Here is a 56,425-nt window from a genome sequence, read left to right as displayed (position 1 = left end):
TCGGGTATGGCGGCGGGGACGGCGGGTGCGGTGCTGGTCATGTCTCTTCCTGCGCGGGGCGGTCGGCAGTGGATGTGTCAGGGGGTGGTGGCTGCTGGCGGCGTCCACTGCTGGTCGTGCCAGGCCGGGTCGACGTGTGTGTGGGTGAGGTGGTTGGTGTAGTTGGACAGGGTCTTCATGCCGACGCCCAGGACGACGTCAAGGATCTGGCGGTGGGTGTGTCCGGCGGCGAGGAAATCGGCGACGTCCTGCTCGTCGGCCCAGCCGCGCTTGTCGACGATGGCCTGGGTGAGGCGGCGCACGGCGTCCAGTGACGGATCCTGCAACGTGGTCGCCTTGCGCAGGGCGTTGACGTCGTCGGTGGTGAGACCGGCGCGCAGGGCGAGGGTGGAGTGCGCGGCAACGCAGTGCGGGCAGGCGTTGGCGACGCTCGCGGTGAGCAGGACGACCTGCTGCGCGGGCTTGGGCAGAGAGGAGGCGGCGAACTGCTGGGCCAGGGCGGTGTAGCCGGCCAGGAGCTGCGGGGACTCGGCCATGACGGCGTTGAGGGTGGTGAGGAAACCCATGCGTTCGCGGGCCGCAGCGAGGTGCGGCAGGGCCTCGGCGGGTGCGGTGGCCTCGTCATGGAGGGGAAAACCGGTCACGGAATGGGAGGCCTTTCGTGCAGAGGCGTACGGGGCGCTCACCGGGCCCTCGTGCGGGCCCGGTGAGCGGATGGAGGAGGGCTGTCAGTCGGCGTCGAGGGCCTGGGCGAGATCGGCGAGCAGGTCGTCGGCGTCTTCGAGGCCGACGGACAGACGGATCATGCTGTCGGCGATGCCCCGGCGGGCGCGCTCGGCCGCATCGAGGCCGTGGTGGGTGGTGGTGATGGGCTGGGTGACCAGGGACTCGACGCCGCCCAGGCTGGGCGCGATGGCGAACAGCCGCAGCCGGTCCACCACCGCGGCCGTCTGGCCGGCGTTCGCGTCCAGGACGGCGCTGAGCATGCCGCCCCCGCCGCGCATCTGCGCGTCCACGATGCGCTTCTGCTCGCCGGTGGCCAGCCCCGGGTAGTGCACACGGGCGACGCGCGGGTGCGTCTGCAGGAACGCGGCGACCGCCTGCGCGGTGGTGTTCTGGGCGCGGACCCGGACGGGCAGGGAGCGAACGGAGCGGGCGAGGAGGAACGCGGTCTCGGGGGCGATGACCTGGCCGAGGTTCTTGCGCCACCCCGCCACCGGGGCGAGGTGTTCGGCAGGGCCGGTCAGGACGCCGGCGGTCAGGTCGGAGTGCCCGCCGAGGTACTTGGTCGCCGAGTGCACGACCAGGTCCGCGCCATGGGCGAGCGGGTTCTGGTTGACGGGGGTGGCGAAGGTGTTGTCCACCACCGTCAGCGCGCCGACCGTGCGGGCCTGGGCGGAGAGGGCGGCGATGTCGAAGACGGTCAGGGTGGGGTTGGCCGGGGTCTCGAAGAACACGATCCGCGTCCGGCCGGTCAGCACCTCCGGCAGCCGCTCGACTTCGTCGGCGCGCAGGAACGTCGTGGTGATGCCGATCTGGGGCAGATTGTCGCCGAGGAGTTCGAACGTGCCGCCGTAGACCTCGCCGATGCACACGATGTGGTCGCCGGTGCGGCAGTGGGCGAGGAAGGTGGCGGCTTCGGCGGCCATGCCGGAGGAGAACGCCAGGGCCTGCTCGCCGCCTTCGAGGTCGGCGAGCTTTTCCTCGGTGGAGCGGATGGTGGGGTTGAGGCCGTAGCGGGTGTAGAGGTTCCCGCTCTTGCGGCCTTCGACGACGTCGAGAAGGTCGGCGGTGGTGTCGAACGCGAAGGTGGAGTGGTTGTAGAGCGGGGTATGGACGGCCCCCTCGGCGTCACGGCGCTCGCCGGCGTGGACACTGCGGGTGGACAGTCCGTGCGCGCTGGTCTCGGTCATGCCTCTCCTGCTGCTCGTCGGTTCCTCTTGGCTCGGGCCGGTGGGCCCGGTCACTGCGCGCCAGCCGCCCGGATGAGGGTTGCTGCCGCCGTCTCGATCTGCTCGGCCGTGGTCCAGCGGCCCAGGGACAGCCGCAGCGCGCCGAGCGCGCGGTCCGGCTGCATGCCCATGGCGGTGAGCACCGGGGAGGGGGTGTGGGTGCCGCTGTGGCAGGCTGATCCGGTCGACGCCGCGATCTCACCGACGGCGGCGAGGACCTCGTGGCCGAGAGCGCCGTCGACGCTGACGTTCAGGGTGTTCGGCAGCCGATGCTTGTCCGGCCCGTTGAGGTGCACGCGGCCGGGCAGACCGATCGCCAGCCGCTGATGGAGATCGTCGCGCAGAGCCGCGACGCGGGCTGGAGCGCCGGAGGCAAGCTCCTCGGCCGCGAGCCGCGCGGCGGTGCCAAGCGCGACGGCCAGGGCGACGTTCTCCGTGCCCGCGCGCAGGCCCCGTTCCTGCCCGCCGCCATAGACGACCGGCTCCAGGCTCACACCGTCGCGTACGTACAGGGCGGCGGCGCCCTTGGGCGCGTACATCTTGTGCCCCACGATCGTCAGCAGGTCCACGCCCAGGTCGCCGACATTGAGGGGGATCTTGCCCACGGCCTGGGCGGCGTCGCAGTGGAACAGCGCACCACGCTCACGGGCGAGCGCGGCGAGTTCCGTGATCGGCTGGAGGGCGCCAGTCTCGTTGTTCGCCGCCATCACCGACACCAGCACCGTGTCCTCGGTGAATGCGTCGGCCAGGGCGTCCGGCTCGACGAGCCCGTCGCGGTCGACCGGCAGCACGGTCACCCGCGCGCCGTGCAGCCGCTCAAGGGCCCGGCACGTCTGAAGGACGGCCGGATGCTCGGTGGCCTGGGTGATCACATGCGGGTGCGGGCGGCCAGAGGCCAGGACCGCACCGCGCACCGCGAGCAGGTCGGCTTCGGAGCCGGAGCCGGTGAACACGATCTCGCCGGGCCCGGCGCCGATCAGAGAGGCGACCTGGGCACGGGCCTCGGCAAGCGCCCGGCGCGGCTCCTGGGAGAAGGGGTGGTTGCTGGAGGGGTTGCCGAAGAAGTCGGTCAGGTGCGGCCACATCGCCTCTGCGACGCGCGGGTCGACCGGGGTGGTGGCGTTGTAGTCCAGGTAGACCGGCCCGCCGGCCAGTCCCGGGTGCGGCGGGAGGTCGCCGCCCGGGCGGGTCACGTCAGGTCCGCGGCGTCGACGGGCATCTGGGACAGGCGCCACTCCAGCATGCCGTCGTTGAGGCGGATCGCGCGCCGGCCGCGGTCGGTCAGGAGCCGTACGGCGTCGTAGGCCAGGACGCAGTACTCGCCGCGGCAGTAGACGACGATCTCCAGGTCCTCGGGCAGCTCGTTGATCCGGTCGGCCAGCTCGTCGACTGGGATGGAGAGGGCTCCGGGGATGTGCCCGGCCTGGTACTCCTCCACCGGCCGGACATCCAGGACGACAATGTCCCCGGCCGCGATCCGGGTCCGCAGTTCCTCGCGGCTGAGTTCGGCGGCGGTGTCCTCGCCGAGGTAGGCGTCGCGGGCGGCGGGCACGGCGGCCTGGTGGGTCTCGGCTACCTTGCGCAGCAGCGCGAACAGCTGGGCGACGTCGTCACCGGCGAGGCGGTAGTGGATGCGCACGCCTTCGCGGCGAGTGGCGACGAAACCGGCCTGCTTCAGGGTCTGCAGATGCGCCGAGGCGGTGGTCAGGTTCAGTCCGGCCGCCTTCGCGAGCGCGTCGACGGTGCGCTCGCCCTGGGCCAGCAGATCCAGCAGCTCCAGACGCTTTCCGCTGGCCAGCGCCTTGCCGCTGACCGCGAACGCGTCGTACAACCGCGCCTTCGTCCCGCTCTTCGTGTTCTCCGACATAGCATCCTCCATAAATCCATGGATTATTGTAGTTGAGTCTGGTGGGTGTGACCACACGCCCCCGTTCCCGAGATCTTGGAGGACGCCGTGGGCTTCGCGGACGATCACCTCATACCGCTGGTCGACGAAGGACTGGGCAACAGCGCCTACCTGCTCGACCTCGGCGACGGACGCGCCCTGGCCATGGATGCCAGCCGCGACCTGCGCTCTTTGCGCGTGGCAGCCGAGCGGCGCGGGCTGCGCATCGCATTCGCCGCGGACACGCATCTGCACGCCGACTTCCTCTCCGGCGCCGTCCAGCTCGGCCACGACACCGGCGCCACGATTCTGGCCTCCGCCGCCGGCCGCCGCGCCTTCGCGCACCGGGCGCTGGCCGACGGCGACGAGGTCGACCTCGGCGGGCTGACCCTGCGGGCCCTTGCCACCCCCGGGCACACCGACGAGCACCTGTCCTTCCTGCTGCTCGACGGCGCCCGGGAGCTCGGGGTGTTCACCGGCGGGTCGCTGATCGTGAACTCCGCCGCCCGCACCGACCTTCTGGGTGCCGACCGCACCGAGGAACTGGCCCGCGCCCAGTACCGGTCGCTGAAGCGGCTGACCGCGCTGCCGGACGAGACCGCGGTGTGGCCCACCCACGGCGCCGGGTCCTTCTGCTCCGCGCCGCCCGGCGCCGAGCGCACCACCACCATCGGCGCCCAGAAGCAGGCCAACCCGCTGCTCGCCGCACCGGACGAGGACACCTTCGTGGCCGAGCTGATCGCGAGCCTGGGCACCTACCCGGCGTACTTCGACCGCCTCGGCGAGATCAACCGGCGCGGCCCGACGGTACTGACCGGACGGCCAGCGGTGCCCGAGCTGTCCGCTCGGCAGGTCCGTGCCCTGCTGGCGGACGGCGGGTACGTCCTGGATGTCCGCCCGGCGGCCGACTACGCGACCGGTCACATCCCCGGCTCGCTGTCGATCCCGCTGCGCGAGCAGTTCGCCACCTGGCTCGGCTGGCTCTTGCCCGACACCGCGCCCCTCGCGTTCGTCGTCAACGACGACCAGGACCTGGGCGAGATCGTCTGGCAGTCCTACAAGATCGGCTACGAGCGCCTTGCCGGGCGCCTCGCCGGCGGCATCAACGCCTGGCTCGCCGACGGCAACGCGCAGGCCACCACCGCGTTCCTCACCGCCGACCACGCCACCGGCCGCCCCTACGTCGATGTCCGGCAGGAAGCCGAGTTCGCGGCTGGACACGTCCCCGGCGCCGTGCATATCGAGCTCGGCGCCCTCGTCGAGACCGCTGCCGACGCACCGACCGGCCCGGTCGTGGCCTGCGGGCACGGTGAGCGCGCCATGACCGCCGCCAGTCTCCTGGAGCGCGCCGGCCACACCGACATCGCCGTCCTGGACGGCGGACCGGCCGACTACACCGCCGCCCACGGCCAGCAACTCGCCCAGGGCGCGGAGGACACCCGCTCGTGAATGCCACACCCACCACCACCGCGACCGATGCCGCCGGGCGGCCCGTACGGCTCGGGCTACGGGAGAACTGGCTTCAGTTCACCCTGCTGGTCATCGTCAACATCTGCGTCGGCGGCCTGGTCGGCCTGGAGCGCACCACCGTCCCGCTCATCGGTTCCGAGACCTTCGGCCTGACCAGCGACCTGGCCGTCTTCTCCTTCATCATCGCCTTCGGCCTCACCAAGGCCCTGACCAACCTGGCCGCCGGGGCCCTGACCGCCCGCTTCCGCCGCAAGCAGCTGCTGGTGGCCGGCTGGCTGCTCGGTATCCCCGTCCCCTTCGCCCTCGCCTGGGCGCCGTCGTGGGGCTGGATCGTCGCCGCCAACGTGCTGCTCGGCCTGAACCAGGGCCTGACCTGGTCGATGACCGTCAACATGAAGATCGACCTCGTCGGTCCCTCCCGCCGAGGGCTGGCCACCGGCCTGAACGAAGCCGCCGGATACACCGCGGTCGGCGTCACCGCCCTGCTCACCGGCTACCTCGCCACCAGCTACGGCCTGCGCCCCGTCCCCGAACTCATCGGCGTCGTCTTCGTCGTCGCGGGCCTCGCCCTGGCCCTCGTCGTCCGCGACACCGCCGCCCACGTCGCCCTCGAACTGGCCAACCACACCAAGCCGCTGCCGACGGATGAGGACACCGGTCTGAAGGCCACCTTCACCCGGACGTCCTGGCGCAACCGCTCCCTGCGCGGCGCCAGCCAGGCCGGGCTGATCAACAACCTCAACGACGGCCTCACCTGGGGCGTCTTCCCCCTCCTCTTTACCGACCACGGCCTCGGACTCGCCGCCGTCGGCCTGATCAAGGGTCTCTACCCGATTCTGTGGGGGCTCGGACAGATTCCCACCGGCCACCTCGCCGACCGCATCGGCCGCAAGCCCTTGATCGTCTACGGCATGCTCGTCCAGGCCGTCGGCTTCGTCCTCGCCCTCGCTCTGCTGGACCGGCCGCTGCTCGCGGGCATCCTGTCCGCGGTCTTCCTGGGCCTGGGTACCGCCATGGTCTACCCGGCCCTCATCGCCTCCATCTCCGACCACGCCCACCCCGCCTGGCGGGCCAACGCCCTGGGCACCTACCGGTTCTGGCGCGACATCGGCTACGCCGCCGGAGCTCTCGTCGCCGGCATCCTCGCCGACGCCCTCGGCCTCAACGCCACCGTCATCGCCGCCGCCGTCCTCACCGCCGCCTCGGGACTCCTGGCAGCCCGCTGGATCACCGAGCACCGGCCCGACGCCCGCTGAACGAGCAGCCTGTCCTGGCCACCTACCGGGGCAGGCTCTGGGTGACCCGCCACAACCGCCGCGGCAACTCCCCCTCCTCGAAGGCGTGAATCTCCCGCAGGTCCCAGCCGTCGGCGAGCGCGTCGACCAGGTCGCGGTCGAAGAAGTGCACGGCGAAGCCTCCGTGCTCGAAGATGCCGTCCCCATGAGCGACACCGGTGCCGTAATGAGCGTCGCCGGTGTGCCGGACGGTGTAGACGAGGGTGCCGCCGGGCCGCAGCACGCGACCGACCTCATCCACTGCCGCGTGGATCTCTTTCGTGGACAGCGCCATGCACAGCAGCATGTGCGCGAACACCGCATCGGCCGACGCGTCCGCCAGCGGCAGCGGCGCACGGACATCATGTACGGCCGTGGTGACCTGACCCTCAAGGTCCCGGGCGAGCGAGGCCCGGCGCAGCTGCTCCAGGCCGGTCGCGGAGAAGTCGGCAGCCTGCACAGTGAAGCCCTTGGCCGCGAAGAACAGCGTGTCCCGGCCATGGCCAGCGCCCAACTCCAGCACATCCCGCGCCCCGGCAGCACGGAAGACCTCGGCGGCGCGGACCGCGGGCGCGGACGGCTCCTCGCCGTACATCCCCGGGTGGACGGTGTAGGTGTCCTGCCAGTGCTGCCGCTGGATCTCTGCCAGCTCCTGCTCATCCATCACGGCCTGTGTTCCCTCCAGGTTGCGCCGACGCGCAGCATAGACAGCCGTGCTTCCAGCGCTGCTCAGGACACGGACAACGCCATCCGCTCTCACAAACGATCCTTTGCGCGAGCAAGATCAATCGCGGGCCGCCGGAGCCCCATCGGACCCGGATTCATTCGCAGAACCCGTTCTCACTCAAAAGCGGGACGGACCCCCTTTTGAGACTTGCATTGTGCGAAAATCCGGCCCCATGACGCACCCTCAGCAGCCCTCTCCGACCGACCGGTCGGACGCCGACGACGTCGAACAGCACGCCTGTCCGAAGTGCGACGCACAGCCCGGCTCACCGTGCCGCTCGCGCGGCGGCGCGGTCGCCTCCGCGTACCACACCCGCCGCTTCACCCTGGTGCCCCGGCTGAAGAAGGCGCTGCGAGTACCCACCCCGGCCGACCGGGGCCCGGGCCGGCCATGGCGGCCCGGCACCCCGCCGCCAGCACCGATCGACCCGGACCTGCCGAGCGCGGACATCCGCATCGGCTACGCCCGCTGCTCGACCCTCGGGCAGGAACTCGACTCCCAGCTCGACGCACTCAGCAAGCACGGCATCCCCCGCGACAAGATCTTCAGCGAGAAGATCAGCACCCGAGTCCGGGTCCGCCCCCGGTTCGAGGAGGCCCTCCGTACGGCGCGGGAAGTCAAGGCCCACGCCCCGCACTGCCGGGTCATCTTCACCGTGTACGAGATGAAGCGCCTCGGCCGCGACGCCGCCGAACTCACCGCGCTCGCCGACCACCTCACCGCCCACGGCCTGATCCTGGAGATGCTTGCCGGGCCCTTGCCCGGCATCTACGACCCCAGCGGCCCCGGCAAGCTGCTGTTCGCGTTCTTCGCAGCGATGGCGGAGACCGAGCGGGAGAACATCCGCGAGTCCACGCTGGAGGGGCTCGACACCGCGGCCCGCAAGGGCAAGCACGGCGGCCGGCCGCCGGTCATCACCGACGACATGCTCCACACCGTGCTCCGCCGCCGCGCGGGTGGCGAGTCTGTCGAGCAGATCCAGCCCGACCTGATCATCCCCACCGGCAAGCGCAAAGGGCAGAACCCCTCCGTCGCCAGCATCTACCGGGCCCTGGCCGAGCACGCCAAGCGCGAGGCGTACCCCGAAGCTGTCGAACAGGCCCACGCCGACTTCGCCGCCCTGCTCGGGGAGGTTCCCGAGCCCCGGGCCGAGTCACAGCCCGTACGGTGACTCGCCTTCGGTGGCCCGGGAGCGCTTAGCGCTAACGGCTGTTCCGTTGTTCCCCGAGGCCGGGAGTGTGCTCTCCTCCACGCCTGACGTGCGGTGCGGGATCAGCATCACGCCCGGGCGTCGGCGTGGCCGAGGCCCGTTCGTCGGCAAGCTGTCCACTCACCCGTCCAAGGACGCGTCCCGCTCGGCCCGTACCTCCTCCTGCTGCTCGGCCAGCTGTTCTTCGAGTTCGTCCAGCTCAGGATCCATGCCTCGGATCGTGGGAGGGCGCCCAGCCACAGCGAGCCGCGGTTCCCCACTCCCACATGCTGCGCACTACTGGTTCCAGCGCCCGGCCCTGGCTGGTCAGGACGTAACGGACGCGGGGAGGCCAGCCCGGAGTGCGGTGACGCTCGATGACGCCCGCACCGGTCAACTGGGCCAGCCGGTCCGAGAGGACCTTGTCCGAGAGAGCGGGCAGGGCGGCGGACAGTTCGGAGTACGTGGCCTGACCACGGCGCAGGAACTCGCGAACAACCAGCGGCGTCCACCGACCACCCATCGCGGCGAGGGTGATGTCGACAGGACATCGCGGTTCGTGGCCCGGCGGAACGAGGGCGCTGTCAGGACAGTCCGCCAGCGGGCCGGCCTGGTCACCCGCCGGTGCGTGTCCAACTGTTTGGTGAGTCACGAGAGCCCCTCCTAATGTCCGGCAAGAACAGCCCGCCAGCTCGCCTCCAGGGGGCCTTGTGCGTATCCACCACCTCAACTGCGGTTCTCTCCGGAAGATTCCACCACTCGGCGAAGAACCTCCGGCCGGCGCCGTGGACCGCGAACGGGCCGTTGCCTGCCATTGCCTGCTCATCGAGACGGACTCGGACGGGCTGGTCCTGGTCGACACCGGCCTCGGCAGCGCAGACCTACAGCACCCCGACCGGTCGCTGGGTGCGGACTGGGTCGCCTACGCCCAGCCCGCGCTGAACCCCGAGGAGAGCGCGCTGAGCCAGGTCGTCCGCCTCGGGTACGCGGCCCAGGACGTGCGGCACATCGTGCTCACCCACCTGCATCGCGACCACACGGGAGGACTGCCGGACTTCCCCCACGCACAGGTGCATGTCCACCCCGACGAGTACCGGGCCGTCACCGACCCCACGGCAGCGCACCACCGGCACAGCCTCGACCGCTTCATGCCGGCACACCGGGCGCACAACCCGCTGCTCACACCCGCACCCGTGGCGGATCGCACAGAGTGGTTCGGCTTCCCCGGTGCGACGCGGCCGCAGGGGCTGGCGTGCGACCTGCTGCTGGTTCCGCTGCCCGGCCACTCGGCGGGACACTCGGGTGTCGCCGTGCGCGACGGCCACGGACGGTGGCTGCTGCATGCGGGTGACGCGTACATGTATCACGGCGAGCTCGAGCACACGCCGCCTCTCTCGCATCCTGCCCTTGAGCCGGTCCAGCAGGGAGCACAGACCGACGTCGCGGCTCGCGAAGCGACCCGCGACCGACTGCGCTCCCTCCGACGCGACCACGCGGACGAGATCACCGTCTTCAGCGCACACGACCCATGGGAGCTGTCCCGCTTCACCGCTTCCGAAGGCTAGGAACATCGGGTCGGGCCTGCTTCGACTGAGTTGCTTGAGAGCGTCGTCGCAGGCCCTCCGGGTGTTCTCGATCGGCATCCAGGAGAAGAGCGCTCGCACATCCGCTGCCGTCGCGTTGTCCGGTCTGTCTCGAGCCGAACCTACTGACGGAAGATCTTCCCCACAGGCAGCCGCTCGCGACCAGCGTGAGCATCCCCGACGACTGTCACACCAGCCCTTTGGCCTGGGTCTTCAGGTTGACGGAGGCTCAACGAGGGACACGTCCTGCACCACGTCCCGAGGTCGGCTTCAAGGACGACGGCTCAGTCCTGCGGACGCCGCCACGGTGGTGGCGTCGTCAGGGGCGGGGGAGTAGTGCGTACGGGCGCAGGGGGACGCCGACGACCTGGAGGACGAGGTTGCGGTGTGCGGCGTGCAGGGTACGTACGGCGGCCCGGGTCAGGCCGGGCTTCGGTGGTTGCACGCCGGCGCGTTCGCGACCGGGCTTCGTCGGGATCCACAGGTAGCCGGGGTCGCTGCCTTCCAGGGCTGCGGTGATGCCGGCGCGGACGTCGAGCCAGCGGCGCAGGATCTCCACGGTGTGTTTGTCGAGGGGGTGGTCGGAGTCGGCGACGGCCACGACGGGGACGGGGCGGCGCTCCAGGTCGATGTCGGTGACGTCGAGTTTGTGGAGCTGGGGCACGGTGCGGCCGGTGGCGGCGACGAGGGCGGCGACGGCGGCGGTGCGGACGGCGGTGGCGGCGTTGGCGCCGGTGGGGCGCCGTACGGCGAGGGTGCGCAGCAGTTGGTAGGCCTGCTCGGGCTCGAGGCGGTCGCCGTGCCCGGAGGCCGGGTAGGGCCGGTGCAGGCCGGGGAGGGCGAGGTGGTCGACGAAGGCGTTGTACGTCTGGATGCGGGCGCGCTGGGAGTCGGACGCGGCGGCGGTGTGCGGACCGGTGAGGGTGTTGCGGCGGCGGGTCTCCCCGGCGTCGGCCGCGTCGAGCCATGAGTCGGCGTGCTCGGGCCGTACCAGCTCTTCGGCGGTGAGACGCGTGGCCTTCTCCTTGTCGAGGACGTGCTCCAGGTACTCGGTGAGGAGCGTGCCGCGCAGGCGGACGGTCTCGTGGGCGTAGCCGGCGTCCTGCTGGGCCCTCGTGAAGGTGCCGATCGCGGCGAGGGCGTCGGCGGTGCGCGGGTTGGGCATGCCCACAGAGTACGGAACCCAGGTCCGACCAAGCGGGATAACAGCAAGAAGCAAGGAACCGCTCCTTCCCGGCCGGCTAGCTGCAGGTGTCGTTTCGGTCCGTGTCGGACCAAGACGGTCCGAGCAGGCCCGGTACGGTCCTTGTGCGACCCCGAGCAGCCCGGAGGCGGGGCCCTCGGCCCCGATGGGGGTACTCCTCGCTTCTTGCTGTTATCTATCCGGATGGGGGTGCCGGTAAGAACGCTGCAGGTGAGTCCGGGGTCGTACCGGTCGGGCCGGGATCCGTCCGGACGGCCACGCCCGCGAAGTGATCTGACTCACATGCTGTCACAGGGATCGATGAGGCGGTGTCTTGTTCTCGTCACCGCGGTCAGCACCCACGGGCACACGCGTCCGGCCGCGGAACACGGCGGGACGGCAGCTCTGCAGACTCAGTGGTTCAGGGGGCTGACGGCGTGACCGAAAGCCCCCACCCTGGATGCTTCGGGGCTCGACATGCTCGCCAAGCTACCTGACCGGGGCCCGACGACGCACACCGGTTTGTGCCCGTCGGCACTGACGCCGACGTCATGACCACGGTCGGCCGACGAGCTCTCCCGGCTTCGACCGGGCCGCTCGGACCGCTCGTCACCGAGGCGTGCGCCGGCGAAGAAGAGGACGAACGAGGGCCCTGACATCCGAGCCGGATCTCCCGCCCTCATGACCCGCGGCTGCCGTCGGAAGGACACCGGCACTTCCGAGACGTATGCGTCAGCCGCTCCAGTGCTCGGCAGCCGACCGGGCGCTGAGGGTGTACGGGTGGTCGGCGCCGAGCACCCGCACGTAGTCGGCGACGAGGCCGGCCAGCAGCATTGGTCGTACTGATGGTCAGGGCTGTGGACTATGTTGTGGGGATGACTACCGGGACGGCATCGCGCCACACACGGATTGGTGACCCGGTGCTCTTCTGAGCGCCGTACGGGCCAGTGCGGGCCCGCTGCTCGATCGAGGGTCCCGCGCTGCCGCGCGGGCCCCGCCTCCGTCGTGTTGATCACAGGTTCGACACATCAACCACGACAGGAGAGTTCATGCGCACCAAGACATTGCGGATTCCCACCGCGGACGGGCAAGCCGATGCGTTCGCCGTCTTCCCTCACAGCGGCGAGCGGCACCCGGGGGTGCTGATGTACGCGGACGGCTTCGGCATCCGGCCTGTGCTGCGGGAGATGGCCCGCGATCTGGCCGGGCACGGGTACTACGTACTCGTCCCCAACTTCTTCTACCGGCACGGCCCGGCACCGGTGGTCGAGCTTCCCGAGCACATCGGAGAAGAGGTCCGGCCCGCGGTCTTCGCCCAGCTGATGCCCTTGATCGAGGCGCACACCGCCGACCGTGTTCTGAGTGACGCCGAAGCCTTCCTCAGGTTCCTCACCAGCCAATCCGAGGTCAGCGCCGGTCCGGTCGCGGTGACCGGCTACTGCATCGGCGGCCTTCTGGCGATGCGCACCGCCGCGGCCCACCCCGGCCAGGTCGCGGCTGTCGCCGCGTTCCACGGCCCCGTGGGGGCAGACGGGCCCGAGCTCTTCTCCAAGCTCACCGCCCAGGTCCACCTCGGTCACGCCGAAGGCGACATGACACCCGAGGCCCTCGGCGAGCTCAACCAGGCCCTGGACGCCGCAGGTGTCAGCTACACCTCCGAGATCTACCCCGGCACCGTCCACGGCTTCACCATGTCCGACACCGACACATTCAGCGCCTCCGGGCTGAAGCACCACTGGGACCAACTGCTCCCCCTCCTGGCCCGCACCCTGGGCAACGGCTGACGCTCCAGGCTCGGAACCAGATCCGGAGTACACGGCTCTGCGCCTGCCGGCTTGGGTCGCATGGGGCCCTGGCCGGCATCGAGAACGACCGGTGACCCACCGTGGTCGCAGGGCGCCCCCGCCAGCGCGGAGGCGGCCCGCCCGTTCCAGGCGGCAGTGCCGAACCCAGACAGGGGAGGTTGGCGTGTGCACCCGGCAAACCTGTCTCCACGAAGGTACCGCGGGCACGGCTGCGATGACCTTTGCCGGGTCCGCGGGTCTACCCTTCCGGCAGCGATGATCAGAGATCACCGGACGGGAGCAGGTAGCACCATGACGCAGTTGCTGCGGGTCCAGAATTTCACCGTCTCGGGCGACGGATTCGGCGCGGGCGAGGGGCAGAGCCTGGAGCGGCCCTTCGGCCACGCCGATCCGATGAGCTTGATGAGCTGGGCCGGCGCCACGGCCAGCTGGAAGATGCGAACGGAGCCGGGCGGCAGCCGCGGACTGGACGACTACTTCATCCGCGACTACGACCACAACATCGGCGCCGAGACCATGGGCCGCAACAAGTTCGGCCCGCAGCGCGGCCCCTGGGAGAACGAGGAGTGGCAGGGCTGGTGGGGCGACGAGCCTCCCTTCCACACTCCGGTCTTCGTCATGACCCACCACACCCGCCCGTCCTTCACCTTGTCGGACACCACCTTCCATTTCGTCGACGGCGACCGCGCCAAGATCCTGGAAAGGGCGAAGGAAGCGGCCCAGGGCAAGGACGTCCGCGTCGGTGGCGGCGCCACGACCATCCGCGCCTTCCTGGAGGCGGACCTGGTGGACACGTTGCACGTGGTGGTGAACCCATCGATCACGCTTGGCTCCGGTGCCCGCCTGTGGGAGTCCCCGGACGAGCTGACCGACCGCTTCCACCTCGACGTGGTCCCCAGCCCGAGCGGGGTGGTACACCACCTGTTCTGGCGGAAGTGACGCGCTGAGCCCGACGCGGACTCCCTGCACCACTCGTTCGCGGTGGCGGTCCCGGCGTATGGCTGCGTACGTTCGAACCCATGACGCGCACGCTGAGTTCCCGGCTGGTGGTCCAGTGAGCGGCTGGTGGGCCCACCTGGGCGAACGGACCCGCCGTGAGGTCGATGCCGAAGTGCTGCGCGACCGCCGGCTGTCGGCCGTCAGGTCCGTCTGGGAGGCGCTGCGCCCCCTCGGGGCCGGCCTGCACGAAGCAGAGCGGGTGGTCCACGCGCGATACGAGGCTCTGGGAGACCGCGTACAGCGCACGCCACCCGATCCGCTGGACCTGTCCTCGCTCACAGCCCGGGCCGCCGCTCTTCCCGGCCGTGTGGCAGCGGTGGAGGCGCTCTGGGACGGCGATACAGTCCACGATTGGTTCGTGCTCCTGGTCGGGGTCCTGGACGCCCCTGAAGGGGAAGGCCACCTCCAAGTACCCTTCCCGCTTCGCGTCTCCGCACGTCCCGGCTGGCGACGCCCCGCGCTGGAGGACGATCCAACGGTCGGCGACAAAGCCAGGCATGTGACGGTGCAACGCCCCGCGCCACTTGCTTCAGCGACGTCGTTGCCTGAGGCGGCGGCAGCCGGGGAGGAAACTCTTCGTCACCGGCGGAGACCACGCCGGAGGTTGCTCACTCGCCCCGCAGTTCGGCGCGTGCCCGCTGCAGTTGCTCGACGGAGACGGCCCCGGAGTCCGGCAGGCCCGCCTGCGACCATGCGGCCTGTGCCCGGGGGACGGCGCCGCCGGCGTCGTCGAGGAGGATCTTCTTCGCCAGGTTCACGGCGATGGCGCCGTCGCCCAGGTCCATGAGGTGGGCGAGCATGCGTACGCTCTTGGTCGCGGAGGCTTTCTCGTTGTACCGGAAGACCAGCACCCACCGGCCCCGCAGGCCGCGGGCCCGCTCGATGAGGTCGCGGCCGCGGTCGGTCTCCTGCTGCTCGGTACGGATGTGCTCCGTGTCCCCGGCCGGAGAGCGCAGGGTGAGCAGTCCCCGGCGGCTGGACTCCTCGATCTCCACCTCCTCCAGGAACGCCACGAACCGCGAGGCACTCTCCAGGCGGTCGATGTCCTGCGCCGCCTGCTGGGCGATCAGGTGCAGGTCGACGGTCAGGGCATGCACGCGGCGGCCCCACGCCGGTTCTTCACCGACCGGGCAGGGGCCGGCGGCCTGGGCGGCCGCGATGACAAGGCTGTAGTCCACGTCCCCATCATGACGGCCCTGTTCATGCACCGGACGACCAGACGACGTAGCGGCTGACGCGTGCTCGCGGGCCGGCGCGGCATGCGAGCGGCCCGCCGGGTACGCGGTGCGCAACCGCGTCGGTCTTCTGGGCGGCCATGGCGGGGCGTGGGCCGCCCTGCTGCTTCGGCCTGAGCCTCCCGCGTCCCGCGCCAACCCCCAGGGAGCCGCCTTGAGGGGCATCGTCCCCGTGTATCAGCGTCCTCTTGCCCGCGATTCGGTCCTGGCCCGTTCGAGTTCTCGGGTGACGGCCTGTTCGTCCTGGCCGTGTACCGCCTTCTCGAGGCTGTGATCGTCCTTGCGGGAGAAGCGTTCGCCGCGGGCGACATCCTCCTTGCTCAAGGTGCGTCCGCACCATTCTCCTTGTCCGACGGTCTGGTCGTCGAAGGGGACGGCGGCGCCTTCTCCGAGCACTACCCACTGCCCGGAGGCCCATCGCAGGGCGAGGAGGTAGGTGTGGCCGGGTTCGAGGCGGGGAGCCGCAGCGGTCGTTCGCTTGGTGCGCTTGCCGCTGTCGCGGTAGACGTTCCAGCCGGCGCTCACCATGTCGAAGTCCTGCCCGATCTGCTGCCGGGGGCTTGGGGACGACCAGAGGACCTTGTCCGCGCGGAAGGTCACCGCTCGGTCGGTCCGGTACTGGATGGGGCCCTTGGCGAAGTTGCGCCGGTTGGTGTCCTGTTCGGCTGTCGGTGTGGCCACGACGACGTGATCGGCGTTGGCGACCCAGTCCTCCGCTGTCCGGGAGGGGTGGCTGTCGCTGGGGATTCCGCAGCCGACCACCGTATCGAGGCCGCCGTGGCCGACCAGGACGCCGGCGGCGACTCCGGCCAGGGCCAGAAGTGCGGCGACGGGGCTGCTCGTCAGGCGGTCGATGACTGTCGTTCGCACGTCTACCAGCACTCCTGAGCGGGGACGAGTGCGGAGACCGCGGTGCAGGCGGCTTCGGCGCGGCGTGCTGCGGGTATGTCTTGGGCAGCGTGGGCGAGGAGGCTGGTACGCAGCCGGGCTCGAAGGTTCAACTGAGGACACCGTTCTCACAACAGGGATGGGCCGGGAATCACCGCGCGGTGACTCCCGGCCTCAACGACGTGACGCTGATGTAGACGCTCAGTCGGCCTTGGTGGTGTCCAAGTAGATCAACTTCACACTGACCAGTGCACCCACCCGCCCCCCGAGGAGACCCTTCAGTAGCCAGGCAGGCATCGACGCGTTCCCAGGCGCGTACGAGGTCAGTCATCGACGCAGACTGCCACACGTCCAGAACTCCCTCAGTACTCACAGGGTCCCGGCCGTTGTTGCCTCAGTGGGTGAGTACCCAGTGCTGTCGTCGAAGTCCCGCCCCGAACCACATGAACACCCCAGCCACGAACCAGCCCGCCACGACGGCGAGGGCGCCGACCGTCCAGGCGCGCGTGTGCCACCTCAGCCACAGACCTGACCAGCCACGCCTTCCTGCTGCTATGCCAGCTGAGCCCCGATCGACCCGCGCGTCAATGACGGCCCGTGTGCGACACGCGCGAGGACCGGAGGTCCCGACGGGCATGAGGGGCCCCGACGGATGCGAGACCTTGGGCACTTTCATGCATGAAGAGAGCGTAGCCCCGAAGACGCCTCTGACCTGCGGAATCGCGTTTGGCGATCCGACTCCAGGATCGGGTATGCCGATCCTGGAGTCGGGTTACCCGATTCCAGAGTCGGGTCAACCCGACTCCAGGATCGGATTGACCCGACTCTGGAGTCGGATCACTTAGCTATGTGCACACACTCGCCCTCTGTGCACATCGCACACCGATCCGACTGAGCAGCGGGATCGCTTAGCAATGTGGTAATGCTCTTCCCGGTAAGTGATCCGTTCCCCAAAGGCTGATCGCCTACCGCCCCCATACCGACGTGCAGGGACGGCCCCCACATGGCAGAGCAGGCGCGAAAGATCCTCGCCCTGGTCGATCAGGACACGGGAGAGTTCGAGGAGGTACACCGCGCCAACTACGCGTTCGACGGGGCTCACATCAACGTGGGCATCCGCAAGGGCCGGGAACTCGCCTCGGCGGCCTCGGGTCTGACCGACCGGGAGTTTCGCGTCCTCGTCTGGTACTGGTTCGCCACGGAGACGAGCGAGGAAGCCGTCATGCGTACGGGCTCCGCCATCGCTGAGGAATTGGGCATGAGCCCTGATGCTCTGTCGAGAGCGGTGAAAGTGCTCAAGCGGGCTCGGCTGCTTGTCGAGGCGGGCGGGCTCGGGCGGACCACCTTCTACAGGTGCACGCCCTACCTTGCATTCATCGGTACCGGCTTCGCCCACCGCGAGGCCGTGAAGGACTGGAACCCTCCGGAGACCAAGGTGCGCGAGCCCCGTGTCCGTCGGCGTGGGAAGAAGGGCGAGGCCTGATGAGGATTCACGACGCGGCAGACGTGCAGTACCTGCTGAAGAAGACCGGGCGGGTCCTCAGCCCGAACCAGCGCATCGTCGTCATGCTCTACGCGTCCTCGGAGCAGCGTCCCGACGGAACGGTGATGATCAAGGCCAGCACGCTGGCCGCCACGGCGGGCATGACGCCACCGGTGCTCTCCCGGACCCGCAAGGAACTGCTCGAGGCGGGCTGGCTGGAGGTGACCGGCAGTGTGGGAAGCGCCAAGCACTACCGGCTCAACCCGGCACTGTTCGAGGACCGAGGTCAGGCCGGACGTCACCTGCGAGCCGTCGGCAGCTGAAGGGGCGATGCCGTGAGGCGATCCGACTCTGGAGTCGGATCGTTTCTCCATGAGTGAAGCAGCGGGGACTTCACGTATCTACCGCGGCAGGCAAGTATCACGGCGTGATAATCCGGTGCCGGGAGCAGCTTGGATCGGCTGTCCAGCAGGTCACAGGTGCCCAGGTCCGGTGCCCGTGGGTCAGCCGCCGTAGAGGCCCCACTCGTCGAGGCCGCTGTAGACGTGCGCTTCGAGGCATTGCGGAGCGTCAAGGCCCTCGGCCTCACCCCGGTACACGGCGATGAGGGAGTCCTTGCCCCGCCACCAGGTGTCGGTCACTCCTTGTACTTCGGGGACCGGCTCGAATCCGCCGAGATCCAGTGAGTCGACGGCCTCGCGCTTGACCCTCGTGACGGTCGTGGCCCACCGGCGGGCATGGGCGGCGAGGGCCAGGGCTTCCACCCATCCGTCTGTGCTGGCATGCAGGGGTGTCCAGCGGTCGGCGTCGATGCCGAACGCACCGTCGGGGCCGATCATGAATCCGTAAGCCATGGACACCCGGCAGTCCCCTGCCCGGAACGACCAGCCTTGCGTAGGCGTCCCCGAGGGACAGCCGGCGGCCAAGACGCGCGGACCGCCCTCGTAGAACGGAGCCGGTGGCAGGGCGAGGCCGCCCCAGCGGTCCTGGAAGGCAGCGGCTCGGTCGATCTCCGCGACAGGAATCCCGTGCCCCAGCCATACGTCGCGGTGTCGTGCGACGTCCCGCCGGCAGACGCGGACGCCTTCCGTCTCGATGAACCACTGGGCTCTGCGGCTCAGGCCGGCGGGCGCGACCGGGACGGACGATACGGGCCGGTCAGCCATTACTGCTGCTCGCCGTTGCGGGCGTGGAGTACGGCCGACGCGAGCCGAAGTACGGCTCCTCGGACTCACGGCCGGGCCTGTCCCACAGATCCCAGGCCCGGGAGAAGCTCTCTCGGCTGAGCGAGACCCAGACCCCCCAGGAGAACACCTCGTCACTGCCGCTGACGGGTATCTCGATCAGACCTTTGACGAAGTAGTGCTGACCGAGGACCACACACTGATCCGCGGTCAGCAGGCAGTCGTCGGCATCGGCGAAAGCCGGATCCCACACAGCGGGAGCAACGGCCGTGTAGTTCATCGGCAGCTCCGGATGACGGGCCCCGCAGCACCCGCAGGTGAACCCCGTATGACTGATCATGGACCCGGAGCCTAGCGACGGACTCCAGAAGTACGCCGGGCGGGCTTCCCGGCTTTCCCGACCACTGCCTTGCGTTGCCAACCATCGCGCTCAGACACCCTCAGCCAGCGAAAGCCAGCCAGGGCGATACCTGCAGACTCCCGAGCCGGCGCGCGTATGCCTGAGAACCCACCCCGAACCTCAGCCACGCTGTGTAACCGCCGAGCTCGGAAAGTGGCACCGAGCTGAGGAGAACCTACGGGCAGAGGGGCACCCCGAGGAACGGAGCGCTTGCGCGAGTACCGCAGGGCATCCCGTACGGAGGGTTCCTTTGCAGGGTTCCTTCCCCTGTATGGAGAGTGCGTAGCCTCCGCGACGCTTTGACCTGCGGAAACACCTGGTGGATCGGTACCGAGGGATGCCGATATCGGCATCCTGGGATGCTCATATCGGCACTCTGAGATGCCGATATGAGCACTCTAGGATGCCGATACATGTCGTCAGTGGTCATGTCGTCAGTGGTCATCGAGGGAACTGGGCGGTTCCCTCGACGACCTATGGCGACATGACGCAGTAGGTCGTCGAAGGAACCTCAGGATTCCTTCGACGACCCTCAGCGACATGTCGGTACGGGTATGTGAAGGAAACGCCGGGTTCCTTCGGTTACCCCACACGACATGTCGCCAGTGGTAATGTCGCCGGTGTCAGAGACAAAGCCCAGGTCAGGGGTCGCAAGTGCCAAATCAGGGGCGCAGTGGACGCAGCCGTGCGCTGGTCAACACCGCGACTGGTGAGGTCCACGAGCTGCTGGAACCAGAGGACGAGGGCGCCCCACGCCGGTCCTACGCCTTCGGCGGACGGCACGGGCAGTTCAGCTTCGAACGAGTCCTCGCCATGCTCGCGGCGGATTCAGGAATCACCGGTAACGAGTTTCGGCTGTTCTTCTACTGCGGGATCATGACGTACAACGGGAAGGGTGGTGCCACAGCAGTGGAGGCCGCCGACTTCCTCGGACTGACCCCGCAGGCGACGAGGAGGATGGCCAAGAAGCTCGCCGAGCACAAGATGCTCCTGGTGGCCGATGTGATCGGCCGGACCATCAAGTACCGGGTGACTCCGCACATCGTCTCCAGTCTCTCCGGACGGGAACAATCTGAAGAGGCAGCCGCCTACCACCTGCCGACCCTGCCGGGCCGTCCGGCGCAGCGACGAAGGGCCTGACCATGGCACGCAACAGTCCATACCCAGAGCTCGAAGCCCTGCAGGCGCGCATAAGCGATCTCTCGCACCTGAAGCAGAACGTGCTGATGACCTACGCGATCCTGGGCGGCCTGGACAACAGCGTCGAGCGCACCGCGGCCGAGCTGGCCGAGCTGATCGGCGTACCCGCACCGCACTTCTCCCGGGCACGGCGCGAGCTCGAGGCGGCCGGCTACCTGGAGTGCACCCACACCATGGGGCAGGTGAAGTTCTTCCGTCTGGGCGAGGCGGCAACTGCGCGTCAGGTCGTGGTTCCCCTGCTGAACCGACCGACCGGCTGAGCAAGCGCACCAGTCGAGAGAGGCGCGAGAGACTCAACGGTCTCTCGCGCCTCTCTCGTCATTCGTACTGTGCGGGGTCTGCCACGTCTGCCACGTCTGCCTCGGCATCGCGCCAGGTCGAGACCGGAAACGATCCGACTCCAGAGTCGGATCGTTTCTCCGCGTGAGAACCGGCAGGAGCATCACGGATCGGCTGCGGCAGGCGATTATCACGGCGTGATAATCCCGGCCGGACGCTGCTGAAGCAGGAACCTTGCCAGCGATCTCCTTGACCTCAAGCATGGTTGAAGTTCTAGCGTCTTCTCCGGCTGATCACCTGACGGCCGATCACCTGACGACTGGAGCAGACGCGTGATTCTCGTAACGGGCGCCACCGGGAACGTAGGAAGTGCTCTGCTCGATGAGCTGCACGCGTGCGGTACCGGGCCGCTGCGGGGGCTCACCCGTGACGCCGCGCGGGCCTCGTTCCCCGAAGGGGTGGAGGTGAGTGAGGGCGACTTCGCCGACATGGCTTCCCCGAAGGCCGCGCTGGACGGAGTGCGCTCGCTGTTTCTGCTGTCGGGGATGGGCCCTGATGCCGACATCCTCGACGCCGCCCGGCAGGCGGCTGTCGAGCATGTGGTGCTCGTGTCCTCCATCACCGTCCAGACGCATCCGGACCTGGGTCCCGCCCGCGAGAACCTGGCTGTCGAGCGGCTGCTCAAGGACAGCGGCATGGCCTGGACGGTTCTGCGGCCGACGCAGTTCGCCTCGAATGCCCTGTGGTGGGCGGAGTCGATCCGTGCGCACCAAGCGGTCCGCGTGCCGTACGCGGACACCGGGCTGCCCACGATTCACCCTGCGGACATCGCGGCGGTGGCGCGAGTGGTGTTGACCGAGCCCGGTCACCAGGGGCGGACGTATGCGCTGACCGGCCCGGAGCGTGTGACGGCCCGGCAGCAGGTGGAGGCCATCGCGGCGGCCTTGGGGCGGGAGGTGCCGTTCGCGGAGATCGGCCGGGCGGAGGCCCACCGGCACATGTCCACGTTCTCGGGAGCCGAGGCCGCGGACGCGGTGCTGGATCTGACGGGCGGGGACGTCAACGACGAACTGCTGACGGTGCGCGACACGGTCTCGAGGGTCACCGGAACCGCCGCCAGGCCGTTCCGCCAGTGGGTTCTGGAGAATGTCGCCGCCTTCCGCTGAGCAGCCCCTTCCCGGCCGGCCGTCGAGGCGGAGGACAGTACGGGTCAGCAGTCGACGCCCTTGACCACTCGGGCGGGCACGCCCGCGACCAGGGTGCGGGCCGGCACGTCGCCGGTGACGACCGCACCGGCGGCCACGACCGCTCCGGCGCCGATGGTCACACCCTGCGTGACCACAGCGGCCGCGCCGATCCAGACGTCGTCCTCGATCACGATCGGGGCGCTGGTGACGTACTCACGCCGCTCTGCCAGGGGCAGCGGGTGGCCGCCGGTGATGAGGCTGACCTTCGGGGCGATCATGACGTTGTCGCCGATGCTGATGCCACCGTGGTCCATGAAGGTGCAGCCTTGGTTGACGAAGACGTTCGTCCCGAACTTCGTGCCCAGGCCGTACTCGGTGAAGAAGGGCGGGTAGATCGTCACCGACTCCGGCAGCGGGCCGCCGAACACAACCGCCAGTAGTTCGTCACGGCCCTCGGTGTCGCTGAACGGGAGCACGTTCAGCCGCGAGGTCGCGTCGGTGACCTGCGCGATCCGCTCGGCATAGCGCGCGAACTCGGGAGTGCGGACGTACATGACCTGTTCCGTGCGTGTGGACATGCGTTGATCCCAGCACTCGGGCGAAGACCCCATCAAACAACCTCCGCCCCGACCAGCCACAACCGTCAGTTGTGTTCGTAGGGTGGGCGGTGTGGACATCGAAGCGCTGCGCACCCTCGTGGCCGTCGCTGGGGCCGGGCAGTTCCAGGCCGCGGCCGACGAGCTCGGGATCAGTCAGCAGGCGGTCTCCAAGCGGATCATGGGTCTGGAGAAGAGCCTCGGTGTCGCACTGCTGGTGCGCACTTCTCACGGCTCCCGGCTGAGCGTGGACGGACAGGTCTTCCTGCCCCACGCCAAGAAGGTCCTGGCCGCGCTCGAACAGGCGGAACAGGCCGTACGCCCAGGGAGCCGCCCCCTACGCGTGGACGTCCTCAACCGGCGAATCGCACCGGCCCAGGCCGTCTACCGCTTCTACCGCTCCCGCCCCGGGACCGGCCTGGACACGGTCACTCTCGGCGAGGAGAACGCCGCGGGGGCCGCCCGGGCCGTGCTCGAAGGAACCGTCGACGTCTCCTTCCGTGCCCTGCCCGCAGAGCAGGTCCCGGCCGGGATCAGCGCCGAACGCCTCCTGGACGAGCCGCTGGAGCTCCTGGTCGGGCCCGGTCATCCGTCGGCGGGCAAGGAGTGGGTCCGGCCCGCGGACCTCGCCGGGCACCGCGTCTGGATCCCCGGCATCAGGGCCGGCACGGAGTGGGAGCGGTTCTACCGGTCGCTGTCGGAGGCATTCGGTCTGAGCGTCGACGCACTCGGCCCCAACTTCGGCGACGAGGTCCTCATGGACGCTCTGGCCGACTCGGGTTCGCTGGCGACCCTGGTGGGCAGCGGGGACCGGTACCTGTGGCCGGAGAGCTATGGCCTGCGGCGTGTCCCGCTGCGCGAGCCGACGCCGGTCTACCCGCACGCGCTGCTCACGCGCACCGACCACCGGCATCCCGTGCTGACCGAACTGCGCGAGCACTTGCGAGCCTCGGCACCCCGCACCACCGGCGATGTGTGGGCCCCGGACTGGGCGGTCTGCTGACCGGCCTCCGGTACGACTACGACTCCGCATGTCGGGTGTCGCGTCGGCTCCTTGGCCCAGGGCGCGTATCAGCAGGGACCGCTGGGGGTGGGAGGCGGCTTCCTCCGGGCTGGGGCGCCCTTCGTCGCCCATCGACTGCACCAGGGTGTGGTCGTGGGTGATCTGGAACAGCTCTCCGTCCCGCAGGAGGTGGACGCGGGAGTCACCGATGTGGACGAGGACCAGCTGCGATCCGGTCCAGAGCATCGCGGTGAGCGTGGTCCCGGCGCCTTCGGAGGAGGGGTCGGCACCCGCGACGGCGAGCAGACGGTTCCCCGCGTAGGCGGTGTCCTGGGTCGTCGAGCACACGATGTCGTGGTCGTCGGGATGCCGACGCCTGCACCGACGCTACGAACGCCAGCCCGAGCACTTCCTCGCCTTCGCCGGCATTGCTGCCGCTCTCATCTGCTACCGCCGCCTGGTCGACCGATGCAGGTGATCACAGGTCGGACTGTCGGCAGTGCCCAGGGCTCGAGAACACCGCTCACCAGATCAGCGAGGAACTGCACCGCCCCACCGGTGTAGTGCCACCACGCACCATTGCGCGAGGCGACAGTGACCGTCCATTCCTGCGGCCCGGCGGGGCTGGTGGTCCACAAGAAGAAGTCCCCCTGGTTGGAGGAGGACCAGGGAAGCAGGCCGCCCGGTGCGGGGTACGGATGCATCGGGACGGCCAAGTCGGCGTCCTCGCACCACTCGGCCAGGACTTCCAGGTCCTCGGTATCTTCGGCCCAGGCCACTTCGGCACCCGGCGCCGGGCCTCCAACACGCACGAAGTCACTCAGCTCGAACGTTGGGTAGAGCTCACAGAGGAGCTTGTAGTCAGCAGGCAGAGCCGTACCCAACACGCTCTCCAGCCGTGGCCAGTCGACACCAGCTGGGGTCGGCAGACGGTGGGCCACGAGGTCAGGCAGCACCCGTTCGAGTTCCGCGACTGACGCAGCGGGGTCGGTCAAACGGCTGCCTGGGGCCTGCGTACCAGCGAGATCGTCCACGCGAGCAGACTGTCACAGCAGCACCCCACCCTCACGCTCGCCCCTGGACAGCCGCCAAGAGAGGCGGCGTTCCGCGACGCCTTCGCGAACGCCCCGATGGCCGGCAACTCCATGCCTGTCCCCTCCTCGTGCCGGGGGCGTCGCCCGGCCCTCCTGATGCTGCGGGCTCCCCCAAGGTGAAGGGCAATCAGGGGCTATGGTCGGGCCCTGTCCGACGGGCTGGCGGGAGGTCGCGTCTCCGCAGTCTCGAGGGAGCCGACAATTATCACGGCGTGATAATCCGGGGCCGGACGCTGTGCGATGTCGCGGAAGGTGGGGCAGCGTGAGGAACGCCATGACCGACTACCTGGCCGCCGCCATGGCGATGCTCGGCCCGGCCCAGAACCGTTACGCGAACCCCTCCGCCTGGGACCGGCTCCACGCAGAACTCGGCATCAGGCTGCCAACCGACTATCAGACCCTCGTGGACGCATACGCTCCCATCCAGCTCAACGGCCACCTGTACCTGCACCACCCCGCGACCGAACGCTGGAATCTGGGCCAGGAGATAAGGGACACGATCCGCGCTTGGTCCGAGGTTTCCTGGCACGACCTCGACCCGGACGAGGACCCTCGCCTGCTGTTCGGTCTCACGGAGTTGAGCTTCGGCACCCGCAACGGGCTGTGGCCGATCGCGGGCACCGACCGAGGCGAGACGCTGTTCCTCGTGGCTGTGGACGATACGGCCCCCCGGCTCCTGGTTGAAGACGGCGAAGGCGGCTGGGCCCAGTTCGAAATGAGCTTCGCGGAATGGCTCTACCGATACCTCATCGGCGAAGACATGGCGGGCCCCAATACCTCCGTCTTCTACCCCGGCCCGGTACAGCTGCGCCGACTTCCGATGACCGCTGACGAACGGCCGGAGCCGTGGAGCGGGCCGGACCGCGGTATGTGACCCTGCATGTCGGCGTACGGCGCTGACTCCCCCGCTGCGTACGGATGAACGTCGTCAGCACTCTGCCCTTCCGGGTCTCTCTGGTGCCGCGTAATCCATGCGACTTGGAGCGTCGGCTCTGGAACTCTGCGGTTCGGGCCTGCGGGACAGGGCGTTCAATCGGCGCAGAGACTGGAGTGGTGATCGATGGACTTCGTGCTAGAGGGACCGGTTCTGGAGGGCAGTGTCGTACGCCTGGAGCCGCTCAGTCACCGACATGCGGAGGACTTGGCCGCGGCGGCGGAGGAGAACCGCAGCTCGTATGGGTTCACCTGGGTGCCGAAGGCCACCGAGGTCGAGGGATACATCGACGCCCAGCTCGCCCGCGCCACTGACGGGAAGCTTGCTCCGTACGCGCAGGTGGATCGGATATCAGGGCGGGCGGTCGGGGCCACGGCCTACTGGGATCCGCGGCTGTGGCCGACGGGAGAAGGTCTGTGCGCGATCGAGGTCGGTTTCACCTGGCTTGCGGCGACGGCTCAGGGCACCGGGACGAACACCGAGGCCAAGTACTTGCTGTTCAGGCACGCGTTCGAGGGCTGGGGGGTAGCACGTGTCGATTTGAAGACGGACGCACGGAATACCCGTTGCCGGGCTGCGATCGAAGGAGTAGGCGCCCGTTTCGAAGGTGTTCTACGGAACTGGTCCCGGTCGTGGGCCCCTGGCGAGGATGGTCTCCTCCGTGATTCCGCGATCTTTTCGATCACCGCAGCGGAGTGGCCGGACTGCCGCACCAGGCTTGAGCAGCGAATCGCTCGGGTCCTCGAACGCAGGTGACAGGGTGCGGATCTGCCGGCTCCGAAGAAGCCCGAGCCGTCCCCGCCAGGCATCTGAGGGCCGATGCGCAGAGCATCTGAAACTGCTCAATCTGTCTGCGCAGAGGCGGCAGCGATCAGCAGTGCGGTGAACGCGACGGGGGCGGCTGTCTGGTAGACCACCCAGACTTCACCACCGGCGCCGCTGCCCTGCCACGCCATCAGGAGGCCGGCCAGGGCCGCCAGCACCCAGCCGCTGTCGTAGGTGATCATGAGCCGCATGTAAGTGCGCATCGACCGGCGGCGTGTGTATCCGATCTCGACCCCGCCGCCGATCAGCAGGGCCACGCCCGAGACGACCATCAGCCAGGCAGGCGTGCCGAGTAGCCGGCCGAGCGGGGCAGCGCCGGCGACGTAGACAGCGGCCAGCAACACCTTGAAGGCGCCATCGGCGATGGCCCCCACCGTCTGGCGGTTCATCCACGGTGCCACGACCTGGGTCATGAATCCCCCCAGAAGCTCGTTCCGGTTGGTCCGGGCCAAGCTCGACGAGATCGCCCAACGCGCCGATCTGACCACCGGCGCCGTCTACTCACTGTTCGGGAGCAAGAACGGCTTGGTGGTGGCCCTGGTCGCCGACTACCTGCGGCCGTACTACGACGAGATCGAGCAGGCGGTTCCCGCCGGACTCGACCTGCTGGAAGCGGTCGACGCCTTTGCCCGGTACTACCGGCGCAGTTGTGACGCTCCGGATGCGTGGTCTCGCCTGTCGCTTCAGATCACCTTGCTTGACATGGCCGTCCAAGACTCGGAGTTGGGATCCCAGCTCGCCACATCCATCCGGTCGCAGGAGGAGCATCTGATTGCGCTGTTCACCGGAAGGACACATGGCGGGAGCGTCGTGACGTCGCAGCAGGCGCAACGCCTGACCACGGCACTCAGGGCACTGTTCGTCGGCCTCAGCCAGGGCGTCACCCTTGGTCTTGCTCCTGGTGCCGACGAGCAGTACTTCGCCGCTGCCGCACGCTCCTTGGCATCCGGCATGTCCCTCATCGATCACGATGAGGGCGGTTTGTGAGGGCCACTGCGGGAAGAGCCGTGCCGTCTCACCATGGGCGAGACGAGGCGCGATTGCTCCTTCAGCGCACGATGCGTGCAGGCCACCAGCCCTCCCCGCTCGGCGCTGACCATGTCAGGTCGGGCGCCCATTGGGTGAAACCACGTCAGAACATGCAAAGCGGTTGTCATCGCGCCAACAGAAGTCAGTATGCTGACGTCATGGCTTCCCCCTACCCCGACGGAGACCGGGAAAAGGTAGCGTCCAAGCTGCCCTCGGCGCTCCAGCAAGCGCTCAAGGTCCGCGCCGCCGAACTCAGCCTGGACATCCAGGACGCCGTCGAGGCGGCCATCAACGACTGGCGCGACAGCACGAGCGGCGGCGCCGAGGTCGACACCGCCGGTGCGCGGTCGTTCTCCACGTGGCTTCCGCCAGGGCTGTACGAGCAGTTCAAGGAGACGTGCGCCGATCGCGGCGTCTCCTACACGCAGGGTCTCGCCCAGTCGGTCCGCGGCTGGCTCGATGCCAACCCCTCCCCCCAGCACGGCGCCCGCGGCACCGAACCCGAGCGGAAGATCGTCGGCAACCAGAAGGGCGGGGTCGGCAAGACCGCCATCTCCGCCGGTATCGGCGAGGCCTACGCCGAGGCGGGCAAGCGCGTCCTCATCGTCGACTTCGACCCGCAGGGCCACCTGAGCGAACAGCTCGGAGTCCCCCAGATCGAGCCCGACCACGACAGCCTGGTCTCGCACATGTGCGGCGACGGCAGCGGAGACCTGCGCGACCTCGTCGTGGAGATAAAGGATCCGCGGTTCCAGAAGCGCCTGCACGTACTGCCCGCCTGCTTCGACGGGTTCCTCCTCGACGCCAAGATCGCCGTCGTGGCCACGCAGAAGCGCGGCTTCCAGAAGGAGGCCGCGCTGGAGCTGGCCCTGCGTCCGCTGGAGGCCGACTACGACGTGATCATCGTCGACTGCCCGCCCAGCCTCGGCATCGCCATGGACGCCGCCCTCTACTACGGGCGCCGGCGCCGCGGCGAGGCCGCCGGTGGCTCCGGCGTCGTCATCCCCGTACTCGCCGAGGACTCCTCCGCCACCGCCTACGGCATGCTCGCCCAGCAGATCGAGGACCTCTGCGAAGACCTCTCCCTCGAGATCGACTACCTCGGCCTGGTCGTCAACCTCTACGACTCGCGCCGCGGTTACGTCGCCACCTCCTCCCTGGACAACTGGAAGTCGCTCGGCGACCCGAAGGTCCTCGCCGTCATCGGCGACCTGAAGGAGCAGCGGGAAGCGGTCCGCAAGCGGATGCCGCTGCTGAGTTACGCGCCGCAGAGCGACCAGGCGGAAGCCATGCGGCAGGTAGCGAGGGGAGCCACCCGGTGAGCAAGGCGGACACCCTGGGGTCGGCACCCGCGTTCGGCGCGGCCCGCGGCGCCCGGTCCTCCCGGCGCAACCTCATCGACAAGACCATCGCCGGTGAGGAGTCGACCACGGCGGCCATCACGGAGCTGCCGGTCACCCTCATCAGCGACAACCCCGACAACCCGCGCAACCACCTGCGCAACCTCGACGAGACGGTGCAGAGCGTCCGCGAGGTCGGCATCATCATCCCCATCGCCGTCGCCACGGTCGACGCCTACCTGCGCAGCCGGCCGGACCGCGCCGGCGACCTCGACGACGGAGCGAAGTACATCGTCGTCGACGGCCACCGGCGCCTGGAGGCCGCCCGCCGCGTCGGCCTGGCCACCATCCCCGTCCGCGTCGACAACGGCCGGGTCGCCACCGACGAGGCGCTCCTGGAGGCCGCGTTCGTCGCGAACTACCACCGCGACGACATGACGGACCTGGAGGAGGCCCACGCCCTCAAGACCCTGGTCGACTACTACGGTTCCCAGACCAGGGCGGCCAAGCGGCTGGGCGTTCCGCAGAACACGATCTCCAGCAAGCTCTCCCTTCTGAAGCTCACTCCCGAGCTCCAGAAGGACCTGGTGACCGGGGCGCGGAAGGTGGAACACGTCCGCAACCTCGGCAAGTTGTCCGCCGACGAGCAGAAGGCCAAGGCGGACGAACGGGCGGAGGCGGCCCGCGCCAAGGCGGAGGCCCAGGCGGCGCGCGAGGTCGTCGAGCGCCAGGCGGGCCCCGCCGATTATCACGGCGTGATAATCCCGGAGACGCCCGCCGAGCAGGTCACCCCCTCTCCTTCCGCACCGGCTACTGCGTCGGCCGCGTCACAGGCACCAGCGCCTGGGCCCAGCGCACCGACACCGCCCGCCGAGCGTGAGCAGGCGGCTTCCGAGTCCATCCCGGTACCGCGTGCCGGCGCGGCGGAGCCCGGCCAGGCGAACGCGGAAGAGGCGCAGCCGAAGCAGCCGAAGCGGCTCCCCTACGACGACGCCTTCTACTGCGTGCACCATCTCCACCAGAAGATGACGGCCGAGACGTTCGCCCAAGGGTCCCGGGTGTGGATGGACATCCTGCGGGAGCAGCATCCGGACGAGTACAAGGCCCTGCTGGCCGAGCTGGGAGCCCGGTAGCGGACCGGCAGTCGCCCCACGGCCCCGTTCGCCGTCCTCCGTGACGGCGGGCGGGGCCGTGTCTGTTCGTCCGCCGGCGTAGTCGGTCGTGCTTCCGCACCGAAGTCCGGAGCCGTCGTCGGAGGCCGCAGTACCATGTCGGGCCGGGAAGAAACGCACAACTCACCTGGCACGTAAGTGTTCTGACGGCTCAGCAGGAAGGTTGCCGGCGTGTACCTGAGTGTCCCTTTCGAGGACGGCGAGGTCTTCGTCGTCGAGCTGTCCGACGAGCAGGGTTCCGGGGTGATCCGGGCCAGTCGCGGCGACGAGCTCTTCGAGACGTCCGCCGACACGTTCGAGTCGGGCATGGCACGGGTGCAGCGGGTGGCCGCGACCATGCTGGAGCGGCTGGCTGATCTGCCACGCAGCCCCGACCACGTCCGTGCGGAGTTCGGACTCCGGGTGACGGCTGAGGCGGGTCTCGTCGTGGCGAAGGGCTCCGGGGAGGCACACATCAAGCTCGAACTGGAGTGGGGCCGGACCGAGGGCGGTACGTGACACCGGCGGCCGAGCCGGGCATCGCGTGGGAGCGCGGGACGGCCCGTGTGCTGCACGAGGGCCGTCCGGTCGGGGTGGCGTTCCTGATCCCCGGCCAGCTGCTGCTCACGTGCGCCCACGTCGTCGCCTCCACCGCCGGCCTGCCGGAGAGCGAACCGCTGCCGGAACTCCTCCCGGTCACCGTCGACTTCCCCCTGCTGCCCGGGTGCCCCGAGGCCGCCGCCACCGTGCACTTCAGCGTGCCGGTGGCCGGTGACAGCAGCGGTGACGTCGCCGTCCTGCAGCTGACCGGCGAGCCCCCGCCGGGTGCCGTACCGCTGCGGATCGTGGAGGCGGACGACCTGGCGGGGCACCGCTGGCGGGCCTTCGGGTTCCCGAGGTACCCGGGACGCGGCGGCAGCAAGGACGCCGGGATCTGGACCCGCGGCACCGTCGAGGGCCGCGAGGGTACGGGCTGGTGGCAGCTGACCTGCGACGAGGGAACACCGTTCCCGCTGGCCGGCGGCTTCAGCGGAGCGCCGGTGTGGGACGAGGAGTACGGCGGCGTCATCGGCGTCGTCGTCGCCGTCGAGGGGGACCAGCGGCGCCGGACCGGCTACGCGCTCACCGTGGAGTCCCTCACCCGGGAATGGCCCCAGCTGCGCAGAAGACTGCTGGCGGACAGCCCGTACCGGGAACTGCTGCCGTTCACCGAGCACGACCGTGCCGTCTTCCACGGCCGCAGGAACGAAACGCAGCGACTGCTCGAACTCCTGGAGCAGCAGCAAGTACCCCTCCTGCCTGTGCTCGGGCCCTCCGGCGTCGGCAAGTCCTCGCTGGTCGGTGCCGGCCTGCTCGGCAGTCTCGACCACGACCGCTACGTGATCGCCCGCCTCCCGCTGGGGCTGCGCTTGACCGCCGAGGAGTTGCTGGCCTGGGCCCTGGCCTCGGCGGGAGATGTGGACACCATGCGGGCCGACTGGCACGACCGCTGGTCGGCCCTGGCCCGGCAGCTCACCGACGAGCAGGGCATCCGCACCGCCGTGGAGCAGACGCTGGCCCGCCACGGTGGGAGAGCCCGGCTGGTGCTGGTGGCCGACCAGTTCGAAACGCTGCTCACCGACGCGCCCGACACCGCCCGCCGGCTGGACTCCATGCTGGGAGTCCTGACGGACCGCCGTACCGACGGCAGCCGGCGAGCCCAGGCCGTCGTCGTCGTCCGCATCGACTTCCTCCGGCAGATCGAGCAGCTCCCCCACCTTCGTACGGCATGGGACGCCACCTCGGTGGTGGTGCAGCCGATGATGCGGACCCAGCTGGCCGATGTGATCACCGGTCCGCTGGAGGGCCGGGCGGGAATCCGGTTCGCCGACGGTCTGGTCGAGCGGATGCTGCGGGACGCCCCGCCCGGTCCGGCGGCGCTGCCGATGCTGGAGTACGCCCTGAGCCGGCTGTGGGAGCGGCAGGAGCGCGGGTGGTTGACCACCACGGCGTACCAGGAGCTCGGTGGCGTGGAAGGGGCCCTGGCCAAAGGCGCGGAGCAGAGACTGTGGGCCTGGGCGGACAGGACCGAACGGCAGGCGTTGGAGCGGATCTTCATCCAGCTCGTACGCCCCGGCGAGCTGCTGGACGCCGGGGAGCGCGGGCCGGACACCCGCCGGGTCGCCGCCCGCACCGAGTTCTCCGAGGGCGACTGGGCGTTGATCCACCGGCTGGCCAGCACGCGGCTGGTCGTGGTCACGCGCCGTCCGACGGGGAGGGACACCGCCGAACTCGCGCACCAGGCGCTGGTGGAGACGTGGCCGCGGCTGCAGCGCTGGGTCGAGGAGAACCGGGAGTTCCGCAGCTGGCAGGAGGGGCTGCGACGTTCCTTGCAGACGTGGCAGGAGCAGGGCCGCCCGAAAACACTGGTCCTCGGCCGGGAACAGGTCACGGAGGCGCGGCGGTGGGTCGACGAACGCGCCACCGAAGTACCCGTCGAGGAAGCCGAGTTCGTCGAAGCCAGTGTGCAGGTCCAGCAGCGTCGCACCCGTCGACGCCGCTTGATCGTCGCCGGCTTCGCCATGGTCACCGTACTCGCTCTCGTCGCGGTGTCCCTGGCCACCCGCAACGCCCGCGACAGCAGTGAGCAGCGGGCCCTGGCGGCCAGCCGGAGCCTGACGGAGCAGAGTCGTCAGCAGGCCACCGCCGACCCGGCGCTGGCGGCTCGCCTCGCCCTGGCTGCTCAGAGCATCTCCCCGACTCCGCAGACCCGCTCGCATCTCCTGTCCACGGTGTACTCGCCCGTACAGGCCACCCTGACGGGGCATACCGAAGCGGTGGAGTCGGTCGCCTTCAGTCCGGACGGACAAACCCTTGCCACCGGTGGAGACGACGGCACGGCACGGCTGTGGGACGTCGCGGGGCGCCGGCGGATCGCCGCACTCGACAGCCGCAGCCGCCAGGTGCACACGGCGACGTTCAGCCCCGACGGCAGGACCCTCCTCGCCGATCACGACGGGTGGGAAGCAGGCCTGTGGGACGTCCGGACCCGAAAGCTGACCGCAGTCCTGACCGGCGCAGGAGGTCCGGCTCTCTTCAGCCCGGACGGAGACACGATCGCCACTGGAGGCCGTCAGGGAAAGATCCTGCTGTGGGACGCCCGTACTCATCAGCGGATCGACGAACTCCGGGTCCACCGCAGCAACGAGGACGCCTGGCCCTCCCATCTCGCCTTCAGCCCGGACGGCACCACCCTCGCCGTCACCGTCTTCGGCGCCCGCACCAGCAAGAGCGACCAGTCAGAGGTACAGCTCTGGGATGTGCGGGAGGGACGGCGCACGGCCACGCTGGAAGGCCACACGGGGCAGGTGACTTCGCTGGCGTTCAGCCCGGACGGCGAGACGCTGGCCACGGGGGCGAGTGACGCAACGGCGCGCCTGTGGGACGTGCGCCGGCATCGTCCACTGGCCACGCTCCCAGGCCACAGCGACACCGTGTGGGACGTGGCGTTCAGCCCGGACGGCCGAATCCTGGCGAGCGGCAGCCATGACCGTTCCATCTGGCTGTGGGACGTGGAGGAGCGCACGGCCGTGATCGTGCTGAACGGCCATACCGGGGGTGTGAACGCGCTCGAGTTCAGCCCGGACGGCGCGATGCTGGCCAGCGGGTCCACGGACGCCACGGTCCGGTTGTACAACATGCGAGTCGGGCAGCCGCTCGCCGTGATCGCCACGGACGGTTCGACACCACAGACCAGGACCCCGGCTCCTCAGGCCGTCTACAGCCCGGACGGGAAGGTGCTCGCGGTCAGCGACGACACCGGGGCCGTCCGCCTGTACGACGCCCGTACGCGGCGCACGCTGGGCCGGTTGACCGGGTACAGCGGCGGGGTGAACACGCTACGGTTCAGCCCCGACGGCAGTCTCGTCGCCGCGAGCAGCCACGACAGTCCGCTCGTCATGCTGTGGGACGCGCGCACCCACCGCCGCCTCGCCCCGTTCGACGGCCATCGCAGGCCCGTGCAGTCCGTTCACTTCAGCCCGGACGGCCGGACCCTCGCCACCACCAGCTACATCGACGGGACAACCCGTCTGTGGAGCGTACGGACCCGTGAGCAACTGGCTTCGTTCGACGGCGGGGCCCAATGGACGACCTTCAGTCCGGACGGAACGACCCTCGTGACCGGCGGCTTCCAGTCCTCGTCCGTGCACCTGGTGGACGTCCGGACCCGCCGTCGCGTCGGCAGCTTCGACGCGGTCCACAAGAGCATCTACTCCGTCACCTTCAGCCCGGACGGCAGTACTCTGGCGATGGCGAGCGGGGACGGAAAGCTGAGACTGTGGGATTTCGACCGCCGCCGCCTCATCGCGACACTCGCCGGGCACACCGACATGGCGCAGTCGGTTTCCTTCACCCCGGACGGGAAGACCCTCGTCAGCAGCGGCCGGGACGGCGCGGCCATGCTGTGGGACGCGCGCACCCACCGTCGCCTCGCCACCCTCACGGGTCACACCGGCGTGGTCTGGTCGGCCGTCGTCAGCCCGGACGGGAAGACCCTGGCAACGGTCGGCGACGATCGCGCGATACGCCTCTGGGACATCCGGACCCACCGGCAGTTGGCCCTGTACACCGGCCATACCGGTGTCGTGAGCTCGGCCTTCTTCTCCTCGGACGGGCACACCCTCGTCACCAGCAGCTCCGATCTGAGCGTACGGCTGTGGGACACCCGCGCCTTCAACGACCCCGCCACCCTCACGGACCGGGCCTGCGCCATCGCGGGCCGGTCCCTGACCGAACAGGAATGGCACCGTTACGTCCCTGACGGAGTCGCGTACCGCCGGACATGCCCCTGACGGCGACCGCCCGACGTCGGTCATGGCAGCTCGTCGTCGATCCGGTGAGCGCGTTCCTCACTGCGCCATCGGCCCATGTCGACTCCGCGCTGCCGTACCGACTCGACCCAGGCGACCACGTGGCCGCCGAAGTCGGCGACCCGCGAGAGGGGCATGTCCCCGGCGACGGCGAGGAGCGCCAACAGACCGTCCGCCGACGTGTCACCGCTGTCGCAGGCCGGGCATAGGTCCGCTTCCCGGAAGCCGTGGACGGGCCGCCCGGCGTTGTTCGTCCACGCATGACCGAACCGGACAAGGAGCAGAGCCGCGCCTCCGCAGCGGGCGCACGGCGGCACCTCGCCGACCCGGACGGTGATCTCGTCACCGTCGGTCATGCCACACCGTGCCAGGTGTCCTGACCGAAGGAGCCCTTGATGTCGGAGGCGATCGTGGCGGCGTTCACCATCGACTGAAGAACGTAGACCGTGGTCTTCCGAGGGCCGCGTACGAAGAGATGTACGGGGCTTTCGCCGGGGTGGGCGCCCATGATCCGCTTGAGTTCCCTGACCATGGGCTCGTTGACGCGGTGGTGGGGGAAGGCGAGCTGGACCGGCGCCGCACCGCTGCGCTCGGCGGCCGTCACGTCGAGGACCTGGAGTTCCTGGCCGAAGACGCTGATGGCGCCGTCCCGGTCGTTGATGCGCCCCTGGACGGAGATCACGCTGTCCTCCACCAGCGCGCCCAGCACGAGTTGGTAGGTCGCGGGGAAGAAGAGGACCTCGATCGTGCCGTCGCGGTCGGCGAGGTTCACGATGGCCCAGGCGTTGCCCTGCTTGGTCACCTTGTTCTGGACGCTGGTGATGAGGCCGGACAGCCGCACCGTTCCGTCGGTCCGGCCGGAGGCCAGCAGGTCGGGGATGGTGGTGTCCCGGTGGGCGGCGAGGATGTGCTCGGTGCCGTCCAGGGGATGGGCGGAGACGTACATGCCGAGCATCTCGCGCTCGGTGGACAGCAGCTGCTTGCGCGGCCACTCGCCGTCGTCGATCCGCACGTCCAGGCCGAAGCCGGACCCGCCGTCGTCGCCGGTGCCGCCGCCCAGTCCGGCGAAGAGGTCGTCCTGGCCGTGGGCAGCGGCCTTCTTCAGCGGCACGACCGCGTCGATGGCCGTCTCGTGCACGGCGCACAGTCCCCTGCGGGTGTGACCGAGCGAGTCGAAGGCGCCGGCCTTGATGAGCGATTCGACCGCCCGCTTGTTGAGGGCCGGCAGTTCGGCCTTGTCGAGGAAGTCGGCGAAGCTGGTGAACTTCCCCTTCGCCTTCCGCGCCGCGACGACCGTGTCGATGACGTTGTCGCCGACGTTGCGCACCGAACGCAGGCCGAAGCGCACGTCGTCGCCGACGGCCGTGAACTGCGCGACGGACTCGTTGACGTCCGGCGGGAGGACGGTGACGCCGAGCTTGCGGGCGTCGGCCAGGTAGATGCCGGCCTTGTCCTTGTCGTCGCCGACGGACGTCAGCAGCGCCGCCATGTACTCGGCCGGGTAGTTGGCCTTCAGGTACGCGGTCCAGTAGGAGACGAGACCGTAGCCGGCGGTGTGGGACTTGTTGAAGGCGTAGCCGGAGAAGGGGAGCATCACGTCCCAGATGGCCTTGACGGCCTCCTCCGAGTAGCCGTTGGCGGCCATGCCGTCGTGGAACTTCTCCCACTCGGCGGCCAGGACCTCGGGCTTCTTCTTGCCCATCGCGCGGCGCAGCATGTCGGCGCCGCCGAGCGTGTAGCCGGCCAGGGTCCGGGCGATGGCCATGATCTGCTCCTGGAAGATGAGCAGGTGGTGCGTCGAGCCCAGGATCGGGTCCAGGACCTCCTTGAGCTCCGGATGGATCGGTTCGGGCTCCTGCTTGCCGTTCTGCCGCAGCGCGTAGTTCGTGTGCGCGTTGGCCGCCATCGGGCCGGGCCGGTACAGGGCGAGGGCGGCGGCGATGTCCTCGAAGCGGGTCGGCTCCATCAGCTTGAGGAGCGCGCGCATGCCGCCGCCGTCGAGCTGGAACACGCCGAAGGTGTCGCCGCGGCCGAGCAGCTCGAAGGTTTTCCTGTCGTCCAGCGGAATGACGACGGTGTCGCTGTCGCCGTCCATCGGGTCGACGGTGGCGAGCCCGACGCCGCGGTTCTCGCGGATGTTCTGGATGGCGTGGTCGATGACGCCCAGGTTCCGCAGGCCCAGGAAGTCCATCTTGACCAGCCCCATGTTCTCGCAGCTGGGGTAGTCGAAGCCGGTGATCTTCACGCCGTCGGAGGCGCGCATGTGCAGCGGGATGCGGTCGGTGAGCCTGGTCTTGGACAGGATGACGGCGGCCGCGTGCACGCCGGTGCCGCGGGTCAGGCCCTCGACGCCCTTGGCGGTGTCGATGACGGTCCTCACGTCCGGCTCGTTCTCGTACATCGCCCGGATCTCACCGGCCTCGCCGTAGCGCGGGTGCGCGGGGTCGAAGATGCCGTCCAGCGGGATCGACTTGCCCATGATGTCCGGCGGCAGTGCCTTGGTGATCCGCTCACCGTGGCTGAAGGGGTAGCCGAGGATCCGTGACGAGTCCTTGATCGCGTTCTTGGCCTTGATCTTGCCGAACGTGTTCACCATCGCGGTGTACTCGTCGCCGTACTTCTCGGTGACGTACCGGACCATCTTGTCGCGCCGGCGGTCGTCGAAGTCGAGGTCGACGTCGGGCGGGTTGATCCGCTCGGGGTTGAGGAACCGCTCGAAGAGCAGACCGTGCTCCAGGGGACACAGCTCGGTGATGCGGGTCGCGTACGCGACGATCGAGCCGGTCGCCGAACCACGGCCGGGGCCGACCGGGACGCCGTTGTCCCGGGCGTACTTGCAGATGTCCGCGACCACGAGGAAGTACGAGGAGAACCCCATCGGACCGATGACCGACATCTCGGTCTCGAAGCGCTCCAGAACCTCGGCCGGGACGGGATCGCCGTACCGCATGGCGAGTCCGCTCAGGCACTCCCTGCGCAGCCAGGACTCCTGCGTCTCCCCATCCGGGACGTCGGGGAACTGCGGCATCTCGTCGACGTTGTCGAAGACCTCGTCGTACGACCCGACCCGCTCGGCGATCAGCAGCGTGTTGTCGCACGCCTCGGGAAGCTCCGCGAACAGCGCCCGCATCTCGGCCGCCGTCTTCAGGTAGTAGCCGCTGCCGCTGAAGCGCAATCTCTTCTCGTCGGCCTTGTTCTTGCCCACGCCGATGCACAGCAGGTTGTCGTGCGCGTCGGCCTGGCTCTCGTGGATGTAGTGCGCGTCATTGGTGGCCAGAAGCGGCATGCCCAGCTCCTTGGCCAGCCGCAGCAGCCCTTCCCGCACGTCCCGCTCGATGGACAGGCCGTGGTCCATCAGCTCCAGGAAGTAGTTCTCCTTGCCGAAGACGTCCTGGTAGGCGGAGGCGACCTGCCTGGCCTCGTCGTACTGGTTCAGGCGGAGCCGTGTCTGGACGGCGCCGGACGGGCATCCGGTCGTCGCGACGATGCCCTCGGCGTGCTCGGAGATCAGCTCCATGTCCATGCGGGGCGTGTTCGCCGGGAACTGGCCCGTGTACGAGGCTTCCGTGGACAGGTAGAAGAGGTTCCGCAGGCCCCGCGCCCCCGTCGCCCACATCGTCATGTGGGTGAAGCGGCCACCGCCACTGACGTCCTTCGACCCCACGCCGTCGTCCGACACGGCCCGCCGGCCGCCGGGCCCCCAGAACTCCTGCCGCCGGTTCCGGCGCGAGGACGGGGCCACGTACGCCTCGATCCCGATGATCGGCTTGACCGAGCCGAAGCCCTTGGCCACCTGCTGGAACTCGTAGGCGCCGAACATGTTGCCGTGGTCGCTCATGGCCACGGCCGGCATGCCCTGCCGGTCCACCTCGGCGAACATCGGCTTCAGCTTCTGGGCGCCGTCGAGCATCGAGTATTCGGTGTGATTGTGCAGGTGAACAAAGCTGTCGGCCACCAGGCGAGCACCTCCGAGAGCAGCGTCGTGAAGCCGCACCCTAACCCCGAAACAAGATCGACTCGGGTTACTCGGCTGCCGCTCCGACCGCATCAACTGGAGGCGGTCGTGGGGGCCTTGGCCTGTCGACCGAGAAAGGGAATGTCGGCTCGGCGTGTCGCTCAAGACCTGCCGGTGATGATCGCCAGGAGGCGCGGTTACCGGTCGCTCGTGGGCTGCTGAAGGAGAGAGGAGAGAGGAGAGGGCGAAGGCGGATCTGCGGTGGGGGCTGTGCCTGAGGGGGCGGGAGCAGGAAACCGGCGTGGCCGATTTCGCCAGGAGAACCGGGACCGTCCCCGTGGGTGCGGGGAGCGGGACGCAGCAGTGAGGACAGCGGTCACCGATTGCCATGACCGTCGACGACACCGGCCGAAGCCCCCGTCCGAACGCCGGGCCCGGCTGCGCGAACTGCGCACCTGGGACCATTGGCTGTGCCACACCGCCGGGCTGCACGACGACCCCGCGCCCTGCCGGTGCCGGCACCGCTGGACCCTGGAGATGCCCACCGCCCTCTACCTGGGCCGGCCGCGCACCTACGAGAGCCAGAAGACGCCGGAACGCGAGCTCGCCGAGGCCGAGTCGATCAACACGCTGCGCGCCTTCAGACCGCACGTGAAGGCCCTCGCCTGCGGCGGCGGCCACCAGGAGCCGCCCCTGCCCCCGCCGCCGCACCCGGGAGCCGAGGAGAAGCGGAAGCCGTACTTTGCCACCTCCGCCGACGTCACCGCCCCGGCGACGCACCCGGCCGAGGCGGAGGTACAGCGATGACCGCCGAATCGGACCCGCTCGCACCCGCCGCTGTAGCGGGGACGGGTGCTCTCGGCCGGCTGGGCACCGTGTGGCCAGTCCGCGCGCGGGCGGTCACCGGCTACGGCTTGCTCTCGTCGGTGACCGCGGCGGGCAGAGGCGAGGCGCCACCGTGCGGGGTGCAGACCTCCTTGCCCCCGTCCTTGAGGACCACGCAGGCCCGTGCGGCCGCGGGGTAGGGGGCTTCGACCATGGGTGAGTAGGTGTCCCGGTCGTAGGTGATCGAGCGGGCGGCCGAGTGGTTGTGCGGCCCCTCGACCCTCGCCGTGTCCCCGACCTGGCCCTCGGTGATCCTGGCCCACGCGGCTCCGCAGCGGGGGCTGTAGCGCAGTTCCAGGTGGACGCCGTCGACCTTCGCTGCCGCGGCGGTCCACACTCCGATGTGGCATTCCATGCGCTGGGAGTCCTTGTTCCGGCACTCGAAACCGCTGCACTTCGTGAGGCTTCCCTTGGTCATGGGCTCTCCCTGGCTCGCCGGGGCGCCGATGAGCATTCCCGCGAGCAGTCCCACGGCCACCCCCACACCGGTGGTGGCGGCCACGAGAGCGAGGCCCCAGCGCCGCGGCCGGCGGAGCGTCGCGGAGGCGGTGGGATGCTTCGGCGGCTGCCCCCTGGTCGGGGCCGCGTCCGGGGCCACGGAGGTGCCCGTGCTCGGCACCGGTTCGGGATCTGGATCGGGCTCTGGAACGGGATCAGGACCGGTAACCACCGTCGGCGGTGTTCCCGAGGCGTCGGAGCGCTCGACGGAATCGGCGGTCTCCGCAGGCTTGCTGTCCGGCTGCCCGCGCTCGGCGATCTCCAGCAGAAGGAGCAGGCGGTCAGGTTTGACAGAGACCGCCTGGGCGAATTCCCGCACTGCCTGCCGGGGCGGAAGTGCCTTTCCGCTGAGGTAACGCCCCCACGACGACTTGCTGTAGCTCGTCCGGCCGGCGAGCGTGGCCAGGGTCATTCCGCTGCGCCGCCGCAGCAGCCGCAGCTGCTCGGTCAGAAGTTCGGCTTCCCCGGGCGCTCCCCCGGCCCGGGGTCTCCCAGCCTGTCCCGCCACTACTCGTCCTCCCTCGTCTTGTCCCTCTGATGCAGGGCCGGTTGACGCGTCCCGCTTCCCATGATGTCCCACCCGGTCCCACTGCTCTACCGGCGTCGCCGTCCCGAAGCGAGCATGTGATCACCCGCCCCGACAGGAAGACCGCAGACACCTGCCGGGCCGGCCCACTCGATCACCGCGGGGCCGCAGTGTCGGGTACGTGCGTCCATCAACCGGTCCGACCAGGCGAATGGGTATCCATGGCAGCCGAGCTCGTCCTGCGGGCACATGACTTCATCGACGCCTGCAACGCCGACGGCATGCCCACCGTGGCCAAGGAGGGCTTCACCGGGCTGTGGGCACCCTGTACGCCCTCGCCTGCTGCCTCCAGCACGAGCTCGGTCCCACCGTCCTGTCGCACGACTGCGGTCCGGCCGCACAACGTCCGCGTCCGCTTCGGCGCCTCACGCGTCGGTTGTGTCCCGGACGAGAAGCCCATGAGTTTCTGACCAACACCACCCACAGACATACGGAGACAGTAGTGGCAGACGCCAAGGTCCTGGAAGCGCAGAAATGGGTGAACAGCACCTACGGTGACGTGCCCGGTTACAGACGCTGCGCCGAGGACGGGCAGACCGGCTGGAACACCATGTACTCCCTCACCATGGGATTGCAGCACGAACTGGGCATCAGCCCGCTCGTCGCGGCGTTCGGCCCCACCACTCTGTCGCGGCTGACCGCGTACGGTGACATCGGCCCGGGGCACACGAACGCGAACATGGTCAACCTCGTCCAGCACGCCCTGTTCTGCAAGGGCTACTGGGGTGGCAGCGGGAACGGTCAGTACAGCACCGCCACCCTGAACGCCGTCATCAGCCTCACGACGGACATGGGTCTGACCGGCAGTGACGGCACGGTCACTCCGAAGGTGTTCAAAGCACTGCTCACCATGGACGCCTACATCGTCCTGGCAGGCGGTTCCGAGAAAGTCCGCGCCATTCAGCAGTGGCTCAACCGCAACTATCTGGACAGATCGACCTTCTTCATAGGTCCCTGCGACGGCCACTACTCACGCGACGTGCAGAAGGCCCTCATGAAGGCCATCCAGTACACGGTGGGCATCCCCGAGGACCAGGCCAACGGGAACTTCGGTCCCGCCACCCAGGCGGGGCTGAAGGCCAACACCCTGTCGAAGGGTGCCACGGGGACCCTCGTGCGGCTCTTCTCTGCGGCATGCGTCTTCAACGAACCTGTCCCCGCAGGAGATGTGCAATACACAAGTTCCTTCAAGGACACCTACGATTCCGATCTCGCCCTCTTCGTACTAGCTTTTCAGAGATTCTCCATGCTGGAGGATCACGGGGGCGCCGACTACCCAACCTGGGCTCAACTGCTGGTCTCCACGGGGGACCCGGAGCGCCGTGTCGACGCCTGCGACACCCGCTTCACGATCACCGACTCCCGCGCGCGGGCACTGGCCGCAGAAGGCTACAAGTACGTGGGGCGCTACATATACGACCCGCCGGGCAGCACGCTCGACAAGGAGATCCAGCCCGGAGAACTCGACAGCATCTTCAGCAACGGCCTACGCGTCTTCCCGATCTACCAGGACAACGCCCGGGAACTCGGCGACTTCAGCTACAACACCGGGTACCGGCACGCGCTGGAGGCGCATGAACGTGCCGTCGGCTACGGGTTCAACCGGGGCACGGTCATCTACTTCGCCGTCGACTACGACGCAACCGACCCGGAGATCACCTCCCACATCATTCCCTACTTCCAAGGAGTGGCCGGAGGACTGGCCGGGCGGGGAAAGCGCTATGTGCACGGCGTCTACGGGTCCCGCAATGTGTGCGCACGGATCACCGACGCCACCTACGCTCGCTGGTCGTTCGTTTCCGGCATGTCCTGGGGCTTCTCCGGAAACCTCGGTTTCCCCCTGCCGGCCAACTGGTCGTTCAACCAGATCAAGGAGTTCCGCTTCCCCAACGGATCAGACTCCTTCGACCTCGACAACAACGCCCACCGGCCCGGCACGGACTCCGGTCAGGCAAGCGTCAACGAAACCGTCTCCCCGTCCGAGGACTTCATCCAGTACGTCACGGAGGTCTACGAGTGCGCCCTCGCCTACGGCAAGGGAAATCCGAACAGGCTCGTCATGGAATACCTCCGGCACAAGTCGTACGACAACTTCCAGTGGACGGCTCTCATCGGCCCGCCGGACCGGGACTTCATCACCTACGCCAAGGACACGCGCGCCCCCCGCTGGGTGACCAGCTTCGTGGACAGCGCCACAGGCCAGGAGATGGGCATCGAACACCTCATGGCCACCTGCAACGGCCACTTCCAGCACCCGCAGCCCGCCGACGCGCAGCGGGTCAACCACGGTGACATCGCGGGCTGGGGCGGGGACCTCATCACCTTCTACGCGGAGTGGCGACGCGACCGCGACAGCTACGCCTCCGGCTATCAGTACTGCGTGGAGCGGCTGGCGAAGACCGGTATCTCCTCGTCCTTCGGCTACGCGGACCTCCTGGAGGACGCGGACGGCTACCTGATCGCCAAGCGCGTCAATGCCGGTCTCAACATAGCCACCGCGGTCCTGCGCCACTACGAGAGCGGCGGGAACAACGGGCGGTTCCGCGACTACCGCAGTCAGCGCTTCGGGACCGAGGCGAACACCCACGCCCTGGCCCGGGACACGCTCACGACGAACAGCCCCATCATCGCCGCCGGACGGGCCTTGCTCATCCAGAACACCGCGGGTTATGACACGCCCCTGCCCGACTCGCTGCCGGACGACGAGCTCGACGATTTCGTCCAGGGGTTCGTCGATGTCCTCCACGGACTGGCCGGCTGACTGCGCACATCACCCACGACGAGGGGACAGACCACCTGTGAACCAGCACGGGAAACACGGGAAGCCCGCACCGTACGCACTGCTCAAGCGCCGCCAGGTCGTCGGTGGCTTCCTGGCGATCGGCGGGGCAGCCCTGTGGTCCGCCGCCGGAACCGCCGGAACCGCCGGGGCGGCCACAGCCGCCCCGGCGGCCGAGCGCTGGGACAAAGCGGACAGCGTCAACGGCTGGCCGGTCATCGAGCAAGCGCCGGAACACCTGATCGAAGGAGCGGGCGGCACCCGCGTCGCCTGCCGCGGTGGCGACGTCGCCACTGTCCTGCTCCACCTGGCGCGCCGCTACCACTACGAAGTACGCGCGATCGCCCCCGGGGACATCACCGGGCACACGACCGATCGTGTCCTCAGCCGGCGGTACGAGAGCAACTACCTCTCCGGGACGGCCATCACCGTCTTCCCGGCCCTGTACCCCGCAGGGGCGAAGGGCAATGTCTACCCCCAGGACCTCGCCACGATCCGGGACATCCTGGCGGAACTGGAGGGCCTGGTGAAGTGGGGCGGCGACCTCGATCCGGTCAAGGAGTCCCACTTCCAGATCGACGTCGCGCCGCGAGACCCGAAGCTGGCGGACGTCGCCGCCCGGATCAGGGGGTGGGAGTCCCGGCCCGGCGCCGGTGCCGGAGTGGTCCCCGACGTCTTCGCCACCCGGCGGCGTCTACGGGCCAGGGACCTGCGTAACCGGCAGAACCGGTAGCCGTTCGGACGACGTCTCGTCCGGCGCGCCCGCGGGTGATCGCGTCAGAGGCTTTCACGGTGGTCCCAGCCGTCCCACCGTGTCCCGCCGGGATCGAGGTCCCCGCAGGTCAGACCATGAGACGTCCCGAGCACAGGTCACTTGGGCGGCGACCGTTGCGGTCCGTTCGGCACGGCCCGAAGACTGCTTACCGAGCCGCCCGCCGCGGGTGGTTCAGGTCATGGGAGGTCATGGGAGGGAGTACGCATGCAAGCCATGACGAGGGCTCTCGCCACCGTCGCTACCGTCGTCGCGATCGCCGCCGGAAGCCTGGCCGTCGCAGGCACCAGCGTCGCGGCGACTTCGGAGAAGAAGCCCGTGGCGAGCGCGGAGACATCCGCCCCGCTGGCCGTGGTCAACCTCGGCCTGACGACCTCTGAGGCCAAAAGCCTCCAGGGCAAGTTTCTGAGGGCCTGGGGCTACACCGGCGCGATGGACGGGATCGCCGGGCCGGAGACCAGGGCGGCCTTCAGGCGGATGGCCAACGTGACCTGAACTCGGCGCTTGTGCTCGCCCGCAGCAACGCCGGGCAGCCGCCGGTGTGCTTGCACGTCAAACGCGGTGGCTGCCGATGCACCTGTGTCATCCGAGTTCAAGCGCCTGAGAGTACGACGGAATTCTGTCAAAGCAATCGGAGGATGAAGATGCGCAATCGAACAATAGCGTCCCTTGTCGCCGTGGCTTCTGCCGCGGTCGCCGTCACCACCATGACCACCGCGCCGGCAAGCGCCTACAACCCTGACCCGAAAATCATCCAGAACGAATCGCGGCGGACGGTCTACTGCCCGTGTCAATACAATGACGACATCGACGGTACCTATTTCCAGAAGGACGACGGCGGGGTGGGAAGGAAGGTCGTCTTCGGTAACGGTGGTGGTTACGCGTTGGCGAAGGTCGAATTCCACCCGTACGACGAAATACTGTGGATGTACGACGTCGAAAACGACAATGACGGCCTCTACTACAAGGTGTCCTACGAAGGCGACGGTGGAAAGTACGGGGTGTACACGCCCCCGGGCACGTCCAACAGCTGGGACGTCAAGAAGGTGAACCTTGACATCCCGGAGGGCAGGAGCGTGACGATCACGGTGTACGACGACCGTGCAAGGACCGACCACGTCGCCACGATCAAGGCCACTGCCTGACAAGCCGTCCCGATCGGCACGTCGGACAGCCCGCTGCCGCGGACTCGTCGGTGCGGATGATGTCCAGGACGCGTCAGCGTGGGCGAGGTGGCTTCCGCAGCCGGTGCAGCGGAAGAGCATGGCGGTCGCCCCCTCGCCCGGGCTGGTCAGGAAGCGCTCAGGCCGGCCCGAAGCTGGTCGGGTGCTTCGGGATGCGCCGCCGGCTCGGCGTATCCCCGCCGGGTGCGGGGAGGCTGGTCCCACGGACCAGCTTCGCAAAGGACGGGGAATTGCATCGAGTGAGCTGCCGCCAACTTGACATAGCAGGTCAAAGGGCTGGTGTGACCGGCTCGCGGGGTACTCGTGCTGGTCATGGGCGAGATTTTCTCCAACGCGGAGCACGCGCGCCTACGCTGCGGCCGTCGCACGGAGGGATGTCCGCAAGTCCGAGTAGCCGCCGCCCTTACCAGTACGCCCCCGGGAAAGTGATGTCACACCCATCATGACAGGTCAGAGGGTGTTTTCGTAGGAGGAACGGCACAGGTGACCAGCCTTGTTCGGCCCTCTCCGGGGCACCCAGAATCTCCGTTATGAATCACTCGGGGAAAGTCGATCAGGACGACATCGTGCGGGCGCGGAATGTGCTGCTCGCGTCGGGACGCCGCACGCCGCGCGAGGAAGTCGACGCCTACCGGGTACTCGCTCAGGTCAGCCCCGCCTCGTACCTGCCGCTCTTGGCCAGGGCGCTGCAACGGCTGAGTTACGACACCGGCTCCGGCGAAAGGCATGCAGCCTGTCTCGCTCTGCGCGAGGAGGCGGTGGCCGCGGCGCGGTCCATCGATCCGGCCGAAGCTGCCCGCCCGGACGTTCTCTACGAGGCTCTCGACACGTGCCAGAGAGAGCTGTACACCCTGGGCCGACGCGCCGAAGGGCTCGCCATGCGCGCCGAGATGCTGGCCATTGCCCGTGCGCAGGCCGAACTGACCGGCGCCCCCGTCGTCAAAGGGCTGCATGAGTGGGCTGCCGGTCTTTCCGAGGAGGGCCGGTATACCGAGGCTGCCGATGCCATGACCGAGTTGGTCACAGCAATACTGCCCGACGGGGCCGGCGGTGGGGCTCTCGCCTGGTCACTCCTGGAGTGGATCGCCGCTCTCCATGACGCTGGCCGGTCCGGCGAAGCACTCACGGCGTTCGAAACACTCGTCAGCATGGAAGCGGCCGAAGCCGCGAATGACCGCGGCCCAATGGCCTGCCATCTCTACGCGCTCATCGGGTACGCCCAGATGCTCGACACCTACGGCCGGGGCGAGCAGGCGGCCGCCGTGCGGCAAGAGGCACTCGCTTTGCTGACGGAGTTGGCCGATACCGGTGAGCGAAAGTCCTGGAGTGGCTATCAGACGTCGTTCTGGGCGGTGCTGCTGAGCTTCTCCGGCGCCGATAGCGATCGGCCTGCGTCCGATGGACCGCGTCCGCCTTCGGGGGCGGCGCCCATGCAGTGGTCGCCCGATGCCAAGCGGCGCTACTTCGACAGCCGTCATGCCCTCCGTGAAGAGGTGGACACCCTCGCTCCGCGAGCCACCGAGGATCCTGACCAGCACCTGGCCGAACTGGTCCGGCTGCATCGGGTTCTCACCGTCCGCTCCGCCGTCTACTGGGAGAACCGCACTCATCTGTTCGCAGAGCGAGTGCGCTCTCTGTTCGACGACGGAGTGGGCCTGGCCCGCTGGCTGTCTCAGCACGACCCGGCAGACGGAACGCGAACATTGGCCAAGAGCCTGATCGACCGATCGACCTTCCACACCTCCGCCCGCGAGTTCAGGCCCGCCCTCGATGACTTCCGCCAAGCCCTGAGCTACCTGGGGGAGGCCGACTGATACTCCAGCCGTGGTTGTGGATCTTCATGGTGTGGTTGTGCGGCGGCGGTAGTGGCATGTGCGGGCCCGGGCTTGATGCCGGCGGCGCCATAGGGGCCAGTGCAGACGGTGTCCGCGTTGGTTGTCGGGCGGCGTTGTTGGGGGTGGCGAACAGTCGCTGGATCTCGTTGCAGGCGAGTGCGATCAGCCCGTCGGGGACGGGATGATCGCGGTGCTCGCGGGCGCGGACGACGGCGAGGAAGGCATGCGCGAGCATGGCCAGGGTGACCCAGCGCAGCCAGGGGGTGTAGCGGCGGACTTGGTGCTCGTCCAGGCCGGCGAGTCCTTTGCCGGCCTGGAAGGTCTCCTCGATCCTCCAGCGCATCCCGGCGACGCGTACGAGCGTGCCGATCGGCACCGGATGGGGGCTGAGGCAGCGGTAGCAGGCCAGTTCGCCGGTGGTGCGGTTGCGGCGGATGAGCAGCCGGTAGACGCCCGCGACGGCCTCCGGGAGCAGGTCGATGGCGGCCCAGTCGTAGTGGCGCGGCCCTTTCGCGCCGCCTCCGGCGGACATTCGTCTTCGGTGCGGCACGAGACGGCCATGACAGACCCGATCTGGCGCTCGGCCAGCATCTGGGCCAGAGCGGGGTTACCTCCATAGACCTCGTCCCCGGGCACCCGGCCGACCGTATGCCCGGCCTCGCAGAACCGCTCGATCATCGCCGCGGTCAACTGCGTCTTGGTCGCAAAGCGCGTGGTGTCGGGCGCCAGCCCGGCCGCCCGGCATCGCTGAGGGGCCTCGGCCCGGCCCACCAGGTACCGCTCTTCATCTCGATCGTGGTGGGCACTCTGACGGTCATCCCCGGCCGCGCGACGCTCTAGCAGGGCTGCCTCCATCTGGAGCTGGCGGTCACCCCCTGTCGGCACCGGTTCCTGCCCCGGGAGACCTGCCGCCCAGCCCCGTAATCAGCACCGCCGCCACCGCCAGGTGCATCAGAGCGAGAGAGACCCGGGTGCCGCCGTCCATGCCGTCGCCGATGAACGGCAGGAAGGACACGGCCAGTACGGCGCCGGCCACCCCGGTCCAGATGGCGCGGGCACGCCGTACCTCGAACCGCTCCAGGGCGGCCAGCAGTCCCCAGCCGGAGAGCGACGCGAGCAGTGCGACGACCGCCACAGGCACGGCGCCGAGGTCGAGCGTCTGCTCGCCGTCGGCGATCCGCAGCGGGTGTCCCAGTAGCGGGTCCGCGACCAGCCACACCATGACGGGGGCCAGGACGGCCAGAGCCGTAACCCCCAGGCGCCGTCTCCGCGCGCTCACTTGGCGCCCCCCGAGAACGCCCCGTGCAGAAAGACCTCCACCAGCTCCTGCGAGGTCAAGTCGGGCTCGTCCTCCGTACGCGGCTGAGTGAAGAGCAGCCCGAAGAAGAGGGCCGCGATCTGCTCCGGCGGCCGGCGCAGATCGGCCTTCTCGGGCTCCAGCAGCTCCGCGAGGGCCGCGCGGATGCGGGTCGTCGACTCGTCGCGGCCCGCGCCGCGCACCGTGCCGGGGTGCTTGCCGCCCCGATGCCCGAGCGAGCCGAGGATCGCGCCCATCCTGGACATGTGCGCCTGCAGCGCCTCGGCCGCCTCCGCGAGCCGGTCGGGCAGCGGCTGGGATACGTCGATCGCGTCGAGCTCGCGGACCGCGTGCTCGGGGGAGAGCGCCTCCGCAATGCAAGCCTGCAGCAGCTCTTCCTTGTCGGCGAAGACCCGGAAGATCGTGCCCTCGCCGATGCCCGCGGCGCGGGCGATCTTCGCGGTCGTCACCGCGGCGCCGTACTCGGCGATCAGCGGGATCGCGGTCTGGATGATCATTTCGCGGCGCTGCTCCGGTGACATGCCAGGGGCGCGACGGCGGGTGGCCTGGTTCTCCTTAGGTGCTGTCATGACCGCAAGATTGCGGAGTGAGGACTCACTCCGTCAATGAGTGAGTCCTCACTCCGCCCACTTTCCCGCACTCGGCTACTTGTCGATGACAGCCCATCAAGATCCACAACTACGGCTGGAGTACTAACCCGTGCCGCCAACGTCTGCCTCAGAACTACGCACGATGCTTCTCAGGCATCAACCGGGAGGCGTGTTCCGTTTCCGCCGTCGCGGACCGGTCTTGTTACCTTCTCCCGTCGGCACTCGTCATGAGAGCGACGACCGCACAGGGACTCGGTCTGGAGAAGCAGCTCGACTTCCCCGGGCCCGACGGGCGTTTCCTTACCGTCGGGGTTCCCGACAGCCCGGTGCAGATCATCCTGTGGTCCCACGCGCCGGCCGCGGGACAGCCGGGCGGCACGGGCGCGCCCGGTCCGCTGATCCTCGTCCGGACCGTCCTGGCGGACCCGGAGTGGCCGGTGTTGCGGGCGCGCCTCGGAGAGGTCGGGCGTGCGGGGGAGGACCCGGTGGAGGTCCTGTCGGCGGTCGCGGCCCAACGGGAGCTGTCCTCGGCGCAGAGCGTGGGGGAGGTGCTCGCATGGCGCCTGGACGGGTGGCGGAAGCATCGCGGCCCGGGCGCGGCAGCCGCCGACGGTCCGTCGTCCACGCCTACGACTGTGACCGCCGCGGCCGGAGCTGACCGCGCCGGACCGGCTGCTGCGCGAGACGCTGCCGGCGGGACCGGTGCGCGAGGCGATCCTGTCCTCGCCGACGTGACCGGACATCGCGGCGACGATGGCACGGCTGGATGAGCGTGGAGTCGACGTCCGCCGCGTTCTCGCCACCGCGCACGACGAGGGTGTCGGCGTCGACCGGGCAGTGGCGCGGGTCCTGGGAGCGGACGCGGCACCGGCACCGGTCGCCAGCCGGTACGTGATGCTGTCGTCCGGGCCGCTGACAACCGGCTTGGACGTGCCCAGGGATCTCGACCTGTCGGACCGAGCACGAGCGCTACTGCCGGTGGTCCGGGAGGTGTTGCCAGGGCGGGAGCAGGAGGCCGGACTGCTGCTGTCGGCACGCCGTTGGCCACTGGTGGCCGCACGGATGGCGAGGATGGAGCGTGAGGGCGTACCAGTGCGCGAGCGCCTCACGCGTCTGACGAACGACGCCTCGTGGCAGCAGGGGCCGCGTTCCCGGCTCGGTGCTCGGCTGGTGGCCGCGGTGGACGACGCACTGCGCCGAGCACCGGAGGCATGCGGCGCCGGTCCGGGAAGCAGGGTCGACGCCGCGGCCGCCCGATCTCGGTCGACGAGCATGGACCCGACTGAGCGGCAGACGGCGGCCACGGGCCCAGCGTCCGTCGAGCCGGCCGTTGCGACTCGCCCTACGGCGGGGACGAACTCGAAGCCGGTCCGCAACAGGACGCGGTAGCGCTCCTGCTTAAAAGCGGTGAACGAACTCCCCGCCAGTGGAACGCTCAGCCCGTCCCCCGGTGGTGAGGTCACCGCCAAGCAGGCGGGATGGCGCCGAGCTGCTCGAGGACGTCCCAGCCCGTCGGGCGGGCTGCGGGGTCGGTCCACGGGGCTCCGAGACCGACCCAGTAACCGCGGCGGGTACGGATGGCCCGCATCGTCTCCCAGTCTCCGGGGTGCCCCAGGTCGTCGATACCGGACTCGCTGCCGCAGGACGGGCAGACTGTCTCGGTGGGCACGTCGTCACGCCAGAACGACGGCCCGGCCAGACCGCAGATCCGGCACACGGTCTCCGTACCCAGCGACCCGGACACGGCCCGTTCAAGGACGCGCTGCTCCCGGTCGACCGGAGGCGGCGGCGGGGTGCGCCACGACGCGGGGATGCTCATCACCTGCTGGAGCACGTCCCAGTCCCGCGGCTTGCCGCGCGGACACCACCACTGGGCGCCGTGGCCGATCCACCATCCCCGGAAGTCGTGCAGGCCCCGGACACCGTCCCACGAGCCGGGCTCCGCGCCCATGTCACCGATGCCGGACTCGCTGCCGCAGCAGTCACAGATGGCGGAGGTCGGCCAGCCGTCCTCCCAGAAGGTGTCGCCGTCCCAGCCGCACATGCGGCAGAACTCCTCCGGGGGGACCGGCGCGCTCGGTATCGTCCCGTTGTCCGGCATCTTCAGCGCCACTCCTCGGGAATGTTCTGTATCTGTCGCAGGAGATCCCAGTCCTTCGGGCGGCGTTGAGGCTCGGCCCAGGGGGCACCGCGCCCGACCCAGTATCCGCGGAGTTCGCGGACCTGGGTCAGGTTGTCGTCGCCGATTCCCGATTCGGTGCCGCAGCAGTCGCAGATGACGTACAGGGGGAAGCCGTGGGCCCCCCACAGAATCTCGCCGTCGTCGACACCGCAGACGCGGCACGCGGTCTCGTCTCTCTTGTCGGGCATAACCGCGATTCTCCACTCCGCCGCGCCGACGGTCCGCGGCAGGCCGGACGATCCCTCACGCCGCGTGGCAGTTCGCCGGCGACCGGAGCCGCCGCGGAGACGGGCGCGGCCACCGTTGGTCACTCCCACGTCCAGGAAACGATGAGACCTCTCCCAAGGGCTCGTTCCGTCCGTCTGCCCCATACGGGGGTGTTGTCCGTACGGCCGAAGGCAGTGATTCAGACTGCTTGCTCACGGTGGCTGGTCGGCTATTCCGGGACCGAAGAGAGACGGATGGCTCGGGGACAGGCCCGAATCCGCACCGCGGCGGGCGGAGCTTGTGCAGTCCGCGGCGGTGGTGACGGTACGGGGCCGTTCCTTGAGCGGCCGGATCAGGCGCCGGGTCGTCAGGGTGATCGATGCCCAGGCCAGATGCGCTTCGCTGTGCTGGGGAAGGCGTTCGTAGCGCACGTTTCTGCGGGCCCGCATGATCCAGCTGGAAGCTCTTCCGTCCCTTGGGGCGGGTGACGGTGCGCAGGGTCAGGCCGAGGAAGGTGTGGGCCCAGTCGACGAGCTGGCCGCCGTAGGCGGAGTCCGCCCGGACCAGAGTTATCTCTGGGAGTCGAGGATGACGGTGACCGAGCGCGGGTTCTTCCCCTCCCACTCGCGCACGTGCTGGTGCAGCTGGTCACGAAGGTGCGTGACGATCCCGGCCGCGGCCCAGCGCTGGAAGTACGCATAGAGGATGCGCCAGGGAATGCCGAAGTGCCTCGCGAGACGGGTGCTGGCAGCGGCAGTGGAGGCCTACAAGGGCCCGCATGCCTACCTCCCTGGCGGGGGTGGGCGGAGAATCCCCGCCGTGGCCGACCGAGGCGGCCTCGAGGCCTTTGTCAGGTCGGACCATGAGAGGGCGGAGAGCTGTAGTCCGAGCGCACCGCGATGCCCTGCTCGTCCCTCACCAGGGGCAGACCTGACGGGGCCTGCCCAGCGGTCGTGCCGCCGGTGCGGGGGCGGGTCAGGACTTGCCGGCTCCTCCTGCGCGCCGATGTCCTTTGCTGAGGATCTCCGAGAACGGCTCTATGGCAGTGCCTGAAGCACTCCGCAGTGAACGCGCGCTTGCCGACCGCGGACCCCATCGTGGCCGATGAGGCACCGGTGGAGTGGGGACCGCGCCGAGGGCCCGGGGCGGGGCGGCGTGCCGCGGTTTCCCACGAAACCCGGTGGAGTCTCAGCGGCCGGAAGTGGTTGGGTCCTGCTCAGTGCTTCGCTGACACGGCCCGGCACGGTGCGAGGCGCAAGGTCCGAATCGCGGGCGCGGTCCAACCCGCGTGTCGTCGAGTGATGGAGGCTGTTCGCGGTGGCTGGTTACGGGGCGCTTTCCGACGTGTACGAGTGGCTGATCGGGGACGACAGGCTGACTCCCGCCAAGGCAGCCGCGGTCTACTACAGCGATGTCGTGGGCTCTCTGCCACCCAACGCGCGCGTCCTCGACTGCGCGTGTGGAACCGGCCAGCTCGCCGTCGGTCTGGCGAGTGTCGGCCTTGACGTGGTCGCCGCAGACGCCAGCAGTGGGATGGTTCGCCGGACCGAGAAGGCCGCCGACGAGCAGGGTGTCTCGCTTCGAGCCCTCCGGGCGAGCTGGGACGAACTGCCCGACCACCTGGAGGACTCCACGTTCGATCTGGTGTTCTGTGTCGGCAACTCGCTCGGGCACGCTGAGGGCGCAGCCGGGCGCCTGACCGCACTGGAAGCGATGTCGCGGCTGCTGAATCCGGGCGGACGTCTCGTGCTCCACTCACGCAACTGGGAGCTCGTGCGCTCCGCCGGCTCACGGGTAGACGTCCGCGATCGACTCGTCCGCCGCAACGACCGCGATGCGGTCGTCAGCTACTACTGGCAGATCGAGCCGCGTTGGGAGCAGGAACACTTCCTCGAGATCGTGGTCGCCCGGATCGAGCCGGATGGGGCAGTGCGAGCCTCCTCGGAGCGGTTGTCCATCTGGCCCTACCGGTACGAGGACCTCGTGGCGCAGTTGCGGAGCGTTGGGCTCACGGTGCAGTCCACCACCTTCGACCCCGAGAGCGACGGGTACCTGGTGGTCGCCGGCCGCGACCAGGCGCGAGGCACGTCCGAGCCGGCGCGCTGATCTGCCTTTCGTCGTCGTTGCCGACCTGCCGGCTCGCGACCGTCTGCAGCGCTTCGCGAAGTGTGCAGCGCTTGAAGCGGTTGCTGCGGGAGCGGTCCGCACCCTGCATCTGACCTGCTCAAACCGGGGATGTCTCAACCGCCTTCTCTGACTCACCTCACCCTCCCAGACGCAGCGCCCGCGCCATGAGACCGGGGCTGCTCTCGGTCCCCGCTCCGTTCGCCGTCGAACCAAGGTGCCGCAGCAGCCGACCTTCCGATGACCGGACCGATCCGGCCAGGCCGCGTCGGACGGCCGGCATCGCGGCCTGGCCCGCTCTACGAGTTCCGGGCCAGGAACGGCAGGACCACGTCGGCCATCTCGTCGGGTACTTCCTCGGCGAGGTCGTGTCCGGCGTCGAGGACGTGCCCGGTGACGTCGTGGGCCATGAGCCGCATCTGGGACTCGTTGCGGTCGCCGATGAAGGCCGAGCCGCCGAGCGCCAGTACCGGGATGTCCAGTTTCTTCTGTGCGGTCTGCCGGTTCTGTTCGGCGTCGATGAGCATGGCCCGGTAGATGGAGAGCATCGCGCGGATGCCGCCGGGCATGGAGTAGCAGCGCACGTATTCGTCGACCGCGTCGGGGGTGGCGGTGTCGGGGTGGCTGCGCTCGGACTTGATCATGTAGGTGATCAGCTCGCGCTCGTGCCCGGCGATCAGCATCTCGGGTACGTCCGGCTGGAAGTAGAAGCCCAGATGCCACAGGTGCATACCGCTGGAGACGTTCTCGGGGGTGAGGGCGGTGTGGTCCTCGAAGCCGAAGCCGGGGAACAGCGCCTCGGCGAACACGAGAGCGTCGACGTGGTCGCGGTGGCGGGCGGCGAGCTGGTAACCGATCACCGCGCCCCAGTCCTCGCCGATCACGGCGTACGTCTCGTGCCCGAGCTGGGTCATCAGCTCGGCGATGTCGTCGCTCATCGTCGCGGAGTCGTAGCCGTCCGCGGGGCGGGCGGAGTCGCCGAGGCCGCGGAGGTCGGGTGCGACGACGGTGTGATGGGGCGTCAGCTCCGGGACAAGGTGGCGCCAGTGGTAACTGGTCTTGGGCACGCCGTGCAGCAGCACCACGGCGGGGCCGGACCCTGCCGTCCGGTAGTGCAGGCTCGTTCCGTTGACGGCGGCACGGCCGGTGCGCAGGGGTATTGTGGTGTGGTCGTACATCATGACGTGGGTGCTTCCTGTCCTGGGTGGGTCGGTGCGGTCGGTGCTGGGGGCACGTGGTCGTCGTGGCGGGGGCGGGCGCCCCATTTTCTTGATCGCTCGTTACGGATTCGGGGTACGAGAAAGGCCGGGCCGAGGCCGCGGACCCTCAGTCGAGTGCGGTCAGCGCGATGTCCACGAGGGGTTCGAGTGCGGAGGCGTCCGGCGTGATCTTCGAGGAGACCAGCAGCCCGTTGAGGAAGGTGACCAGGAACGCGGCGACCGTGTGCGGGGCGTGCCGCGCCGCGATCTCGCCCCGCTCCGTCGCGGCCCGCAGCACCTCGGTCAACGCCTCCCGGCTCGCGTCCTGCATGTCGCGCACGGTGCGGCGGGTCGCCGCGTCCTGAGGCAGCCGCTCGCAGACGGCGTTGACGGCCAGACAGCCTTGGCCGCCGTGCCCGACGGCTATGCGGATCCGCTCCGTCAGCAGCGTACGGATCGCCGTGCGGGCGTCCGCCCCCTCCTCCAGGCTGCGCAGGGCGGCCGCGGCGAGGGTGGTGCGGTAGTGCTCCAGCGCGGCCCGGTACAGACCGTCCTTGTCGCCGAACGCCGCATACAAGGGCCCCTGTCCGATCCCCAGGTGCTGGGTCAGATCGCGAACCGAGGTCGCTTCATAGCCGCGCCTCCAGAACAGCTCCATCGCGCGGCTCACCGCCGCCTCGGTGACGAACTCCCGGGTCCTTGCCACGGCTCCACCGCAACTTATCTGGATCGCACGCTCAAGAAAGTGTGACAGGGGCTGGCGGTGCGCTGAGCCGCTGGCCGGCCTCGTCCGAGGCAGCGGCAGCCAGGTCACGCGGTTGGTGCAGGCCCCCGGGAGCCGGGACCGTGACGCGGACGCTCGAGCGGCCCGGGCAGTTGAGGTTCGAATGCCTCCACGGGGGAACGCCGGGCCACGTCCTCTGTTCAGCGCCCCGCAGGTGGTGGTACCGGCATCGGTGCGGTTCTCCCAGCGTGGTGGGCACGTCTACCGCTCCCGGGTGGCGAGGAGCGCCCCGGCGGCGGTCGCGGCCTTGCCGGCGGCCTCCCGCACCGCCGCCCAGCCGCCTTCTTCCGTCCCGGGCCCGGCAGCCGCACGCTCAAGGGTCGCCTGTACGTGGCGCAGCAACTCCACGTACGGGGCGAGCCCTTCCGCACCGGGCGGCAGAGGCGGCACGTCCACGGGGCTACCGGCCCCGGGCAGCGGCAGCAGGCTCCGGCCCGCCGCACTCGCCTGCGCGGCGATCACGGCCTGGAGCTCGTCGCCGCCTTCCTCGAAAGCGACCTCGTCCGCCACCTGTTCGGCCACGGCGAAGGCTTCCCAGGCAGCCGCCATGACCTGGACCCGGTCCGTCGCATCCAGGGCCGCGTCCAAGGGCTCCAACCAGTCCGGAAGTGACACACCGTCACTCCCTGTCTCGCTCAGTCAGGCAGCGATCGTCTCACTCGGTGGCGGCGACCGGGGCGCCCTGTGGATAACGCTGAGGGCTGGGTGTTGAGGCGGAGGAACAGGCTCTGCAGGTGGGAGCGGCCGTCTCGGGTGGGAGCGGGGGGGGGGGGGGGGGGGGG

Annotated in this window: 52 protein-coding genes and 4 pseudogenes (1 of these 56 cut by a window edge); 28 read left to right on the top strand and 28 right to left on the bottom strand. The window is 69.3% G+C overall.

The features are described from left to right. The 5 genes from AMK11_RS35540 to AMK11_RS35520 form a co-directional block, all read right to left on the bottom strand. Positions 1–41, bottom strand: partial view of an MFS transporter gene (locus AMK11_RS35540; protein ID WP_073732259.1) — the 5' end (the start) only. 1,225 nt of this gene lie to the left of the window's left edge; the window shows 41 of its 1,266 coding nt (coding positions 1–41); its start codon is at positions 39–41; its stop codon lies off the left edge, out of view. Positions 42–77: 36 nt separating this feature from the next. Beyond that, complete coding sequence (locus AMK11_RS35535) at positions 78–644, bottom strand: carboxymuconolactone decarboxylase family protein (RefSeq protein ID WP_030496617.1); 567 nt, start codon at positions 642–644, stop codon at positions 78–80. Between the two features lie 84 nt (positions 645–728). Then, a complete protein-coding gene (locus tag AMK11_RS35530) occupies positions 729–1,913 on the bottom strand; it encodes a trans-sulfuration enzyme family protein (protein WP_073732258.1) in 1,185 nt (394 codons plus the stop codon). A gap of 50 nt (positions 1,914–1,963) precedes the next feature. After that, positions 1,964–3,145: a cysteine desulfurase family protein gene (locus AMK11_RS35525; RefSeq protein ID WP_030496615.1), complete on the bottom strand. Its 1,182-nt coding sequence runs from the start codon at positions 3,143–3,145 to the stop codon at positions 1,964–1,966. Next, a complete protein-coding gene (locus tag AMK11_RS35520; RefSeq protein ID WP_073732257.1) occupies positions 3,142–3,819 on the bottom strand; it encodes an ArsR/SmtB family transcription factor in 678 nt (225 codons plus the stop codon). Before AMK11_RS35520 ends, AMK11_RS35525 begins: the two co-directional genes overlap by 4 nt. An 87-nt stretch (positions 3,820–3,906) precedes the next feature. Between AMK11_RS35520 and AMK11_RS35515 the strand changes: the two genes are divergently transcribed. Next, positions 3,907–5,286: an MBL fold metallo-hydrolase gene (locus AMK11_RS35515; RefSeq protein ID WP_073732292.1), complete on the top strand. Its 1,380-nt coding sequence runs from the start codon at positions 3,907–3,909 to the stop codon at positions 5,284–5,286. After that, positions 5,283–6,563, top strand: coding sequence for an MFS transporter (locus AMK11_RS35510; protein WP_030496612.1), 1,281 nt, complete (start codon positions 5,283–5,285; stop codon positions 6,561–6,563). Before AMK11_RS35515 ends, AMK11_RS35510 begins: the two co-directional genes overlap by 4 nt. Before the next feature lie 22 nt (positions 6,564–6,585). Here AMK11_RS35510 and AMK11_RS35505 read toward each other — a convergent pair whose 3' ends face one another. Continuing rightward, positions 6,586–7,245, bottom strand: a complete 660-nt coding sequence (locus AMK11_RS35505) for a class I SAM-dependent methyltransferase (RefSeq protein ID WP_073732291.1) — start codon at positions 7,243–7,245, stop codon at positions 6,586–6,588. 235 nt (positions 7,246–7,480) lie between these two features. On the opposite strand from AMK11_RS35505, the gene AMK11_RS35500 reads away from it, so the two are divergent. Continuing rightward, positions 7,481–8,479, top strand: a complete 999-nt coding sequence (locus AMK11_RS35500; protein ID WP_073732256.1) for a recombinase family protein — start codon at positions 7,481–7,483, stop codon at positions 8,477–8,479. A gap of 238 nt (positions 8,480–8,717) precedes the next feature. On the opposite strand, the gene AMK11_RS38305 is transcribed toward AMK11_RS35500, so the two are convergent. Next, complete coding sequence (locus AMK11_RS38305) at positions 8,718–9,020, bottom strand: winged helix-turn-helix transcriptional regulator (RefSeq protein ID WP_198941543.1); 303 nt, start codon at positions 9,018–9,020, stop codon at positions 8,718–8,720. A gap of 262 nt (positions 9,021–9,282) precedes the next feature. Between AMK11_RS38305 and AMK11_RS35490 the strand changes: the two genes are divergently transcribed. After that, the gene (locus tag AMK11_RS35490; protein ID WP_241847163.1) at positions 9,283–10,062 is read left to right on the top strand and encodes an MBL fold metallo-hydrolase; all 780 of its coding nucleotides are present in this window, start codon (positions 9,283–9,285) and stop codon (positions 10,060–10,062) included. Between the two features lie 337 nt (positions 10,063–10,399). Here AMK11_RS35490 and AMK11_RS39070 read toward each other — a convergent pair whose 3' ends face one another. Then, positions 10,400–11,245, bottom strand: a complete 846-nt coding sequence (locus AMK11_RS39070; RefSeq protein WP_073732253.1) for a hypothetical protein — start codon at positions 11,243–11,245, stop codon at positions 10,400–10,402. Positions 11,246–12,312: 1,067 nt separating this feature from the next. Here AMK11_RS39070 and AMK11_RS35480 point away from each other — a divergent pair. After that, entirely contained in the window at positions 12,313–13,047 is a 735-nt protein-coding gene (locus AMK11_RS35480; protein WP_073732252.1) for a dienelactone hydrolase family protein, read from the top strand. A 312-nt stretch (positions 13,048–13,359) separates the two neighbouring features. Further along, positions 13,360–14,007, top strand: coding sequence for a dihydrofolate reductase family protein (locus AMK11_RS35475; protein WP_073732251.1), 648 nt, complete (start codon positions 13,360–13,362; stop codon positions 14,005–14,007). Between the two features lie 668 nt (positions 14,008–14,675). Here the strand turns inward: AMK11_RS35475 and AMK11_RS35465 are convergent. Continuing rightward, positions 14,676–15,245, bottom strand: a complete 570-nt coding sequence (locus AMK11_RS35465) for a hypothetical protein (protein ID WP_073732250.1) — start codon at positions 15,243–15,245, stop codon at positions 14,676–14,678. A gap of 234 nt (positions 15,246–15,479) precedes the next feature. Beyond that, positions 15,480–16,172, bottom strand: coding sequence for a hypothetical protein (locus AMK11_RS35460; protein WP_241847162.1), 693 nt, complete (start codon positions 16,170–16,172; stop codon positions 15,480–15,482). Between the two features lie 1,021 nt (positions 16,173–17,193). Here AMK11_RS35460 and AMK11_RS35455 point away from each other — a divergent pair. Then, positions 17,194–17,673, top strand: coding sequence for a MarR family transcriptional regulator (locus AMK11_RS35455; RefSeq protein ID WP_073732248.1), 480 nt, complete (start codon positions 17,194–17,196; stop codon positions 17,671–17,673). Further along, positions 17,673–17,996, top strand: coding sequence for a helix-turn-helix domain-containing protein (locus tag AMK11_RS35450; protein WP_073732247.1), 324 nt, complete (start codon positions 17,673–17,675; stop codon positions 17,994–17,996). The genes AMK11_RS35455 and AMK11_RS35450 overlap by 1 nt, the downstream gene beginning before the upstream one ends. Before the next feature lie 180 nt (positions 17,997–18,176). Here the strand turns inward: AMK11_RS35450 and AMK11_RS35445 are convergent, their stop codons facing one another. Next, positions 18,177–18,839: a hypothetical protein gene (locus AMK11_RS35445; RefSeq protein ID WP_073732246.1), complete on the bottom strand. Its 663-nt coding sequence runs from the start codon at positions 18,837–18,839 to the stop codon at positions 18,177–18,179. Continuing rightward, on the bottom strand, positions 18,832–19,137 hold the full coding sequence (locus AMK11_RS35440; protein ID WP_241847161.1) for a DUF2199 domain-containing protein: 306 nt from the start codon (positions 19,135–19,137) through the stop codon (positions 18,832–18,834). The genes AMK11_RS35445 and AMK11_RS35440 overlap by 8 nt, the downstream gene beginning before the upstream one ends. Positions 19,138–19,911: 774 nt before the next feature. On the opposite strand from AMK11_RS35440, the gene AMK11_RS35435 reads away from it, so the two are divergent. The 3 genes from AMK11_RS35435 to AMK11_RS35425 all read left to right on the top strand — a co-directional run bounded on the left by AMK11_RS35435 (position 19,912) and on the right by AMK11_RS35425 (position 21,902). After that, a complete protein-coding gene (locus tag AMK11_RS35435; protein ID WP_019329405.1) occupies positions 19,912–20,397 on the top strand; it encodes a helix-turn-helix domain-containing protein in 486 nt (161 codons plus the stop codon). A gap of 2 nt (positions 20,398–20,399) precedes the next feature. Next, the gene (locus AMK11_RS35430; RefSeq protein WP_019329406.1) at positions 20,400–20,717 is read left to right on the top strand and encodes a hypothetical protein; all 318 of its coding nucleotides are present in this window, start codon (positions 20,400–20,402) and stop codon (positions 20,715–20,717) included. 351 nt (positions 20,718–21,068) lie between these two features. Next, positions 21,069–21,902 carry an NAD(P)H-binding protein gene (locus AMK11_RS35425; protein ID WP_073732245.1) on the top strand — a complete coding sequence of 278 codons (834 nt, stop codon included), beginning with the start codon at positions 21,069–21,071 and terminating at the stop codon, positions 21,900–21,902. Between the two features lie 44 nt (positions 21,903–21,946). Here the strand turns inward: AMK11_RS35425 and AMK11_RS35420 are convergent, their stop codons facing one another. Continuing rightward, a complete protein-coding gene (locus AMK11_RS35420) occupies positions 21,947–22,477 on the bottom strand; it encodes a DapH/DapD/GlmU-related protein (RefSeq protein ID WP_079187904.1) in 531 nt (176 codons plus the stop codon). A gap of 115 nt (positions 22,478–22,592) precedes the next feature. On the opposite strand from AMK11_RS35420, the gene AMK11_RS35415 reads away from it, so the two are divergent. Continuing rightward, positions 22,593–23,522 carry a LysR family transcriptional regulator gene (locus AMK11_RS35415; protein WP_073732243.1) on the top strand — a complete coding sequence of 310 codons (930 nt, stop codon included), beginning with the start codon at positions 22,593–22,595 and terminating at the stop codon, positions 23,520–23,522. On the opposite strand, the pseudogene AMK11_RS38920 reads toward AMK11_RS35415, so the two are convergent. After that, a pseudogene (locus AMK11_RS38920) lies at positions 23,523–23,882 on the bottom strand (PP2C family protein-serine/threonine phosphatase); the annotation flags it as partial. Between AMK11_RS38920 and AMK11_RS38915 the strand changes: the two are divergent. Further along, a pseudogene (locus AMK11_RS38915) lies at positions 23,854–24,000 on the top strand (IS5/IS1182 family transposase); the annotation flags it as partial. The pseudogenes AMK11_RS38920 and AMK11_RS38915 overlap by 29 nt on opposite strands. Here the strand turns inward: AMK11_RS38915 and AMK11_RS35405 are convergent. After that, entirely contained in the window at positions 23,963–24,556 is a 594-nt protein-coding gene (locus AMK11_RS35405; RefSeq protein WP_073732242.1) for an SMI1/KNR4 family protein, read from the bottom strand. The pseudogene AMK11_RS38915 and the gene AMK11_RS35405 sit on opposite strands and share 38 nt — an antisense overlap. Positions 24,557–24,890: 334 nt before the next feature. On the opposite strand from AMK11_RS35405, the gene AMK11_RS35400 reads away from it, so the two are divergent. Together AMK11_RS35400 and AMK11_RS35395 are read left to right on the top strand one after the other, a co-directional pair. Continuing rightward, positions 24,891–25,490, top strand: a complete 600-nt coding sequence (locus tag AMK11_RS35400; RefSeq protein WP_073732290.1) for a hypothetical protein — start codon at positions 24,891–24,893, stop codon at positions 25,488–25,490. A 186-nt stretch (positions 25,491–25,676) separates the two neighbouring features. After that, a complete protein-coding gene (locus AMK11_RS35395; protein ID WP_073732241.1) occupies positions 25,677–26,306 on the top strand; it encodes a GNAT family N-acetyltransferase in 630 nt (209 codons plus the stop codon). An 86-nt stretch (positions 26,307–26,392) separates the two neighbouring features. Here AMK11_RS35395 and AMK11_RS35390 read toward each other — a convergent pair whose 3' ends face one another. Beyond that, the gene (locus AMK11_RS35390; protein ID WP_241847160.1) at positions 26,393–26,788 is read right to left on the bottom strand and encodes a hypothetical protein; all 396 of its coding nucleotides are present in this window, start codon (positions 26,786–26,788) and stop codon (positions 26,393–26,395) included. Between AMK11_RS35390 and AMK11_RS35385 the strand changes: the two genes are divergently transcribed. From AMK11_RS35385 to AMK11_RS35365, 5 genes are all read left to right on the top strand, one after another. After that, the gene (locus AMK11_RS35385) at positions 26,787–27,362 is read left to right on the top strand and encodes a TetR/AcrR family transcriptional regulator (RefSeq protein WP_073732240.1); all 576 of its coding nucleotides are present in this window, start codon (positions 26,787–26,789) and stop codon (positions 27,360–27,362) included. The two genes, AMK11_RS35390 and AMK11_RS35385, sit on opposite strands and share 2 nt — an antisense overlap. 200 nt (positions 27,363–27,562) lie before the next feature. Next, positions 27,563–28,726 (top strand): ParA family protein, encoded by a 1,164-nt coding sequence (locus tag AMK11_RS35380; protein ID WP_073732239.1) that lies wholly within the window; start codon positions 27,563–27,565, stop codon positions 28,724–28,726. Next, positions 28,723–29,877 (top strand): ParB/RepB/Spo0J family partition protein, encoded by a 1,155-nt coding sequence (locus AMK11_RS35375; protein ID WP_073732238.1) that lies wholly within the window; start codon positions 28,723–28,725, stop codon positions 29,875–29,877. The genes AMK11_RS35380 and AMK11_RS35375 overlap by 4 nt, the downstream gene beginning before the upstream one ends. Before the next feature lie 210 nt (positions 29,878–30,087). Next, positions 30,088–30,414: a CU044_2847 family protein gene (locus tag AMK11_RS35370; RefSeq protein WP_073732237.1), complete on the top strand. Its 327-nt coding sequence runs from the start codon at positions 30,088–30,090 to the stop codon at positions 30,412–30,414. After that, on the top strand, positions 30,411–34,727 hold the full coding sequence (locus tag AMK11_RS35365) for an nSTAND1 domain-containing NTPase (protein WP_073732236.1): 4,317 nt from the start codon (positions 30,411–30,413) through the stop codon (positions 34,725–34,727). The genes AMK11_RS35370 and AMK11_RS35365 overlap by 4 nt, the downstream gene beginning before the upstream one ends. 20 nt (positions 34,728–34,747) lie before the next feature. On the opposite strand, the gene AMK11_RS35360 is transcribed toward AMK11_RS35365, so the two are convergent. Next, positions 34,748–35,101, bottom strand: a complete 354-nt coding sequence (locus tag AMK11_RS35360; RefSeq protein ID WP_073732235.1) for a DUF6300 family protein — start codon at positions 35,099–35,101, stop codon at positions 34,748–34,750. Next, positions 35,098–38,700 (bottom strand): DNA polymerase III subunit alpha, encoded by a 3,603-nt coding sequence (dnaE, locus tag AMK11_RS35355; protein ID WP_073732234.1) that lies wholly within the window; start codon positions 38,698–38,700, stop codon positions 35,098–35,100. The genes AMK11_RS35360 and dnaE overlap by 4 nt, the downstream gene beginning before the upstream one ends. 363 nt (positions 38,701–39,063) lie before the next feature. Between dnaE and AMK11_RS37885 the strand changes: the two genes are divergently transcribed. Beyond that, positions 39,064–39,507: a hypothetical protein gene (locus AMK11_RS37885; RefSeq protein WP_073732233.1), complete on the top strand. Its 444-nt coding sequence runs from the start codon at positions 39,064–39,066 to the stop codon at positions 39,505–39,507. Between the two features lie 100 nt (positions 39,508–39,607). On the opposite strand, the gene AMK11_RS38910 is transcribed toward AMK11_RS37885, so the two are convergent. Together AMK11_RS38910 and AMK11_RS39065 are read right to left on the bottom strand one after the other, a co-directional pair. Beyond that, positions 39,608–40,003 carry a DUF2690 domain-containing protein gene (locus AMK11_RS38910; RefSeq protein WP_241847166.1) on the bottom strand — a complete coding sequence of 132 codons (396 nt, stop codon included), beginning with the start codon at positions 40,001–40,003 and terminating at the stop codon, positions 39,608–39,610. Between the two features lie 369 nt (positions 40,004–40,372). Then, positions 40,373–40,591: pseudogene (locus tag AMK11_RS39065) on the bottom strand (helix-turn-helix domain-containing protein); the annotation flags it as partial. A gap of 239 nt (positions 40,592–40,830) precedes the next feature. On the opposite strand from AMK11_RS39065, the gene AMK11_RS37880 reads away from it, so the two are divergent. The 6 genes from AMK11_RS37880 (at position 40,831) to AMK11_RS35320 (ending at position 47,218) form a co-directional block, all read left to right on the top strand. Then, positions 40,831–41,079 (top strand): hypothetical protein, encoded by a 249-nt coding sequence (locus tag AMK11_RS37880; RefSeq protein ID WP_143194611.1) that lies wholly within the window; start codon positions 40,831–40,833, stop codon positions 41,077–41,079. A 32-nt stretch (positions 41,080–41,111) separates the two neighbouring features. After that, the gene (locus tag AMK11_RS35340; RefSeq protein WP_073732231.1) at positions 41,112–43,430 is read left to right on the top strand and encodes a glycoside hydrolase domain-containing protein; all 2,319 of its coding nucleotides are present in this window, start codon (positions 41,112–41,114) and stop codon (positions 43,428–43,430) included. 37 nt (positions 43,431–43,467) lie between these two features. Beyond that, positions 43,468–44,181: a hypothetical protein gene (locus tag AMK11_RS35335; protein ID WP_241847159.1), complete on the top strand. Its 714-nt coding sequence runs from the start codon at positions 43,468–43,470 to the stop codon at positions 44,179–44,181. A 246-nt stretch (positions 44,182–44,427) separates the two neighbouring features. Beyond that, positions 44,428–44,715 carry a peptidoglycan-binding domain-containing protein gene (locus AMK11_RS35330; RefSeq protein ID WP_073732230.1) on the top strand — a complete coding sequence of 96 codons (288 nt, stop codon included), beginning with the start codon at positions 44,428–44,430 and terminating at the stop codon, positions 44,713–44,715. Between the two features lie 143 nt (positions 44,716–44,858). Then, the gene (locus tag AMK11_RS35325; RefSeq protein WP_073732229.1) at positions 44,859–45,365 is read left to right on the top strand and encodes a hypothetical protein; all 507 of its coding nucleotides are present in this window, start codon (positions 44,859–44,861) and stop codon (positions 45,363–45,365) included. Between the two features lie 569 nt (positions 45,366–45,934). Continuing rightward, positions 45,935–47,218 (top strand): hypothetical protein, encoded by a 1,284-nt coding sequence (locus AMK11_RS35320; RefSeq protein ID WP_079187899.1) that lies wholly within the window; start codon positions 45,935–45,937, stop codon positions 47,216–47,218. A gap of 24 nt (positions 47,219–47,242) precedes the next feature. Here AMK11_RS35320 and AMK11_RS35315 read toward each other — a convergent pair. From AMK11_RS35315 to AMK11_RS35285, 5 genes and pseudogenes are all read right to left on the bottom strand, one after another. After that, positions 47,243–48,001, bottom strand: a pseudogene (locus tag AMK11_RS35315) (transposase); the annotation flags it as partial. 106 nt (positions 48,002–48,107) lie between these two features. After that, entirely contained in the window at positions 48,108–48,518 is a 411-nt protein-coding gene (locus AMK11_RS35310) for a DUF6069 family protein (protein ID WP_073732226.1), read from the bottom strand. Next, positions 48,515–49,126, bottom strand: a complete 612-nt coding sequence (locus tag AMK11_RS35305; RefSeq protein WP_073732225.1) for a TetR/AcrR family transcriptional regulator — start codon at positions 49,124–49,126, stop codon at positions 48,515–48,517. Before AMK11_RS35305 ends, AMK11_RS35310 begins: the two co-directional genes overlap by 4 nt. Before the next feature lie 1,480 nt (positions 49,127–50,606). Further along, positions 50,607–51,248 (bottom strand): hypothetical protein, encoded by a 642-nt coding sequence (locus AMK11_RS39175; protein WP_338012673.1) that lies wholly within the window; start codon positions 51,246–51,248, stop codon positions 50,607–50,609. Between the two features lie 2 nt (positions 51,249–51,250). Beyond that, positions 51,251–51,517, bottom strand: a complete 267-nt coding sequence (locus AMK11_RS35285) for a hypothetical protein (RefSeq protein WP_073732223.1) — start codon at positions 51,515–51,517, stop codon at positions 51,251–51,253. Positions 51,518–52,853: 1,336 nt separating this feature from the next. Here AMK11_RS35285 and AMK11_RS35270 point away from each other — a divergent pair. Beyond that, on the top strand, positions 52,854–53,642 hold the full coding sequence (locus AMK11_RS35270) for a class I SAM-dependent methyltransferase (protein WP_073732220.1): 789 nt from the start codon (positions 52,854–52,856) through the stop codon (positions 53,640–53,642). 317 nt (positions 53,643–53,959) lie between these two features. Here AMK11_RS35270 and AMK11_RS35265 read toward each other — a convergent pair whose 3' ends face one another. From AMK11_RS35265 to AMK11_RS35255, 3 genes are all read right to left on the bottom strand, one after another. Then, positions 53,960–54,841, bottom strand: a complete 882-nt coding sequence (locus AMK11_RS35265; RefSeq protein WP_073732219.1) for an alpha/beta fold hydrolase — start codon at positions 54,839–54,841, stop codon at positions 53,960–53,962. A 145-nt stretch (positions 54,842–54,986) separates the two neighbouring features. Further along, entirely contained in the window at positions 54,987–55,565 is a 579-nt protein-coding gene (locus tag AMK11_RS35260; protein ID WP_073732218.1) for a TetR/AcrR family transcriptional regulator, read from the bottom strand. Between the two features lie 279 nt (positions 55,566–55,844). Further along, positions 55,845–56,258 carry a hypothetical protein gene (locus tag AMK11_RS35255; RefSeq protein ID WP_079187898.1) on the bottom strand — a complete coding sequence of 138 codons (414 nt, stop codon included), beginning with the start codon at positions 56,256–56,258 and terminating at the stop codon, positions 55,845–55,847. Positions 56,259–56,425: the final 167 nt, after the last annotated feature.

The organism is Streptomyces sp. CB02414 (assembly GCF_001905385.1).
In the GTDB taxonomy this organism is placed as follows: domain Bacteria; phylum Actinomycetota; class Actinomycetes; order Streptomycetales; family Streptomycetaceae; genus Streptomyces.
The sequence above is the reverse complement of the archived record's forward strand: the minus strand, read 5'-3'. Positions and strand labels throughout refer to the sequence as shown.

Bases quoted from the DNA above. Each gene is read 5' to 3' on its own strand.
- AMK11_RS35530 (WP_073732258.1), bottom strand. From the start codon at position 1,913: ATGACCGAGACCAGCGCGCACGGACTGTCCACCCGCAGTGTCCACGCC.
- AMK11_RS35520 (WP_073732257.1), bottom strand. From the start codon at position 3,819: ATGTCGGAGAACACGAAGAGCGGGACGAAGGCGCGGTTGTACGACGCG.
- AMK11_RS35505 (WP_073732291.1), bottom strand. From the start codon at position 7,245: ATGGATGAGCAGGAGCTGGCAGAGATCCAGCGGCAGCACTGGCAGGAC.
- AMK11_RS35500 (WP_073732256.1), top strand. From the start codon at position 7,481: ATGACGCACCCTCAGCAGCCCTCTCCGACCGACCGGTCGGACGCCGAC.
- AMK11_RS38305 (WP_198941543.1), bottom strand. From the start codon at position 9,020: ATGGGTGGTCGGTGGACGCCGCTGGTTGTTCGCGAGTTCCTGCGCCGT.
- AMK11_RS39070 (WP_073732253.1), bottom strand. From the start codon at position 11,245: ATGCCCAACCCGCGCACCGCCGACGCCCTCGCCGCGATCGGCACCTTC.
- AMK11_RS35480 (WP_073732252.1), top strand. From the start codon at position 12,313: ATGCGCACCAAGACATTGCGGATTCCCACCGCGGACGGGCAAGCCGAT.
- AMK11_RS35475 (WP_073732251.1), top strand. From the start codon at position 13,360: ATGACGCAGTTGCTGCGGGTCCAGAATTTCACCGTCTCGGGCGACGGA.
- AMK11_RS35455 (WP_073732248.1), top strand. From the start codon at position 17,194: ATGGCAGAGCAGGCGCGAAAGATCCTCGCCCTGGTCGATCAGGACACG.
- AMK11_RS35450 (WP_073732247.1), top strand. From the start codon at position 17,673: ATGAGGATTCACGACGCGGCAGACGTGCAGTACCTGCTGAAGAAGACC.
- AMK11_RS35445 (WP_073732246.1), bottom strand. From the start codon at position 18,839: ATGGCTGACCGGCCCGTATCGTCCGTCCCGGTCGCGCCCGCCGGCCTG.
- AMK11_RS35440 (WP_241847161.1), bottom strand. From the start codon at position 19,137: ATGAACTACACGGCCGTTGCTCCCGCTGTGTGGGATCCGGCTTTCGCC.
- AMK11_RS35430 (WP_019329406.1), top strand. From the start codon at position 20,400: ATGGCACGCAACAGTCCATACCCAGAGCTCGAAGCCCTGCAGGCGCGC.
- AMK11_RS35420 (WP_079187904.1), bottom strand. From the start codon at position 22,477: ATGTACGTCCGCACTCCCGAGTTCGCGCGCTATGCCGAGCGGATCGCG.
- AMK11_RS35400 (WP_073732290.1), top strand. From the start codon at position 24,891: ATGACCGACTACCTGGCCGCCGCCATGGCGATGCTCGGCCCGGCCCAG.
- AMK11_RS35395 (WP_073732241.1), top strand. From the start codon at position 25,677: ATGGACTTCGTGCTAGAGGGACCGGTTCTGGAGGGCAGTGTCGTACGC.
- AMK11_RS35385 (WP_073732240.1), top strand. From the start codon at position 26,787: ATGAATCCCCCCAGAAGCTCGTTCCGGTTGGTCCGGGCCAAGCTCGAC.
- AMK11_RS35390 (WP_241847160.1), bottom strand. From the start codon at position 26,788: ATGACCCAGGTCGTGGCACCGTGGATGAACCGCCAGACGGTGGGGGCC.
- AMK11_RS35380 (WP_073732239.1), top strand. From the start codon at position 27,563: ATGGCTTCCCCCTACCCCGACGGAGACCGGGAAAAGGTAGCGTCCAAG.
- AMK11_RS35360 (WP_073732235.1), bottom strand. From the start codon at position 35,101: ATGACCGACGGTGACGAGATCACCGTCCGGGTCGGCGAGGTGCCGCCG.
- AMK11_RS38910 (WP_241847166.1), bottom strand. From the start codon at position 40,003: ATGACCAAGGGAAGCCTCACGAAGTGCAGCGGTTTCGAGTGCCGGAAC.
- AMK11_RS37880 (WP_143194611.1), top strand. From the start codon at position 40,831: ATGGCAGCCGAGCTCGTCCTGCGGGCACATGACTTCATCGACGCCTGC.
- AMK11_RS35330 (WP_073732230.1), top strand. From the start codon at position 44,428: ATGCAAGCCATGACGAGGGCTCTCGCCACCGTCGCTACCGTCGTCGCG.
- AMK11_RS35325 (WP_073732229.1), top strand. From the start codon at position 44,859: ATGAAGATGCGCAATCGAACAATAGCGTCCCTTGTCGCCGTGGCTTCT.
- AMK11_RS35320 (WP_079187899.1), top strand. From the start codon at position 45,935: ATGAATCACTCGGGGAAAGTCGATCAGGACGACATCGTGCGGGCGCGG.
- AMK11_RS35305 (WP_073732225.1), bottom strand. From the start codon at position 49,126: ATGACAGCACCTAAGGAGAACCAGGCCACCCGCCGTCGCGCCCCTGGC.
- AMK11_RS39175 (WP_338012673.1), bottom strand. From the start codon at position 51,248: ATGCCGGACAACGGGACGATACCGAGCGCGCCGGTCCCCCCGGAGGAG.
- AMK11_RS35285 (WP_073732223.1), bottom strand. From the start codon at position 51,517: ATGCCCGACAAGAGAGACGAGACCGCGTGCCGCGTCTGCGGTGTCGAC.
- AMK11_RS35265 (WP_073732219.1), bottom strand. From the start codon at position 54,841: ATGATGTACGACCACACCACAATACCCCTGCGCACCGGCCGTGCCGCC.